Origin of the sequence: Streptomyces pimonensis, assembly GCF_041380215.1 — a bacterium.
GTDB classification, from domain to species: Bacteria; Actinomycetota; Actinomycetes; order Streptomycetales; family Streptomycetaceae; genus Streptomyces; species Streptomyces pimonensis.
Genome location: NZ_JAHWZY010000038.1, coordinates 1 through 54237, shown reverse-complemented (window position 1 = coordinate 54237; position 54237 = coordinate 1). Strand labels below are relative to the sequence as shown.

At 72.5% G+C, this 54237-nt stretch carries 54 protein-coding genes, 1 tRNA gene and 9 pseudogenes (1 of these 64 only partly in view); 40 read left to right on the top strand and 24 right to left on the bottom strand.

Annotated features, from left to right (window positions below; genetic code table 11):
• On the top strand, positions 1-281 hold the 3' portion of the coding sequence (locus KYY02_RS28105; protein WP_004986406.1) for a DUF1416 domain-containing protein. Its footprint begins 7 nt before the window's first position; only the last 281 of its 288 coding nucleotides appear in the window; its start codon lies off the left edge, out of view; it ends in the stop codon at positions 279-281.
• An 87-nt stretch (positions 282-368) separates the two neighbouring features.
• A pseudogene (locus KYY02_RS28100) lies at positions 369-627 on the top strand (DUF3099 domain-containing protein); the annotation flags it as partial.
• Between the two features lie 13 nt (positions 628-640).
• On the opposite strand, the gene KYY02_RS28095 reads toward KYY02_RS28100, so the two are convergent.
• Positions 641-1003, bottom strand: coding sequence for a DsrE family protein (locus tag KYY02_RS28095; protein WP_371242713.1), 363 nt, complete (start codon positions 1001-1003; stop codon positions 641-643).
• A gap of 285 nt (positions 1004-1288) precedes the next feature.
• On the opposite strand from KYY02_RS28095, the gene KYY02_RS28090 reads away from it, so the two are divergent.
• From KYY02_RS28090 to ygfZ, 6 genes are all read left to right on the top strand, one after another.
• Complete coding sequence (locus tag KYY02_RS28090) at positions 1289-1972, top strand: hypothetical protein (RefSeq protein ID WP_371242711.1); 684 nt, start codon at positions 1289-1291, stop codon at positions 1970-1972.
• Positions 1969-2826 (top strand): hypothetical protein, encoded by an 858-nt coding sequence (locus KYY02_RS28085; protein ID WP_371242709.1) that lies wholly within the window; start codon positions 1969-1971, stop codon positions 2824-2826. The genes KYY02_RS28090 and KYY02_RS28085 overlap by 4 nt, the downstream gene beginning before the upstream one ends.
• Positions 2823-3767 carry a hypothetical protein gene (locus tag KYY02_RS28080; RefSeq protein WP_371242707.1) on the top strand — a complete coding sequence of 315 codons (945 nt, stop codon included), beginning with the start codon at positions 2823-2825 and terminating at the stop codon, positions 3765-3767. Before KYY02_RS28085 ends, KYY02_RS28080 begins: the two co-directional genes overlap by 4 nt.
• Positions 3768-3992: 225 nt before the next feature.
• Entirely contained in the window at positions 3993-4568 is a 576-nt protein-coding gene (locus KYY02_RS28075) for a heme-binding beta-barrel domain-containing protein (protein ID WP_371242705.1), read from the top strand.
• A gap of 55 nt (positions 4569-4623) precedes the next feature.
• Entirely contained in the window at positions 4624-5061 is a 438-nt protein-coding gene (locus KYY02_RS28070; protein ID WP_371242703.1) for a Fur family transcriptional regulator, read from the top strand.
• A 9-nt stretch (positions 5062-5070) separates the two neighbouring features.
• The gene (gene ygfZ / locus KYY02_RS28065) at positions 5071-6036 is read left to right on the top strand and encodes a CAF17-like 4Fe-4S cluster assembly/insertion protein YgfZ (protein ID WP_371242701.1); all 966 of its coding nucleotides are present in this window, start codon (positions 5071-5073) and stop codon (positions 6034-6036) included.
• A gap of 10 nt (positions 6037-6046) precedes the next feature.
• On the opposite strand, the gene dtd is transcribed toward ygfZ, so the two are convergent.
• Complete coding sequence (dtd, locus tag KYY02_RS28060) at positions 6047-6472, bottom strand: D-aminoacyl-tRNA deacylase (RefSeq protein ID WP_371242699.1); 426 nt, start codon at positions 6470-6472, stop codon at positions 6047-6049.
• A 177-nt stretch (positions 6473-6649) separates the two neighbouring features.
• Here dtd and KYY02_RS28055 point away from each other — a divergent pair, with 177 nt between their 5' ends.
• Positions 6650-7282, top strand: a complete 633-nt coding sequence (locus tag KYY02_RS28055) for an RsiG family protein (protein ID WP_371242697.1) — start codon at positions 6650-6652, stop codon at positions 7280-7282.
• A 56-nt stretch (positions 7283-7338) separates the two neighbouring features.
• Positions 7339-8595 (top strand): GNAT family N-acetyltransferase, encoded by a 1257-nt coding sequence (locus tag KYY02_RS28050; RefSeq protein WP_371242695.1) that lies wholly within the window; start codon positions 7339-7341, stop codon positions 8593-8595.
• 160 nt (positions 8596-8755) lie between these two features.
• Here KYY02_RS28050 and KYY02_RS28045 read toward each other — a convergent pair whose 3' ends face one another.
• Positions 8756-8941, bottom strand: coding sequence for a hypothetical protein (locus KYY02_RS28045; protein WP_371242693.1), 186 nt, complete (start codon positions 8939-8941; stop codon positions 8756-8758).
• Between the two features lie 180 nt (positions 8942-9121).
• Here KYY02_RS28045 and KYY02_RS28040 point away from each other — a divergent pair.
• Positions 9122-10032 (top strand): annotated as a pseudogene (locus KYY02_RS28040) (winged helix-turn-helix domain-containing protein).
• Between the two features lie 33 nt (positions 10033-10065).
• Here KYY02_RS28040 and KYY02_RS28035 read toward each other — a convergent pair.
• Positions 10066-10254 (bottom strand): hypothetical protein, encoded by a 189-nt coding sequence (locus KYY02_RS28035; protein WP_371242733.1) that lies wholly within the window; start codon positions 10252-10254, stop codon positions 10066-10068.
• A 164-nt stretch (positions 10255-10418) separates the two neighbouring features.
• On the opposite strand from KYY02_RS28035, the gene KYY02_RS28030 reads away from it, so the two are divergent.
• Genes KYY02_RS28030 through KYY02_RS28020 form a run of 3 tightly spaced genes read left to right on the top strand, consistent with a single transcriptional unit; the run spans position 10419 to position 14024 of the window.
• Positions 10419-11294, top strand: coding sequence for a GntR family transcriptional regulator (locus tag KYY02_RS28030; RefSeq protein WP_371242691.1), 876 nt, complete (start codon positions 10419-10421; stop codon positions 11292-11294).
• Positions 11295-11343: 49 nt separating this feature from the next.
• Positions 11344-11952 (top strand): TetR family transcriptional regulator, encoded by a 609-nt coding sequence (locus tag KYY02_RS28025; protein WP_371242689.1) that lies wholly within the window; start codon positions 11344-11346, stop codon positions 11950-11952.
• Between the two features lie 44 nt (positions 11953-11996).
• Positions 11997-14024, top strand: coding sequence for a HelD family protein (locus KYY02_RS28020; RefSeq protein WP_371242686.1), 2028 nt, complete (start codon positions 11997-11999; stop codon positions 14022-14024).
• A 6-nt stretch (positions 14025-14030) separates the two neighbouring features.
• Here the strand turns inward: KYY02_RS28020 and KYY02_RS28015 are convergent, their stop codons facing one another.
• Positions 14031-14918 (bottom strand): NAD(P)-dependent oxidoreductase, encoded by an 888-nt coding sequence (locus KYY02_RS28015; protein WP_371242684.1) that lies wholly within the window; start codon positions 14916-14918, stop codon positions 14031-14033.
• Between the two features lie 50 nt (positions 14919-14968).
• On the opposite strand from KYY02_RS28015, the gene KYY02_RS28010 reads away from it, so the two are divergent.
• Positions 14969-15313 carry a winged helix-turn-helix transcriptional regulator gene (locus tag KYY02_RS28010; RefSeq protein WP_371242682.1) on the top strand — a complete coding sequence of 115 codons (345 nt, stop codon included), beginning with the start codon at positions 14969-14971 and terminating at the stop codon, positions 15311-15313.
• Between the two features lie 175 nt (positions 15314-15488).
• Positions 15489-16712 (top strand): aminotransferase class V-fold PLP-dependent enzyme, encoded by a 1224-nt coding sequence (locus KYY02_RS28005; RefSeq protein ID WP_371242680.1) that lies wholly within the window; start codon positions 15489-15491, stop codon positions 16710-16712.
• 48 nt (positions 16713-16760) lie between these two features.
• Here KYY02_RS28005 and KYY02_RS28000 read toward each other — a convergent pair.
• The 3 genes and pseudogenes from KYY02_RS28000 to KYY02_RS27990 form a co-directional block, all read right to left on the bottom strand.
• Positions 16761-17165 (bottom strand): annotated as a pseudogene (locus tag KYY02_RS28000) (VOC family protein); the annotation flags it as partial.
• Positions 17166-17175: 10 nt separating this feature from the next.
• Positions 17176-17763 (bottom strand): AAA family ATPase, encoded by a 588-nt coding sequence (locus KYY02_RS27995; RefSeq protein ID WP_371242678.1) that lies wholly within the window; start codon positions 17761-17763, stop codon positions 17176-17178.
• A 65-nt stretch (positions 17764-17828) separates the two neighbouring features.
• Positions 17829-18693 (bottom strand): annotated as a pseudogene (locus KYY02_RS27990) (GNAT family N-acetyltransferase).
• A 120-nt stretch (positions 18694-18813) separates the two neighbouring features.
• Between KYY02_RS27990 and KYY02_RS27985 the strand changes: the two are divergent.
• From KYY02_RS27985 to KYY02_RS27975, 3 genes are all read left to right on the top strand, one after another.
• Positions 18814-19314 carry a helix-turn-helix domain-containing protein gene (locus KYY02_RS27985; RefSeq protein WP_371242676.1) on the top strand — a complete coding sequence of 167 codons (501 nt, stop codon included), beginning with the start codon at positions 18814-18816 and terminating at the stop codon, positions 19312-19314.
• Between the two features lie 78 nt (positions 19315-19392).
• On the top strand, positions 19393-19998 hold the full coding sequence (locus KYY02_RS27980) for a hypothetical protein (protein ID WP_371242674.1): 606 nt from the start codon (positions 19393-19395) through the stop codon (positions 19996-19998).
• 137 nt (positions 19999-20135) lie between these two features.
• Positions 20136-20468 carry a DUF2516 family protein gene (locus KYY02_RS27975; RefSeq protein WP_371242729.1) on the top strand — a complete coding sequence of 111 codons (333 nt, stop codon included), beginning with the start codon at positions 20136-20138 and terminating at the stop codon, positions 20466-20468.
• A gap of 19 nt (positions 20469-20487) precedes the next feature.
• On the opposite strand, the gene KYY02_RS27970 is transcribed toward KYY02_RS27975, so the two are convergent.
• From KYY02_RS27970 to KYY02_RS27960, 3 genes are all read right to left on the bottom strand, one after another.
• A complete protein-coding gene (locus KYY02_RS27970; RefSeq protein ID WP_371242672.1) occupies positions 20488-21855 on the bottom strand; it encodes a PP2C family protein-serine/threonine phosphatase in 1368 nt (455 codons plus the stop codon).
• A gap of 346 nt (positions 21856-22201) precedes the next feature.
• On the bottom strand, positions 22202-23290 hold the full coding sequence (locus KYY02_RS27965) for a C40 family peptidase (RefSeq protein ID WP_371242669.1): 1089 nt from the start codon (positions 23288-23290) through the stop codon (positions 22202-22204).
• A gap of 209 nt (positions 23291-23499) precedes the next feature.
• Complete coding sequence (locus KYY02_RS27960) at positions 23500-24291, bottom strand: class I SAM-dependent methyltransferase (RefSeq protein WP_371242727.1); 792 nt, start codon at positions 24289-24291, stop codon at positions 23500-23502.
• A gap of 235 nt (positions 24292-24526) precedes the next feature.
• Here KYY02_RS27960 and mshA point away from each other — a divergent pair, with 235 nt between their 5' ends.
• Both mshA and KYY02_RS27950 read left to right on the top strand, forming a co-directional pair.
• The gene (gene mshA / locus KYY02_RS27955) at positions 24527-25864 is read left to right on the top strand and encodes a D-inositol-3-phosphate glycosyltransferase (protein ID WP_371242725.1); all 1338 of its coding nucleotides are present in this window, start codon (positions 24527-24529) and stop codon (positions 25862-25864) included.
• The gene (locus tag KYY02_RS27950) at positions 25857-26375 is read left to right on the top strand and encodes a type III secretion system chaperone family protein (protein WP_371242667.1); all 519 of its coding nucleotides are present in this window, start codon (positions 25857-25859) and stop codon (positions 26373-26375) included. The genes mshA and KYY02_RS27950 overlap by 8 nt, the downstream gene beginning before the upstream one ends.
• Here KYY02_RS27950 and KYY02_RS27945 read toward each other — a convergent pair.
• A pseudogene (locus KYY02_RS27945) lies at positions 26329-27137 on the bottom strand (helix-turn-helix domain-containing protein). The gene KYY02_RS27950 and the pseudogene KYY02_RS27945 sit on opposite strands and share 47 nt — an antisense overlap.
• Entirely contained in the window at positions 27134-28117 is a 984-nt protein-coding gene (locus KYY02_RS27940; protein WP_371242664.1) for an alpha/beta fold hydrolase, read from the bottom strand. Before KYY02_RS27940 ends, KYY02_RS27945 begins: the two are co-directional and overlap by 4 nt.
• 450 nt (positions 28118-28567) lie before the next feature.
• Here KYY02_RS27940 and KYY02_RS27935 point away from each other — a divergent pair, with 450 nt between their 5' ends.
• The 3 genes and pseudogenes from KYY02_RS27935 to KYY02_RS27925 all read left to right on the top strand — a co-directional run.
• Positions 28568-28876 (top strand): hypothetical protein, encoded by a 309-nt coding sequence (locus KYY02_RS27935; protein ID WP_371242662.1) that lies wholly within the window; start codon positions 28568-28570, stop codon positions 28874-28876.
• 15 nt (positions 28877-28891) lie between these two features.
• Positions 28892-29233, top strand: a pseudogene (locus KYY02_RS34080) (BREX-2 system phosphatase PglZ); the annotation flags it as partial.
• A gap of 121 nt (positions 29234-29354) precedes the next feature.
• A pseudogene (locus KYY02_RS27925) lies at positions 29355-29702 on the top strand (BREX system ATP-binding domain-containing protein); the annotation flags it as partial.
• Between the two features lie 333 nt (positions 29703-30035).
• Here KYY02_RS27925 and KYY02_RS27920 read toward each other — a convergent pair.
• Positions 30036-31208 (bottom strand): serine hydrolase domain-containing protein, encoded by a 1173-nt coding sequence (locus tag KYY02_RS27920; protein WP_371242653.1) that lies wholly within the window; start codon positions 31206-31208, stop codon positions 30036-30038.
• A 139-nt stretch (positions 31209-31347) separates the two neighbouring features.
• Positions 31348-32307 carry a GlxA family transcriptional regulator gene (locus KYY02_RS27915; protein ID WP_371242650.1) on the bottom strand — a complete coding sequence of 320 codons (960 nt, stop codon included), beginning with the start codon at positions 32305-32307 and terminating at the stop codon, positions 31348-31350.
• A 114-nt stretch (positions 32308-32421) separates the two neighbouring features.
• On the opposite strand from KYY02_RS27915, the gene KYY02_RS27910 reads away from it, so the two are divergent.
• The gene (locus KYY02_RS27910; RefSeq protein WP_371242723.1) at positions 32422-33366 is read left to right on the top strand and encodes an NADP-dependent oxidoreductase; all 945 of its coding nucleotides are present in this window, start codon (positions 32422-32424) and stop codon (positions 33364-33366) included.
• Between the two features lie 118 nt (positions 33367-33484).
• Here the strand turns inward: KYY02_RS27910 and KYY02_RS27905 are convergent, their stop codons facing one another.
• Positions 33485-34246 carry a phosphoglyceromutase gene (locus tag KYY02_RS27905; protein WP_371242645.1) on the bottom strand — a complete coding sequence of 254 codons (762 nt, stop codon included), beginning with the start codon at positions 34244-34246 and terminating at the stop codon, positions 33485-33487.
• Positions 34247-34401: 155 nt separating this feature from the next.
• On the opposite strand from KYY02_RS27905, the gene KYY02_RS27900 reads away from it, so the two are divergent.
• Positions 34402-35682, top strand: coding sequence for an MDR family MFS transporter (locus tag KYY02_RS27900; protein ID WP_371242642.1), 1281 nt, complete (start codon positions 34402-34404; stop codon positions 35680-35682).
• A gap of 54 nt (positions 35683-35736) precedes the next feature.
• On the opposite strand, the gene KYY02_RS27895 is transcribed toward KYY02_RS27900, so the two are convergent.
• Positions 35737-35892: a hypothetical protein gene (locus KYY02_RS27895; RefSeq protein ID WP_371242637.1), complete on the bottom strand. Its 156-nt coding sequence runs from the start codon at positions 35890-35892 to the stop codon at positions 35737-35739.
• Positions 35893-36022: 130 nt separating this feature from the next.
• Positions 36023-36724, bottom strand: coding sequence for a phosphate signaling complex protein PhoU (gene phoU / locus KYY02_RS27890; RefSeq protein ID WP_371242633.1), 702 nt, complete (start codon positions 36722-36724; stop codon positions 36023-36025).
• Between the two features lie 202 nt (positions 36725-36926).
• Here phoU and phoR point away from each other — a divergent pair, with 202 nt between their 5' ends.
• The gene (gene phoR, locus KYY02_RS27885; RefSeq protein ID WP_371242631.1) at positions 36927-38270 is read left to right on the top strand and encodes a two-component system sensor histidine kinase PhoR; all 1344 of its coding nucleotides are present in this window, start codon (positions 36927-36929) and stop codon (positions 38268-38270) included.
• Positions 38267-38947 carry a two-component system response regulator PhoP gene (gene phoP, locus KYY02_RS27880; protein ID WP_030829297.1) on the top strand — a complete coding sequence of 227 codons (681 nt, stop codon included), beginning with the start codon at positions 38267-38269 and terminating at the stop codon, positions 38945-38947. The genes phoR and phoP overlap by 4 nt, the downstream gene beginning before the upstream one ends.
• Before the next feature lie 264 nt (positions 38948-39211).
• Here phoP and KYY02_RS27875 read toward each other — a convergent pair whose 3' ends face one another.
• Entirely contained in the window at positions 39212-39907 is a 696-nt protein-coding gene (locus KYY02_RS27875) for a copper chaperone PCu(A)C domain-containing protein (protein WP_371242629.1), read from the bottom strand.
• A 652-nt stretch (positions 39908-40559) separates the two neighbouring features.
• On the opposite strand from KYY02_RS27875, the gene KYY02_RS27870 reads away from it, so the two are divergent.
• The 7 genes and pseudogenes from KYY02_RS27870 (at position 40560) to KYY02_RS27840 (ending at position 47171) form a co-directional block, all read left to right on the top strand.
• A complete protein-coding gene (locus tag KYY02_RS27870; protein ID WP_003953493.1) occupies positions 40560-41042 on the top strand; it encodes a CarD family transcriptional regulator in 483 nt (160 codons plus the stop codon).
• A 329-nt stretch (positions 41043-41371) separates the two neighbouring features.
• Positions 41372-42148, top strand: coding sequence for a 2-C-methyl-D-erythritol 4-phosphate cytidylyltransferase (gene ispD / locus KYY02_RS27865; protein WP_371242627.1), 777 nt, complete (start codon positions 41372-41374; stop codon positions 42146-42148).
• Positions 42138-42632, top strand: a complete 495-nt coding sequence (ispF, locus tag KYY02_RS27860) for a 2-C-methyl-D-erythritol 2,4-cyclodiphosphate synthase (RefSeq protein ID WP_371242625.1) — start codon at positions 42138-42140, stop codon at positions 42630-42632. Before ispD ends, ispF begins: the two co-directional genes overlap by 11 nt.
• A 164-nt stretch (positions 42633-42796) precedes the next feature.
• Positions 42797-44197, top strand: coding sequence for a cysteine--tRNA ligase (gene cysS, locus KYY02_RS27855; RefSeq protein ID WP_371242623.1), 1401 nt, complete (start codon positions 42797-42799; stop codon positions 44195-44197).
• Between the two features lie 158 nt (positions 44198-44355).
• Positions 44356-45297: a 23S rRNA (guanosine(2251)-2'-O)-methyltransferase RlmB gene (rlmB, locus tag KYY02_RS27850; RefSeq protein ID WP_371242621.1), complete on the top strand. Its 942-nt coding sequence runs from the start codon at positions 44356-44358 to the stop codon at positions 45295-45297.
• Between the two features lie 34 nt (positions 45298-45331).
• Positions 45332-45424 (top strand): annotated as a pseudogene (locus tag KYY02_RS27845) (tRNA (guanine-N2)-dimethyltransferase); the annotation flags it as partial.
• A gap of 118 nt (positions 45425-45542) precedes the next feature.
• On the top strand, positions 45543-47171 hold the full coding sequence (locus KYY02_RS27840; protein ID WP_371242619.1) for a DoxX family protein: 1629 nt from the start codon (positions 45543-45545) through the stop codon (positions 47169-47171).
• Between the two features lie 139 nt (positions 47172-47310).
• Here the strand turns inward: KYY02_RS27840 and KYY02_RS27835 are convergent, their stop codons facing one another.
• From KYY02_RS27835 to KYY02_RS27820, 4 genes are all read right to left on the bottom strand, one after another.
• On the bottom strand, positions 47311-48042 hold the full coding sequence (locus KYY02_RS27835; RefSeq protein WP_371242617.1) for a nucleotidyltransferase family protein: 732 nt from the start codon (positions 48040-48042) through the stop codon (positions 47311-47313).
• A 293-nt stretch (positions 48043-48335) separates the two neighbouring features.
• Positions 48336-48779, bottom strand: a complete 444-nt coding sequence (locus tag KYY02_RS27830; RefSeq protein WP_371242616.1) for a hypothetical protein — start codon at positions 48777-48779, stop codon at positions 48336-48338.
• Between the two features lie 183 nt (positions 48780-48962).
• On the bottom strand, positions 48963-50051 hold the full coding sequence (locus KYY02_RS27825) for an ABC transporter ATP-binding protein (RefSeq protein ID WP_371242614.1): 1089 nt from the start codon (positions 50049-50051) through the stop codon (positions 48963-48965).
• 230 nt (positions 50052-50281) lie between these two features.
• The gene (locus tag KYY02_RS27820) at positions 50282-51253 is read right to left on the bottom strand and encodes a helix-turn-helix transcriptional regulator (RefSeq protein ID WP_503167878.1); all 972 of its coding nucleotides are present in this window, start codon (positions 51251-51253) and stop codon (positions 50282-50284) included.
• Positions 51254-51345: 92 nt separating this feature from the next.
• On the opposite strand from KYY02_RS27820, the gene KYY02_RS27815 reads away from it, so the two are divergent.
• The 5 genes from KYY02_RS27815 (at position 51346) to KYY02_RS27795 (ending at position 53542) form a co-directional block, all read left to right on the top strand.
• Positions 51346-51756, top strand: coding sequence for a DUF3224 domain-containing protein (locus KYY02_RS27815; protein ID WP_371242610.1), 411 nt, complete (start codon positions 51346-51348; stop codon positions 51754-51756).
• Between the two features lie 86 nt (positions 51757-51842).
• Positions 51843-51916 (top strand) — tRNA-Thr (locus KYY02_RS27810).
• 226 nt (positions 51917-52142) lie between these two features.
• On the top strand, positions 52143-52307 hold the full coding sequence (locus KYY02_RS27805; protein ID WP_371242608.1) for a hypothetical protein: 165 nt from the start codon (positions 52143-52145) through the stop codon (positions 52305-52307).
• A 416-nt stretch (positions 52308-52723) separates the two neighbouring features.
• On the top strand, positions 52724-52915 hold the full coding sequence (locus tag KYY02_RS27800) for a hypothetical protein (protein WP_371242606.1): 192 nt from the start codon (positions 52724-52726) through the stop codon (positions 52913-52915).
• A 102-nt stretch (positions 52916-53017) separates the two neighbouring features.
• On the top strand, positions 53018-53542 hold the full coding sequence (locus KYY02_RS27795) for a porphobilinogen synthase (protein ID WP_371242604.1): 525 nt from the start codon (positions 53018-53020) through the stop codon (positions 53540-53542).
• Positions 53543-53548: 6 nt separating this feature from the next.
• On the opposite strand, the pseudogene KYY02_RS27790 reads toward KYY02_RS27795, so the two are convergent.
• Positions 53549-54071, bottom strand: a pseudogene (locus tag KYY02_RS27790) (hypothetical protein).
• Positions 54072-54237: the final 166 nt, after the last annotated feature.

Genomic DNA, 54237 nt, shown 5'->3' with positions numbered 1-54237 from the left:
GTGCGAAGGCCGGCGGCCCGGACGCCTCGACGATCAAGCCCGGTGAGACCACCATCCAGGGCCAGGTGACCCGCGACGGGGAGCCGGTGACGGGCTACGTCCGTCTGCTGGACTCGACCGGAGAGTTCACCGCGGAGGTCCCGACCTCCGCCACCGGACAGTTCCGCTTCTATGCGGCGGAGGGCACCTGGACCGTCCGCGCCCTGGTGCCCGGCGGCACCGCCGACCGCACGGTCGTCGCCCAGCAGGGCGGGCTGGCCGAGGTCGCGATCGCGGTCTGAGGACACGGGAACGGCCGGAGGGCCGCACCCCACGGGTTGGACGCCCGGGGTGCGGCCCTCCGGTGCGTCCGGACCTGCGCTGGACGTATGTACGCGCGCAGGCGGCACGTCCACTTCGTCATGACCGGCGCCTGCGTCGGGCTGTTCGTCCTGGCCGGGGGCGTGGTGCGGCTGTGGTCGGTGCCGGCGGCCGTGGGCATGCGCCTCGTGGCCATGGTCATCCCGCCGGTCGCCGCGATGGGTCGCCAACCGGCGGGGGCCGGAGGACCGGTGGTGGGCCGACCCGTCCGGCGATCCGGAGTCCGACGCGTGGTGGAACGAGCTGGACGGCAGGAAGCGGCCCCGGTGGAGCGGGCCGCTCAGTAGACGAGCGCCTGGGCCCCGTCGGTCAGGGACTCCTGCACGAAGACCTGTGCGCCGGCGATGCGCACGCCCTCGATGACGTCCTTCTCGGTGATGTCGCGGCGGGCCGCGCACTGGGTGCACAGGGTGATCCGGCCGGTGGCCAGGACCGAGTCCAGCAGGTCGGGCAGCGGGGCGGCGTGCGGCAGTTCGAACTCGGCCGCCCTGCCCGGCAGGGCGAACCACGCGGACTCGCCGGTGAGCCACAGGGAGACCTCGACCCCGCTGGCGGCGGCCACCGCCGCCACCGTGAACGCCTGCGAGCAGCGCTCGGGTGCGTCGGTTCCCGCGGTCACTTTGATCACAAGCTTCTTCGCCATGACCGAATCGTAATCATGATCGCTACAACTTCGGCCGATGCCTGTGGGTCTCCTGTGCGCGTGGACGGAATACGCGCTTCGCCTTCTGTGGGAGACGTCTTGGAACAACCGGAAGAAGCAGCCGCCGCCCCGGGCGCGCCGGAACCTGCGGATGCGCCCGAGGGCACTGCGACCCCGAAGAAGTCGGCGGACGCGGCCCCGGAGGCTCCGGGGGGCCCGGTTCCGGAGTCTCCCGGGACACCGGCTCCGGACGCGGCCCGGAAACGCCGGCGGGGGCGCACGGCCGTGCTGATCGCCGTCGCGGCCGTGCTCGGCGTGGTCGCCGGTACCTGCACCGGATACCTCGTCCAGGCCGACCGCGAGCCCACCGGGCTGCCTCCGCTGTCGCAGCCGGTGCTCGCGCAGTCGAGGGGTGAGGCGCCCGAGCCGTTGCCGGCAGCCCGGGACCGCCGCGTGAGGACCGACGGCGACCTGCGTGAGCTGCTGCTGGAGAAGCCGCGGGGGGCGCGGGAGCCCGGTTGGCCGGTGGGCGAGGACGGCTGGATGGAACTCGCCGAGTACGCCGGTTACTACGAGGAATCCGGCTCGATGTTCGGGCAGCTGGCCATGGACGAGTTCCGCAGGGCGGCCGTCGTCGGCTGGCTCGACGACGACGGCTACAGCGTGGAGATCCGGCTGGTCCAGTTCCGCCAGGAGGAGACCCTGGCGGCCGCGGACAGCGTCGAGAACGGCCAGTACTGGGCGGAGGACGGGGAGGACACGGACAGCTGGGCCGTCCCCGGCACCGAGGAGGGCCGGGCGTACGTCCACCGCAGCCCCGACGTCGAACCCGGCTACGAGCCCCTGTACGGCGCGGAGGCGCATGCCTGGCGCGGTGACATCGCCATGGAGGTCTGGGTGCACGGGAGCAAGCCCGTTCCCAAGAAAATGATCATGGATCTGGCCGAGCGGCAGATGGAGCGGCTGTGAACGAGACACAGAACCCGGCACCCGTGCCCTCCGCCCCGCCCGTGCCCTCCGCCCCGCCCGTCCTCGACGAGACCGCCGCCGCGGCCCCCGCGAAGCGGCCCGTGCGGTGGGGCCGCGTCGCGGCCGTCGCCGGCTCCGCGCTGCTGGCCGGGGTCGTCGTCGCGGGCGTCGGGTACACCGTCGTGACCGTGCGGGACGCCGACCGTGACGCCGGCGCGGCCGAATGGAAGTTCCCCGGTGCGGCGGCCGAGGACAAGGCCGCCGCGGGTGGGGCGGCCGAGGAGCGGGGACTGGCCGGGGTGCTCGTGCCGTACGGGTACGACCACTGGTTCCCGGGTCCGGACTTCGGCGAGTTCGGCTCGGACGCGCAGCTCGGCGGCGCCCGGGCCACGGCGCTGCAGAAGGAGTCGCTGCGCGATCTGCCGCGCTCGGAGCGCAGGCGGCTGGAGAAGGAGATCGACAGCTGGCGCGTCGAGGGCATGGCGATGCGCAGCTACACCAGCGGGTCGAACAGCGTCTACAACGAGGACGAGGTCCACACCGTGGGCATCGTCCTCGCCCGGATGGAGAACAAGGCCGCCGTGCGGGACTTCGCGCGGTTCCAGACCGAGTTCCTCGACGCCCTGGACGTCTTCCGCGAGGGACCGAGGATCAAGGGTCACGAGGACGCCCGGTGCTTCCTGCCGCCGGCGGACGCGGAGACCGACCTCGACACGATGCAGTGCTCGGCCCACGTCGGCGACGTCCTGGTCACCCTCACCGCGGACGGCGCGAAGCCGCTGGACACCGAGAGCGTCGCCGCACTGTTCCGCGAGCAGCTCGACCGCATCGACGAACCGGGGAAGGCCGTATGACCGAGCAGCCGCAGACCCTCGTACCCGCCCCGCCCGCGGAGCCGCCGGCGGTACCGCCGGTACCGGCGGTACCAGACGTATCAGATGTACAGGATGTATCAGTCGTGCCGGACGCGGTGGCCGTGCCAGATGCGCCGGCCGTGCCGGACGCGGTGGCCGATCCGGGGTCGCCGGCGCGCAAGGACCGCCGGGCGCTGCGCGCCGCCCTGCGCTGGACCGCCGCCGTCGTGGTCTTCGCCGTGGCCGGCGCGGGCACGGCGTACGGCGTCACCCGGATGGAACGGACGGACGTGCCCGGTCTGGCGACCGTCTCCGACGGCCGGTGGGACTACCCGGAGCTGACGAAGCCGCCGCTGCCCGTCGGCAGCCCCGGACCGCAGGCGGAGTCCAATCCGGCCGGCACCCACCACGCCGACCTGCGCGCCCTCCTGCTGCCCGCCCCGGAGGGGGCGAAGGAGAACGAGGCGCTGCGCGGCGAGGACGGCTGGCTGGCGGCGGACGACTTCCTCGAGGAGTACGCGGAGGAGGACCAGCGGGACACCTTCCGGCAGCAGCTCGTCGACGGCGGTCTGCGGCACATCGCGGCCCGCGGCTGGACGACCGCGGACGGCACCCGGACGAGGATCTACCTGCTGCGGTTCGACACCGCGGCCATGGTCGAGGGGGGCTTCTTCCTGCCCCACTTCTCGTACATCTCGGCCTACCGGGTGCGGGGCGCCGAGAGCATCGACAGCGACGAGTCGTTCCCGGCGAAGGCGGAGGTCGCGGGCGTCCGGCGCTCGGCCCAGGTCGAGACCGAGCCCTACGGCGCCGAGCAGGAGCGGCTGGCCTACCTCGCCGCCGGTGACGTCCTCGCCGTCGTGCTGCAGTCCCGGAAGGGGACCGCGCACGCCGTGCCGTTCCGGCAGACGGTCGTGCTGCAGAGCCAGCTGCTGGGCTGAGACGCGGGGAGGACACACCTCGCACGACAGGGCCGGGCCATGGCCGCGTAAGCTGGGGTCCGGCCCCGTGCACACCACCGCACCCCGCTCAAGGAGCACCCGTGGAACTCTTCTTCGAAATCCTGTTGGTCCTGGTTGCCGTCGGCGTCCTCGCCTTCGCCGGGCTGACCGTGAAGAAGCTGTACCAGGGCCAGCGCTGATCACCGACGCCAGGAAGTTCCGCTCATGATCGAGATCCCGTCCGACCTGCACAAGGACCTCGTCCCGCTCGCCTTCCTGCTCGGCAACTGGGCCGGCGCCGGCGTGCACGACTTCCCCGGTGCCGAGAAGTGCAACTTCGGCCAGGAGGTCACGTTCACCCACGACGGCCGGGACTTCCTGGAGTACAGCTCCCGCACCTGGGTGCTGGACGGCGACGGCAACAAGGTCCGTCCGCTGGAGTCGGAGCACGGCTTCTGGCGCATCGACGCGAACCGCAAGGTCGAGGTGACGATGACCCGCGACGACGGCGTCATCGAGATCTGGTACGGCGAACTGGCCGACCAGAAGCCGCAGATCGACCTGGTCACGGACGCGGTGGCGCGCACCGCGGCCTCGCGGCCCTACACCGGCGGCAAGCGGCTGTACGGCTACGTCAAGAGCGACCTGATGTGGGTCGGCGAGAAGCAGACACCCGAGGTCGAGCTGCGTCCCTACATGTCGGCGCACCTGAAGAAGGTCGTCACCCCGGAGGAGGTCGAGCGCTGGGCCAAGGCCCTGCCCGACGACATGCCGGACGACGGGATCGCCTTCTTCAAGTAGGCCTTCTTCGAGCGGACCCTCTTCGGCGGGGCACGGGTCGCTCTAGACTCGTGGTGTGGTGAGCACCGACTGGAAGAGCGACCTCAGGCAGCGCGGCTACCGGCTGACTCCGCAGCGGCAGCTGGTGCTCGAAGCCGTGGACACCCTCGAGCACGCGACCCCCGAGGACATCCTCGGCGAGGTGAGGAGGACGGCGTCGGGGGTCAACATTTCCACCGTGTACCGCACGCTGGAGCTCCTCGAGGAGCTGGGGCTCGTCAGCCACGCCCACCTCGGGCACGGGGCGCCGACGTACCACCTCGCCGACCGGCACCACCACATCCACCTGGTCTGCCGGGACTGCACGAACGTGATCGAGGCCGACCTCTCGGTGGCCGCCGAGTTCACCGCCAAGCTGCGCGAGCAGTTCGGTTTCGACACCGACATGAAGCACTTCGCGATCTTCGGCCGGTGCGAGGACTGCTCCCTGAAGGCTTCGGCCGCCGAGTCGTAGGCTTGGCGCATGAAGAGCCCCCTGCTGACCCTGCCCGGCGCCGTCCCCGCCGAGGGCGTGGACGAAGGCGTGGCCGCCCACTACGGCGACCTGTTCCGTGAGCAGCGCGCCCTCGCCGAGGGCACCGGTTTCGTCGACCTGTCCCACCGCGGGGTCGTCACTGTGTCCGGCCCGGAGCGGCTGTCCTGGCTGCACCTGCTGCTCACCCAGCACGTCAGCGACCTGCCGCCGCACCAGGCCACCGAAGCGCTGGTACTCTCCGCCAACGGCCACATCGAGCACGCGCTCTACCTGGTCGACGACGGTGAGACGGTCTGGGCGCACGTCGAGCCCGGCACCCGGGAGGCGCTGATCGCGTACCTGGAGTCGATGAAGTTCTTCTACCGGGTCGAGATCGCCGACCGCACCGCCGACACCGCGGTGGTGCACCTGCCGGCCGGTTCCATCGCGGAGGCGCCCGAAGGGGTCGCCGTCCGCGAGACGCCGTACGGGCGGGATCTGTTCCTGCCACGCGGCGACCTGGAGTCGTACGCCCGGAAGGCGGGGCCGGCCGCCGGGATCCTCGCGCACGAGGCGCTGCGGGTCGAGCAGCGCCGGCCGCGGCTCGGTTTCGAGACCGACCACCGCACCATCCCGCACGAGCTGGGCTGGATCGGCACCGCCGTGCACCTGCAGAAGGGCTGCTACCGGGGGCAGGAGACGGTGGCCCGGGTGCAGAACCTGGGGAAGCCGCCGCGCCGGCTGGTCTTCCTGCACCTGGACGGCAGTGAGGTCCACCTGCCGCCGGCGGGCACGGAGATCAGGCTCGCGGACGACGGCCCGGACGGGCGGAAGATCGGGTTCGTCACCACGTCCGTGCGCCACCACGAGCTGGGGCCGGCCGCGCTGGCGCTGGTGAAGCGGAACGTGCCGGTGGACGCGCGGCTGGTCGCCGGGGACACGGCCGCCGCGCAGGAGACCGTCGTCGAGCCCTGAGCCGTACGGTTCAGACCTCCAGCAGGACGGTGAACGGGCCGTCGTTGGTCAGCGACACCCGCATTTCCGCGCCGAAGCGGCCCGTCGCCACCGTCGCGCCCAGCGCGCGCAGCCGGGCCACCACCTCGTCGACCAGCGGCTCGGCGAGGTCGCCGGGTGCGGCGGCGTTCCAGGTGGGGCGGCGGCCCTTGCGGGCGTCGCCGTACAGGGTGAACTGGCTGATCACCAGCAGCGGGGCGTCGACGTCGCTGCACGACTTCTCGTCCTGGAGCATCCGGACCGACCAGAGCTTGCGGGCGAGCTGCGCCGCCTTCTCCTCGGTGTCCTCGTGGGTGACGCCCACGAGGACGCACAGCCCCTCGCCCTCGATCGCCCCCACCGTCTCGCCGTCCACGACCACGCGCGCGCCGTCGACCCTCTGTACCACTGCTCGCATACGACCATCATGCCGGTCGGCGAACAGGCGGCCGACGGCGGCCCGCGGGGGACCCCGGCCGGGCTATTTTTACTCCTTAACGCCCATCTGGGGCGGATCGGGGGCACTCGCTCACAATGTGGCCGCCCGGGGTGGCACGATGCTGGCACACGCCGGTCGAGGGGACGGTTGAGGCACATGAGCACACCAGGGATCGGGCAGCCGCTGGGGGCTGTCCCGTCGACCCAAGTGGGGATCGGGGAACGGGAGTTCTGCCGGCCGCCCACACAGCGCACGGACAGCCCGGTGCTGCCCGAGGACCGGGCGGTGCGCGATCTGGCCGTGCTCGGCCTGGCCGAGCTGCGCGCGGTGCGGCGGGACGCGCAGCGTGACGAGGCCGACCTCAGTTATGTGCGGCGGCTGCTGCAGGGGCGGATCGACATCCTGCGGGCGGAGCTGACCCGGCGCCTCCCACGGGAGGCGCCCTCGGCCGTCGCGCCGGGGGAGGCCTCCGTCATCGAGCGGCTGGCGGAGATCCTGCGGGACACCCCGGCCCGGCACCGCTCCTCCGCCCGGCACGTGACGCTGGGGACGCCGCAGGGCGAGGAGTACCGGCGGCTGGCGTCCGAGATGCTCGCCGAGGTGGAGCTGTCCGACCTGGGCGCGCGCACGGACGGGGAGCTGAACGCCGCGATGGGACGGCTCGTGCGGTACGAGCAGCAGGTGTCCCGGCGCCGGCAGCGGCTGCAGTGCACGGCCGACGAGTGCAGCGCGGAGATCGCGCGCCGGTACCGGGACGGGGAGGCGCAGGTCGACGACCTGCTCACGTGAGCGGGCCGGGGGAAACCTCTTCGACACCCGGCGCGCGGCCGACCTACCGTGAGCCCATGACCTCCCGCGCCGACATCGACGTACGCCCGATCACCGGGTCCGAGTTCGCCGACTGGCAACGCGCCCTGAACACCGGGTTCCTGCGGGAGCCCACCCTGTCCGGGGAGATCCTCGACGCGCGCCGGGCGCAGTTCACGCCCGGCCGGTCGGTCGGGGCCTTCGACGACGGGCGCTGCGTGGCGACGTTCCGGTCCTTCGCGCAGGAGCTGACGGTGGTCGGCGGGGCGACCGTGCCCGCCGGCGCCGTCACCAACGTCACCGTCACCGCCACCCACCGCCGTCGCGGTCTGCTCACCCGGATGATGGCGCAGGACCTCGCCGCGGCGAAGGAGCGCGGGGACGTCGTCGCGACGCTGATCGCGGCCGAGTACCCGATCTACGGCCGGTACGGTTTCGGCCCGGCCACCACGGCGACCGAGTGGACCGTCGACGTGCCGCGCGCCGGTCTCGACCCGCGCCGGGCGGGCCCGGAGGACGGCGGCCGGGTCGACCTCGTGGACGCGGAGGACGTCCGCAGGCTCGGCCCCGAACTGCACGAGCGGCTGCGCTGCATCCAGCCGGGCGCCGTCAGCCGGGACGAGCTGTGGTGGAAGACCACGACCGGCGCCGTGCGCTTCCACCCGACCTTCCAGGAGCCGTACCACGCGGTGTACCGCTCGGCCGGCGGCGAGGTCGAGGGCATGGCCGCCTACACGGCCGACGACCACTGGGGGGACGCCAAGCAGCCGTTGAACACGGCACGGGTGAAGTGGCTGACCGCGGTGACCCCGGCCGCCGAACGGGCGCTGTGGCTCTACCTGTGTTCCGTCGACTGGGTGACGCGGGTGAGGAGCGGCTGGCGGGCGCCCGACGATCTGCTCCCGCATCTCCTGCCGGACCCGCGCGCCGCCGCCGTCACCACACAGGCGGACTGGCTGTGGGTGCGGATGCTGGACGTCGTACGGGCCCTCGGGGCGCGGACGTACGGGGCCGCGGGGTCGCTGGTGCTGGAGGTGACCGACCGGGCCGGACTGGCCGGTGGGCGTTACCGCCTCGAGGCGTCCGCGGACGGGGCCGGGGTCTGTGCGCCGACCACCGGGAGCGCCGATCTCACGCTGGACGTCGCCGACCTGTCCGTGCTGTGGCTGGGGGACGAGTCGGCGGTGCGCCTCGCGGCGCTGGGCCGGGTCCGGGAAGAACGAGCGGGCGCCGCCCGTCAGGTCGACGCCCTGCTGCGTACCTCCAGGCGACCGTGGTGCCCGGACGTGTTCTGAGCGCTGTCGCTCCCGCGCGCCTGTTGCCCTCTCCTTCCGCCGACGACGGGAGACTCGTCCGTAGCGAGCTGTTCGGTTGTGGTGGTGCGGGGGTGCCCGCCGACGGGACTCCCGGCTCCCCTCCGGAGTGGAGCCCGGCGGCGGTCCGTGCGGTGTGCTGTCAGCCGGACCGGGCGAGCAGCATCACGAGGACGACCGCGCCGGTGCCGCTGATCACGGTGTTGCGCGCCTTGACGCCCACGGTGAGGGCGACGAAGGCGATGATTCCCATCGGCCCGTACTTCCACTGGACGAGTTGCTCGAACCCGACGGCCAGGGCTGCGAGGACGATGGCGATGAGCGGCATGACGGTCCCCCTTGTCGTTCGTGGCCTCCATCCCACTCCCCGGCGGTCGGCCCTCCGGACCGTCGACCAGGTTGCGGAAGTTGGTTACCAACTTGCTTTTGGTTATAGCCATTTGAGAGAGGCCTGTAACCACTCTCCGCCGAACTGCAGGAAGATGGCGGGAAATTGTAGTGTTCGGATGTGGACCCGGAACACGTCTCCGCCCATGGGGGGAGGAAGCCGCAGCGGCCGCAGCCCACGCCTCGTGAGGTGGCCGACGAACTGCGTGCGCGGATCAGGCCAGGGGTGCTGCGGCCGGGCCGGCGCATGCCCACCCGGGCCCGGCTCGCCGCCGAGTCCGGTGTGGAGCGCCCCGCGGTGCGCCAGGCGCTGCGCGTCCTGCAGTCCGAGCGATTGCTCACCGACGTCTCCAAGGGCACCCCGGCGACCGTCGCCGCCGGCCCCGGCGGGGCGCTGACCGGCCCCTCGGCGCCCCCGCTGCCCACCGCGGCGGGCCTCGCGCCCAGGACGCCGCCGCCTTCGAGGCCGGGCACGTCGGGATCGACGCCGTCTGCCTGACCTCGATCTCGCTCACCCCGGCCCTCGGGGAGCCGCTGCGCCGGATCCACTTCGGACGGCTGAAACCGGCCAGGATCGACCTCCGGGTGCTGCTGCCCGGCCGGGACCTCGACCTCGCCTTCCCGGTGCCGGTCGAGGGGCGCGACGACGCCGGGGACCCGGTGCACGAGCGGTGGCTGATCCAGCGCAACGCCCAGGCCCGGGTGCTGCGCCACAACCTGCTCGCTCTGCGCGCCACCCACGGCGTCGACGTGAGCGTCTCCTTCCGCGCGCTGCCGTTCACCCCGCCGGTGAAGCTGTACCTGCTCAACGGCGGGGAGGCGCTGATCGGCTACTACATGCTGACCCGGCGCGCAGCAGGGCGCAGATCGGCCAGGAGTGCCCGGAGACGTACGACGCGCAGGGCGCCCGTCCCTGCTGTTCGCCTTCGAGCAGGGACCGTCCTGCGGGGCACCGCGTTCGTCGAGTGGTCGCGCCTGTGGTTCGACGCCCTGTGGGAGACCATCGGTTCGGATCTGGTGCTCACGGGCTGACGTCTCCCGCGGGCTCGGGGCGGCGGTGGCTTCTCACAGGGCCGGCCTCGTCACCAGCAGCGCGAGCAGGACGGCTCCGGCGGAGCTGATCCCCGGCCGGTTCGACCTGACGCCTATGGTGAGCAGCAGCAGGCCGAGGACGCCGGCCGCGCCGTACTTCCACTGGACGAGCTGTTCCACGGTGACGACCAGGACGGCGGGGACGAGGGCGAGGACGGGCACGGCGCGTTCCTCCTTCGGGTGCGGGCCGGAGCTGCGGAACCAGAGACTCGCCAACTTGGAAAAGTTGGTGACCAACTCTGCCTAGGTTGTCCCCACTTGGCCCCTCTCCATAAACAACTTTCAAACAACTCCCTTCAAATGGATCGAAGTTGTAACGTCTTGTCGTGACCCAGGAGAACGTCTCAGTGAACGGCAGCAGCAGAGTCCCGCCGCAGGAGATCGCCGACATCCTGCGGGAACGCATCCGGGCCGGCGAGCTCAGGGCGGGCGATCGCCTGCCCACTCAGGCCGAGCTGGCCGAGGAGTTCGGTGTGGAGCGCGGCACCGTCCGCCAGGCCCTGCGCGCCCTCCAGGAGGACGGCCTGCTCAGCAACGTCAGCAAGGGCAGCCCGCCGCGGATCGCCGAACCGGCCCCCGCCCGGGAGGAGCCCCGGCCGACGATGGTGGGGCTGGCGCCACGCCTGACGGAAGCGTTCTCGGCGGCCCACGTGCGGATCGACGCGGTGTGCCTGACCGCCGAGAGCCTGATGCTGGCGCTGAGCGAACCGGTCCGGCGCATCCACGAGGGTCGCACCCGTCCAGAGTCGGTCGACGTCCGCCTCCTGCTGCCCTCCCGGAGGATCAACCTGGCCTTCCCCGTCCCGGTCGAGGGGCGCGACGGCACCGACGGCCCGGTGCACGAGCGGTGGCTGATCCAGCGCAACGCCCAGGCCCGGGTGCTGCGCCACAACCTGCTCGCCCTGCGCGCCACCCACGGCGTCGACGTGAGCGTCTCCTTCCGCGCGCTGCCGTTCACCCCGCCGGTGAAGCTGTACCTGCTCAACGGCGGGGAGGCGCTGATCGGCTACTACATGCTGACCCGGCGCGAGGAGGAGTGGGAGAGCCACACCCTGGAGATGTACGACGCCCTGGGCTCCCAGTCCCTCCTCTTCCCCTTCACCGAGCGGGAAGGGCAGCGGGAGCGGGCGTTCGTGGAGGAATCCCGGAAGTGGTTCGACGCCCTGTGGGGGACCATCACGACGGACCTGACGCTCTCCTAGCCCCTGGGACGGAACGGGCCGGCGCGGGCCGTGGCCGTAGGCTCGCCGCATGAGCGAGATCGGCCTGCGGGAGCGCAAGAAGCGGCGGATGTACCGGACCGTGTCGGACATCGCGGTCCGGCTCTTCCTGGAGCGCGGCTTCGACGCCGTGTCCGTCGCCGAGGTGGCGGCCGCGGCCGAGATCTCCAAGCCGACGCTCTTCCGGTACTTCCCGGCGAAGGAGGACCTCGTCCTGTACCGGATCGCCGATCACGAGGGCGAGGCGGCCCGGGTGGCCGCGGAGGGACCGACGCCGGTCGAGGCGCTGCGGCGGCACTTCCTGGACGGACTCCGGCGGTGCGATCCGGTCACCGGGCTCAACGACGACCCCGAGGTACTGGCCTTCCACACGCTGCTGTACGGCACGCCGGCGCTGGTGGCACGGCTGTACGGGTATCTGGAGCGGTCCGAGGAGGCGTTGGCCGGGGTGCTCGGGGGCGGGCTCGACGCGCGGCTGGCGGCGGGGCAGATCATCGCCGTACGACGGATCCTCGCGCAGGAGAACTGGCGGCGGATCGCGGCGGGGGAGCGGGTCGGGGACGTCCGGGACGACGCGGTGGCGGCGGCCGGGCGGGCGTTCGGGGTGCTGGCGGAGGCGCTGCCGCGATTGATGAACTGAGTAAAAAATGTAACTCGGTTGCTTTATTCGGTACGCTCGGTGGAATGACGCCACCCGAGCACGCCCTCGAACGGGAACGCACCCACCACGACCGCTGCCGCACCGCCCTCGCCGCCATGGCCGCCGGAGCCGACGAGCAGGTCGTCACCGGCGAGGACGTCTCCGCCTCCGGGGCCGACGCCGAGGTCCTCGGGTACCGGCTGCGCAGCCACGCCGAGGAGCTGCGGCGACTGCCCCCGGGACCGCTGTTCTTCGGGCGGCTGGACTTCGCGCGGGGCGACACCGGTCACTCGGGGCAGAGCTACCACGTCGGACGGCTGCGGATCACCGAGCACCCCGCCGCCCCGCCCCTCGTCGTCGACTGGCGGGCGCCCGTCTCCCGCGCCTTCTACCAGGCCACCGCCCGTGACCCGCAGGGCGTCGCCGTGCGCCGGCGGTTCGGCTGGGCGCCCGGCAGCCGGGGCGACTCCGCCGACCTGACCGGCCTGGAGGACGAGCACCTGGGGCGGGGGGAGGAGCGGGTCAGCGGCATCGTCGCCCGGGAGGTCGAGCGGCCCCGCACCGGCCCCATGCGGGACATCGCGGCCACCATCCAGCCCGAGCAGGACGACCTCGTCCGCGGGGACCTCGGCCTCTCCGTGTGCGTGCAGGGCGCTCCCGGCACCGGCAAGACCGCCGTCGGCCTGCACCGGGCGGCCTACCTGCTCTACACCCACCCGCAGCGCGTCCGGCGCGGCGGACTCCTCGTCCTCGGCCCCCACCGCACCTTCCTCTCCTACATCTCCGAGGTCCTGCCCGCCCTCGGCGAGACCGGCGTACGGCAGTCGACCCTCGCCGAGGAGATCGCCCGGCACCCCGTCACCGGGACCGACGACGAGCGCGCCGCCGTCGTCAAGCACGACGTCCGGATGGCCGAGGTGCTGCGCCGAACCCTGTACGCGCGGGTGCGCACGGACCCGGCCGACTGCCTCGCCGTGCCCGACGGTTCGTACCGCTGGCGCCTCGAGCCGGAGGAACTGGCGCGGATCGTGACGGAGGTGCGGGCCGGGAAGCCGCCGTACGGCGTCGGGCGGGAGCGGGTGCGGGCCCGGATCGTGCGGGCCGTGCGGGAACGGGCCGAGCGGCGCGGCGGCCCGCGCGGCGCCGCCTGGGTGCGCCGGATCGAGCGGGCGCGGCCGGTGTCGGCGTACGTCGACACCGTGTGGCCGCGGGCGCGGGCGGAGGAGGTGGTGGCCGGACTGCTGGGTGACCCCGAGGCGCTGGCCGTCGCCGCCGAGGGGCTGCTGGACGCGGAGGAGCAGAAGGCGGTGCTGTGGGCGGGGCCGCCGCGGTCGTGGAAGTCGGCGCGCTGGTCGGCCGCGGACCTGGTGCTGCTCGACGAGGTCGCCGGGCTGGTCGAGCACCCCGAGGGGTATGGGCACGTCGTGGTCGACGAGGCCCAGGACCTCTCCCCGATGGAGTGCCGGGCCATCGCCCGGCGGACCGCCTTCGGCTCGCTCACCGTGCTGGGCGACCTCGCGCAGGGGACGACCCCCTGGGCGGCCCGCTCGTGGTCGGCGGTGCTGCGGCACCTGGGGAAGCCGGACGCGGCCGTGATCCCGCTGACCACGGGATTCCGGGTGCCGCGGGCGGTGGTCACGCTCACCAACCGGCTCCTGGAACGGCTGGACGTCGACGTGCCGGCGGCCCGCTCCCTGCGCGGCGACGGCGAGCTGCGCACGCGGGAGGTCGCCGGGCCGGACGGGGTGCCGGACGCGGTCGTGGCCGCCGTGCGGGACGCGCTGGAGCGGGAGGGATCCGTCGGCGTCGTGGCGGCGGACGCGGACGTGCCCCGGCTGCGGCGGGCGCTGGCCGGGGCGGGGGTGGAGGCGTCGGGTCCGGAGGAGCCGGGCGCACGGGTCGCGGTGGTGCCGGCGAGCGTCGTCAAGGGCCTGGAGTACGACCACGTGGTGGCCGTCGAGCCCGCGGCGATCGCGGAGGCGGAGGAGCGGGGGCTGCACCGGCTGTACGTGGTGCTGACCCGGGCGGTGTCCCGGCTGGAGATGGTGCGGTCGCGGGAGCTGCCCTTCTGACCTCCGTCAGCGGCGGGCGACCATCTCGGCGACCCGGGTGAAGCCGTCCGTGCCGTGCCCGAGCGCGATGACCCGCCGGGCCTGGCCCTCGATCACCCGCATCACGCTCGCGTCGATGCCGTGGGCCTCGGAGGCGTGGACGACGTGGGCCATGGTCGAGGCGGCCGAGGTGATCGGGTTCAGCTCGCCCGAGTACGTGCCGGCGTCGGCGTCCGCCGCGAACTCCGCGAACAGGGGCGGGAGGATCGCGGCGATACCCTGGGCGAAGGGGGCGAGTTCCGTCGCGGTGACGCCCTCCGCGCGGGCCACGGCGAGGGCGTGCGCGTAGCCGGCCATCGACGTCCAGAAGATGTCGAGCAGCGCGATGTCGTACGCCGCCGCCCGGCCGGCCTCCTCCCCGAGGTGGGTGTGGCTGCCGCCGAGCGCCGCCAGCACGGGCCGGTGCTCCCGGTACAGCTCCGCGGGGCCGCTGTGCAGGAACACCGCGTCGTCCGTGCCGATGGTCGGGGTCGGGGTCATGATCGCGCCGTCCAGGTAGCGGACGCCGTGCCGACCGGCCCACCCGGCCGTGTCCCGGGCGCGTTCGGGGGTGTCGGCGCTCAGGTTCACGACCGTACGGCCCTTGAGGGCGGCGGTCACGGCGTCCTGGCGCAGCACGACGTCCGAGGCGTCGTAGTTCACCACGCAGACGACGGTGAGCGGGGCGGCGGAGACCGCCTCCTCGGGCGACGACGCCGGGACCGCGCCCCGGGCGATCAGCTCGGCGTCCCGGCCGGGCGTGCGGTTCCAGACGGTGGTGCGCACCCCCGCGTCCAGGAACGCGCCGGCCAGCGCCCGGCCCATCGGACCGAGACCGAGGACGGTGACGGAGGGCTGGTCGGTGTGCACAGACATGTTTCAACTCCCATAATATTCACGACGATTGCTGAGGAAAGGGGCAGGGCATGGCGCACCGGCGCCACGATCCGGACGTCTGCGGGGTGACCGCCGCGATCGCCGTGATCGAGGGGAAGTGGAAGACCACGCTGCTGTGGCTGCTGGAGTCCGGACCGCACCGGCCGGCCGCGCTGCGCCGGAAGGTGCCGGGCCTCACCGAGAAGGTGCTGACCCAGGCGCTGCGCGAGATGGAGGCGGACGGGCTGGTGCACCGGGAGGTGCACGACGTGCTGCCGCCGAAGACGGTCTACTCCCTGACCGCGTTCGGCCGCGAGCTCGCCGGGGCGCTGGCTCCCCTGTCCGACTGGGGCCACCGCCGCCTGGAGAGGCTGACCGAGGCCCCGGCCTCCTGACGGGCGGCCGTTCCCGCTCCCTTCCCCTCCGGCGCCCGCAACCAGGTTCGCCGGGCTCCGCCGCGCTGCCAAGTACGCACAAAAAAGTGCGTATGCCCGCCGTCGGGACGCCAGGTGGCGCTCGTGCGGACGCGTTAGGATCCGGGTTCCGCACGGAGGCACGGAGGGGAGACGCGTGAGCGAGACCGAGGTCGCCACCGCCCCCCGGCCCCTGCTGCTGGCCGACGGCCGGCCGGCCGCGCGGGCCTGGTCGCTGGACCCCGCCCTGCGCCACCTCAACCACGGTTCGTTCGGCGCCGTACCGCTGGTCGCCCAGGAGCGGCAGCAGGAGTTGCGCGCGCGGATGGAGGGCGCCCCGGTCGTGTGGTTCTCCGAGCTGCCGCGGCGGCTCGCGGCGGCCCGGGCCGACCTCGCCGCCTTCCTCGGCGCGGACCCCCAGGACCTCGCCCTGGTGCCGAACGCGAGCGCCGGCGCGAGCGTCGTGTACGCCGGCCTGGACCGCCGGGGCGGCGGGGAGATCGTCGTCACCGACCACGGCTACGGCGCCGTGACGACGGGCGCCGAACGGCTGGCCCGCCGCTGGGGCGGCCGGGTGCGCACCGCCGCGGTGCCGCTGGACGCCGGAGAGGAGCAGGCCTACGAGGCGGTGATGGCCGAGGTGGGCGAGGCCACCGGGCTCGTCGTCCTCGACCAGGTCACCTCGGCGACCGCCCGCCGGCTGCCGGTGGAGCGGATCAGCGCCGGGACGCGGCGGCGCGGCATCCCGCTGCTCGTGGACGGTGCGCACGCGCCCGGCCTGATCCCCGCCCCGCTCGACGGGTGGGACGGCGACTTCTGGACGGGCAACCTGCACAAGTGGGGCTGCGCGCCGCGCGGCACCGCGGCCCTGGTGGCGCGCGGTCCGCTGCGGGAGGGGTTGTACCCGCTGATCGACTCGTGGGGCACCGCCGACCCGTACCCCGACCGCTTCGACCAGCAGGGCACGCTCGACGCGACCGGCCAACTGGCCGCGGCGACGGCCCTGGACCTCGTCGACCGCGCCTGGGGCTGGTCCGCCGCCCGCCGGTACATGGACGAGCTGGCCGGTTACGGGGCGCGGATCGTGGGCGCCGCGCTCGCCGGGCTGACCGGTGCGGACGCGTCCGTCGACGTCGGCATGCCCGTGCCCGGCATGCGGCTGGTGCGGCTGCCCGACGGCCTCGGCGAGAGCCGCCCGGCGGCCGACGCCCTGCGCGACCGGGCCCCCGCGGAGCTGGGCGTCGAGGCGGCGTTCACCAGCTTCGGCGGAGTCGGCTACCTGCGGCTGTCCGCGCACGTCTACAACACGGCCGAGGACTACGAGTACTTCGCCGAGAAGTGCGTCCCCGTCCTCGGCGAGTGGGCCCGCGCGGCACGGTGAGGGGAGCCGCGCGGGCGGGCCGGTCACGCTTCCCGGCCGGCCTCCCGCGCCACGCGCTCCACAGAACCGCTTGCTCGCGACCGCGTCAGCGACGCCGAGCGGCAGCACGGTCTCGTCGATCCGCCGGGTGACGGGACCGCGCTCCTTCTGCGCCGAGGTCGCGACCTTCCGGATCGCCCCGTCCGGAGCCTGCACGACGCCCCCCGTACCCCCGGAGCGACTTCGCGGCCGGCTTCAGCGGCACGGCGCCGGCGTCCACGGCGGTGCCGAGGGGACCGTCGACGTCGCCCGGCTGGGACACCGTGAACCCCAGCGTGAACCCGCGGAACCCGCTCGTGGCCCCTCCGAGGCGCGCAGCCGGACCTGCCCGTCCGGCCCGAAGACGGTGGAGTGGGAACGGCGGACGGCCGCGGTGTCGGCCACCTCGCGGGTCACGCTTTCGAGGGATGCCATGCCCACCGCGCTAGGCATGCCCGGCAGTCCGGGGCTCCTCGGATCCCGACCGGTCCTCCCGCGGCGGCGGGTCCCAGCCCTTGACGGCCTCCGCGATCCGCAGGGCGGTCTCGGCCGGGGTGAGGTGGGTGGTGTCGACGACCTCGGCCTCGGCGTGCAGCCAGGTGCGGGCCGCCTCGGCGTAGGGCTCCAGGTGGCTGAGGCGGAACGGGGAGTCGGGGCCGAGAACGGTGTCCCCCGCGATGCGCGCGCGGAGGGTCCCCCGGTCGGCGTGCAGGACGAAGTGGCGTACCGGGACGGCGTGGCGGGCGAGGCCCGCGCTGATCTCGCGCCAGTACTCCTCGACCAGGACGGTCATCGGCATCACCAGGGTGCCGCCGGTGTAGTCGAGTACGCGGCGGGCGGTCTCGACGACGAGCGGCCGCCAGGGCGGCCAGTGCTGGAAGTTGTCCGTCACGGGCAGCTCCGGCGTGATGTCCATGAGCGTCTCGCCGACCTTCTCGGCGTCGAACACCCGTGAGTCCGGGACCAGTCGCTGCACGAGTGCGGCGGTCGTCGTCTTGCCCGCGCCGTGGGCGCCGTTGATCCATACGATCACGGGGCCCACGCTAGCGCCGCGCGGGCCGGGGAGCGGGCACAAGGAAGAACCGGTACGCCTGCGGCCTACAGGAAGTCGTACGCCGTCCAGTCGGCGGGCGTGCGGTGGCCGAGCCGCCGGTACAGGGCGTTGCCGGCGGGGTCGCAGAGGTCCGCGAACAGGACGACGTCCTTCGCCCCCGCGGCCGGTGCGGCCCGGCTCACCTCCGCCGTCACGGCGCTCGCGCAGCCGCGGCCGCGGCCGCGCAGGTGGGCCGGGGTGTGGACGACGTCCACCTGGATCTGGCCGCCGATCAGCGGGTTCATGCCGGCGAGGGAGACCGGCGTGCCGTCCGGGGTCTCCCCCAGCGTGTAGCGCTTGTCGGCGTAGCGGGTGCCGGCCCAGGAACCGGCGTCGGCGGTGACGTCCTCCCCGACGGACCTGGCGAACTCGCCGCACCAGAGGATGACGTCCTCGAGGTCCCGCTCGCCCAGGACGCGGGCCCGGCCCGCCGGGTGCGGATCCGGTGGGGTGAGCCTGTCGAGGCGGTACAGACGGAGCCGGGTGTCGCGGAGTTCCGGCGTCGCGCCGGTGTGCCGCTGCCAGGTCCCGGCGAAAGCGGTGGCCGTGCCGTGGTCCGCGCTGACGGCGGGGAGGGCGTGCCCGAGGGCGGCCAGGCGGACGGCGAGGGAGTCGGCCTGCTCGGGCGTGAGCGGGGTGGGGCACAGGGCGCGGGGCGGGAGGTGGTGGAAGGCGGCGTGGACCCCGCCCGCCCGCTCCGGCACGCCGAAGACGGCGGCTTCGGCGCCGAAGGCGCGCACCCCGCGTGGGCGCACCCGCTCGGCCCACGTCAGGGCCATGACGTGCCGACCGGGTCGCGCGCAGGAAGCCACCGGCTCGGGCGAGGAAGTCGTCGGCGTCTTCGGTGAGGTGCCAGCCGTTCGGACGCATGCTTCATGATCCTTCCTCGCCGTGGAGGCGCACAGACGGTTCCCGGCCCCTTCCTGTGCCGTGACACACTTTTGCAAGCGGGTGCTTGCAAGAGTTAGCGCGGTGGGGCAGTGTGGAGGCATGGCCTCGCTCAACGTCGGCAATCTCGGTGAGTACCTGCGCGAGCAGCGGCGCAGCGCGCAGTTGTCGCTGCGGCAGCTCGCCGAGGCCGCCGGGGTGTCCAATCCGTACCTCAGCCAGATCGAGCGCGGACTGCGCAAGCCGAGCGCGGAGGTCCTGCAGCAGGTCGCCAAGGCGCTGCGGATCTCCGCCGAGACGCTGTACGTCCGGGCCGGCATCCTCGACGCCGAGCGGGACCGGTCCGAGGTCGAGACGCGGGCCGCCGTCCTCGCCGATCCCACGCTGACCGGGCGTCAGAAGCAGGTGCTGCTCCAGATCTACGAGTCGTTCCGCAAGGAGAACGGGCTCGGGGGCGCCGAGGACGGCGGGGTGACGCCCGGGGACCTTGCCGACGCCCCGGCGAACGGCACGATCGGTGACAGCGACAGCGACAGCGACAGCGACAGTGACAGTGACAGCGACAGTGACAGTGACACCGGTCCGCGGCGGACGGCCGGCTGAGCCGGACCAGGGCGCCGGCCGCCCGCCGCGGACCGCATGAAACCCCCAGTCGACAACGAATCCGGGAGGACCACCACCATGGCCATCACCGACGACCTGCGCAAGACCTTCAGCGACCCGACCCCGCTCTACTTCGCCGCCGGCACCGCCGACCTCGCGCTGCAGCGGGCCAAGAAGGTGCCGGCCCTGGTGGAGCAGCTGCGCACCGAGGCCCCGGCCCGCATCGAGGCCGTACGCAACACCGACCCCAAGGCCGTCCAGGAGCGGGCGACCGTCCGGGTCCGGGAGACGCAGGAGACGCTCCAGACCAAGGTCGGCGAGCTCTTCGGCTCGCTCGACACCGATCTGAAGAAGATCGGCGAGAGCGCCCAGGACCTCGCGCTGCGCGGGGTCGGCATCGCCGCCGAGTACGCCGTCAAGGCACGGGAGACCTACGAGAAGGTCGCCGAGCACGGTGAGCAGGCCGTGAAGACCTGGCGCGGCGAAGCCGCCGAGAGCATCGAGGACATCGCCGTCGCGGTCGAGCCGCCGGCCGAGCCCAAGCCCGCGCCCCGGCTGGAGACGGTCGAGGCCAAGGACGACAAGCCCGTCGCCGCCGGGACCACCGAGGCGGGGAAGCCCGTTGTCAAGAAGGCCCCGGTGCGCAAGGCCACGGCGAAGAAGCCGACGCCGCCCGCGAAGTAGGCGGTGCGGAACCGGGCACTCCGGGCACTCCGGGCACTCCTGGAGTGCCCGGCCCGTTGTCCGGGTAGCCGACCGCTGGATGCGGGTACGGTGACGGCGTAGAGGACGAGCCGAGTCTGGTGGTGGATGTTGTGCTGATGCAGGGCTTCGCGGGATTCATGTGGCTGCTGAGCATGGCCCTGATCGTGTTCAGCGGCTTCGCGCTGATCGACGCCGCCACGCGCCGTGAGGACGCCTACCGCGCGGCGGACAAGAAGACCAAGCCGTTCTGGCTGATCATCCTCGCCCTCGCCTTCGTGGTGAACCTGATCTTCAACATCCTGTCGTTCCTGCCGATCATCGGACTGATCGCGACCATCGTGTACATGGTCGACGTCCGCCCGGCCCTGCGCGGTCTCTCCGGCGGCGGGCGCTCCCCCCGGGGCTCCAGCAGCGACGGCCCCTACGGCCCGTACAACGGCGGCCGTTGACGGGAGGCGGCTCCGCCGTTCACACCACCCGGTCCAGCAGCAGCACCGCCACGTCGTCCGTCAGCTCGCCCCCGTTGAGGTCCCGGACCTCGTTGACGGCGGTGCGCAGCAGCTTCTCCCCGCGCAGCCCCTCGGAGAGCTGGCGGCGGATCATCTCCACCATGCCCTCCTGGCCGAGCCGCTCCCCGGTGTCGCCGACCCGGCCCTCGATCAGGCCGTCGGTGTAGAGCATCAGGCTCCACTCGGCGCCCAGCTCCACCTGCGTCCGCGGCCAGCGGGCGCCCGGCAGCAGGCCGAGCGCCGGGCCGTTGTTGTCGTACGGCAGCAGGCGCGCGGGGTGCCCGGGGCGGGCGAGCAGCGGCGACGGGTGGCCGGCCAGGCACAGGCCCGCCCGGCGGCCGTCCGGCGCGATGTCCACCGTGCACAGGGTCGCGAAGATCTCGTCGTCCGGCCGTTCGTGCTCCAGCACCTGCTGCAGCGTGCCCAGCAGCTGGTCGCCGCACAGGCCCGCGAGGGTCAGCGCGCGCCAGGCAATGCGCAGCTCCACACCGAGGGCGGCCTCGTCCGGGCCATGTCCGCAGACGTCGCCGATCATGGCGTGCACGGTGCCGTCCGGGGTGCGGACGACGTCGTAGAAGTCCCCGCCGAGCAGGGCACGGGAGCGGCCGGGGCGGTAACGGGCGGCGAACCGCAGCGAGGAGCCGTCCAGCAGCGGGGTGGGCAGCAGGCCGCGTTCCAGCCGGCGGTTCTCCTGGGCGCGCACGCGGCCCTCGGCGAGCCTCCGCTCGGCGGAGTCGGACCGCTTGCGCTCCACCGCGTACCGGATCGCCCGGCTCAGCAGCCGGCCGTCCAGCTCGTCGCGGACGAGGTAGTCCTGGGCGCCCACCCGTACGGCCTCCGCACCGCGCTCGGTGTCGTCGGCGCCGGTGAGCGCGAGGACGGCGTGCCGGGGCGCGAGCTCCAGGACGTGCTTGAGCACGGCGAGCTCGTCGTCACCGTCGCCCGCCCGGCCCGGCGCGGGCAGCGCGAGGTCCAGCAGGATGCAGTGCACGTCGTCGGTCAGCAGTCGCCCGGCCTCGGTGAGGTTGCGGGCGGTGCGGACGCGGATCGGCTTGCCGGACCGGTCGAGCAGCTCCGGCACGATCGGCGACCCGCCCGGGTCGTCCTCGATCAGCAGCAGCGTGAGGTGGGTGGGGGCGGGCGTCCCGGGCCGGTCAGGTGCGGAGCCGGCCCGGTCCGTGGCGTTCCCGGACGGGGCCGCCGCGCGCGGGGCCGTCACCCTGGCCTCCGAGGAGTCCTGGGCGGGGCCGCCGTTCGGTTCGGCGGCCGGCGCCTGACCACCTTCCACGGCCGGGATCGCTCTCTGCCGCGGTACGGGTGCGGGCATTGTCGCGGTTTCCTTCCCTCCCCCGAGGGCACGGTGGGGGCTTCGACCGTAGGCCCGTGCCCGGCTCCCACCTCCGGGTGTGAGCAGGGGACGCCCCCTTCGAACGGGGACCATAGCGGCTGACGGCGCCGCAGCGGAATGCTGCGGACCATGCCGATCCGCCACCGGCCACCGTCATCTGCCGCTTTCACCAGAGCAGTTGGGCAGGGCGCGGACGCCGCCGGGATGACGAACGTCACGTCCGCAGGGGTCCGGTCGCGAGATCGACGTGCACTGGGTCACACGGTGCGTGTCGCCGGGCGGTCGAGCAGCCGGGTGAGCGAGCGGTCAGGAGGACGCGAACCGCTCAACTGTCGTCCGCGTCCGGCCGCACCACGCCGAGGATCGGCATCGACCCGGCTCCCGCGAGCGTCACCGTCCGCCCCGGGCGCGGGGCGTGCACCATCATGCCCTCCCCGACGTACATCCCCACGTGGCTGGCGTCGTCGAAGTAGATGACGAGGTCGCCGGGCCGCATGTCCTCGATGCCGACGCGCTTCAGCTGCTTCCACTGCGCCTGCGACGTGCGCGGCATGCTCCGCCCGGCCGAGATCCAGGCCTGCGAGGTCAGTCCGGAGCAGTCGTACGCCTCCGGCCCCTCGGCGCCCCACTGGTACGGCTTCCCGATCTGCGCGGTGGCGTACGCGACGGCCTTGCCGCCCTGCTCCGTCGCCCCGCCCCTGATCTCGTCGAGGATGCCGGAGCCCAGCCACGAGGCCTGCGCCTCGGCGGCGGCCTGCTGCTCCAGCCGGGCCAGGATCTCCTTCTCCTCCTCCTCCAGCCCGGACTCGAGCTTCTCGGCCGCCTCGATCCGCTTCTCGATCTTCCTCTGCGCCTCGGCCTTGGCCTTGCGGCCCGCCTCGAGCCTCTTCATCTGCGCTTCGGCGTCCTGCGCGTACTGCTCCAGGTCCTGCTGGGTGCGGATCGTCTCCCCGAGCAGGCCCTTGGCCGCGTGCTCGCCCTGGCGTACCCGGCCCGCGCCGTCGAGGAACTCCTGCGGGTCGTCGCTCAGCATCAGGTGGGCCTCGGGCGGAAGCCCACCGCCCCGGTACTGGGCGGCGGCCGCGGCGCCCGCGCGGGCCTTCAGCCCGGCCAGCTCCTCCCGGCCCTCGACGATCCTCTTCGCCAGCCGGACGATCTGGGCGGACTGCTGCCGCGCCTCCTCCTCGGCGGCGTTGTACTCGTCGGTGGCGACGGCCGCCGCGCGGTAGAGCTTGTCGAGCTTCTCGCGCACGGCCTCCAGGTCCCTGTCGGCGACCACGGTGACGCTCGCGGTCGTGCCGGGCGGCGGCGGGGGAGCGGGAGCCGCGAACGCCGTACCGGGCGCCGCCAGCACGGTGACCGCACAGACCACGGTCACGGCCGCCGTGAGCAACCCGCGCTTGCCCGTCCGCATGACGTGTACCCCCGTTGATCAACCGTCAGCAACATACGGTCGCCCAGGGGATGTTGCCATGCCGACGCGCGAAACGACAGAGGGGGCGCCACCCGTCTTCCCCCGTCCGGCACTCCCTGTCCGTCCCTCACCGGCGCGGCGATCGTCCCGCCCGTGTGGCGGACGGCTCACGGGGGCCGCTCCCGGTCGGCGTCACCACGGAGCCGGGGTCACCCGAGCGGTGCCAGCGCCTCCCACCGCACCGTCACCTCCCCCTGTCGCCACCGTCCCGGTCCGTCCGTCACCGGCCAGTCGGCCGTGAGGTCCCGCACCGTCCGGATCCAGCGCTGTCGTGCGCCGTACGAGGCGTAGGGCGCGGCGGCGGCCCAGGCGCGGTCGAAGTCGTGCAGGAAGGCGTGCACCGGCTCGCCCGGCACATTGCGGTGGATGAGCGCCTTCGGCAGGCGTTCCGCCAGGTCGGAGGGGCGCTCCAGCGAGCCCAGCCGGGTCGCGAAGGTGACCGTGCGCGGCCCTTCCGGGCCGAGGGCGACCCAGACGTGCCGGCGCCCGACCTCGTCGCAGGTCCCCTCCACCAGCAGCCCGCCGCGTGAGCCCGTCGCCGGGTCGGCGGGCGCGAGCCGTGCGCACAGCAGCCGCCACACGGCGGCGACCTCGGCCTCGTCGTACTGGCGCAGCACGTTCGCCGCACGGACCAGCACCGGCCGTCCGGGGACCGGGACCTCGAAGCCGCCGCGGAGGAAGACCAGCCCCTCGCGCTCGTACGGCCGTGCCGCCACGACCCGGGCCGGTTCGATCTCGACGCCCGTCACGTGCGTGCGGGGCGCCGCGGCGCGCAGCCGGTGCAGCAGCTCGACGGCCGTCCAGGGGGCCGCGCCGTAGCCGAGGTCGACGGCGACGGGATCGACCGCGCGGCGCAGCTCCGCGCCGTGTGTGGCCGCGATCCAGCGGTCCATGCGGCGCAGCCGGTTGGGGTTGGTGGTGCCGCGCGTCACCGTACCCACGGGGCGTGAGGCGGCGCGGGTGGGTGTCATACGGACGAGTATGCGGGTACCCCGCAGCCGCACCGATGCGAGTCACACGGCCCTTCCCGAACGGTTGAGCGACAGTCGGTAATGTTTAGGCAAAAACGCGAACCGGGGAGGCCGTCCGGAAATGGGGGAGCACCTCTCCGGCGTTGACGCCCCCGAGGGCCGCACACCCTCCGGCAGCCATGTCCGCAGCGAGGAGGAACGCCACGTGAGCCAGTACATCGCGAGGCTCGGGCGGCGCTCACCCGCCGCGTCCGCGCGCCTGCGGCTGCACCGCAGGCCCCGCCGCGTGGCCATGCTCTCCGTGCACACCTCCCCGCTCCACCAGCCGGGCACCGGCGACGCGGGCGGCATGAACGTCTACATCGTGGAGCTCGCGCAGCGCCTCGCCGCGATCGACATCGAGGTCGAGATCTTCACCCGCGCGACCGCCGCCGCCCTCCCGCCCACCGTCGAACTCGCCCCCGGCGTCCTCGTCCGGCACGTCGACGCGGGCCCCTACGAGGGCCTCGCCAAGGAGGAGCTCCCGGCCCAGCTGTGCGCCTTCACCCACGGCGTGATGCAGGCCTGGGCCCACCACCGCCCCGGCCACTACGACCTGGTCCACTCCCACTACTGGCTCTCCGGCCACGTCGGCTGGCTCGCCGCCCAGCGCTGGGGCGTGCCCCTGGTGCACGCCATGCACACCATGGCCAAGGTCAAGAACGCCAACCTGGCCGCCGGCGACACGCCCGAGCCCGCCGCCCGCGTCATCGGCGAGACCCAGATCGTCACAGCCGCCGACCGGCTGATCGCCAACACCGCCGAGGAGGCCGGCGAACTCGTACGGCACTACGCGGCCGACCCCGGCAAGGTCGCCGTCGTCCACCCCGGGGTCAACCTGACCCGCTTCCGTCCGGCCGACGGTCGCGCCGCCGCGCGGGCCCGCCTCGGCCTCCCGCAGGACGCCCTGATCCCGCTCTTCGCGGGCCGCATCCAGCCCCTCAAGGCGCCCGACGTGCTCCTGCGCGCGGTGGCCGCCCTGCTCGGCGAGCGCCCCGAACTGCGCTCGCGCATCTGCGTCCCCGTGGTCGGCGGCCCCAGCGGCAGCGGCCTCGCCAAGCCGGAGGGGCTGCAGAAGCTCGCCGCGCGGCTCGGCATCGCGGACGTCGTACGGTTCCACCCGCCCGTCGGGCAGGAGCAGCTCGCGGACTGGTTCCGCGCGGCGTCCGTCCTCGTGATGCCCTCCTACAGCGAGTCCTTCGGCCTGGTCGCCATAGAGGCGCAGGCCGCCGGCACCCCGGTGCTCGCGGCAGCGGTCGGCGGCCTCCCGGTGGCCGTGCGGGACGGAGACACCGGCTTCCTCGTCCAGGGCCACGACCCCGACGCCTACGCGAGCGTGCTGCGCGACTTCGCCGACCACCCGCACCTCGCCGACCGCATGGGGGAGGCCGCCGCCCGGCACGCCCAGTCCTTCGGCTGGGACACCGCCGCCGCGACCACGGCCGACGTCTACACGGCCGCCACCCAGGCCCACCGCCGTCACGTACGCTCGACGCATGGCTGACAAGGCGGCGGAGGCAGCGCAGGTCATCGAGGACGTCCTGAAGGACGCCGAACTGGAGTGGGAGAGTCCCGCGCCCGGCAGTTACGTGGTGAAGCTCCCCGGCACCCGCAAGCTCTCCACGACCGTGTCCCTGATCGCGGGCCGGCACACGCTCTCCCTGAACGCCTTCGTCATCCGCCACCCCGACGAGAACGAGGCCGGCGTCCACCGCTGGCTCCTGGAGCGCAACCTCAAGCTGTTCGGCGTGGGGTACGCCGTCGACCCGCTCGGCGACGTCTACGTCACCGGCCGCCTGCCCCTCTCCGCCGTCACCCCGGAGGAGCTCGACCGCCTCCTCGGCCAGGTCCTGGAGGCCGCCGACGGCAGCTTCAACACCCTCCTGGAGCTGGGATTCGCCTCGGCGATCCGCAAGGAGTACGACTGGCGGGTGTCGCGCGGGGAGTCCACCCGCAACCTGGAAGCGTTCACGCACCTGCTGCAGCGCCCGTCGCCCGGTAACGACCCGGAGTGACCCCGACCAGTCTCCGGAAGTGCCGGGTGAGGTGCGCCTGGTCGTAGAACCCGGTGACGACGGCGACCTCGCTCGGCGACCGCCCCTCCAGGAGCAGCCGCCGGGCGCGGCCCACCCGGCGGGACATCAGGTACTGGTGCGGCGCGATGCCGTAGGCCCCGCTGAACGCCCGTACCAGGTGCGCGGGATGGGCGGACAGCGTCCCGCCCGCCTCCGCCAGGCCGACGCCCTCCACGACCCGCCCGTCGAGCAACTCCCGCAGCCGCCGCGCCAGCACGGGATCCCGCCGGGGCACGCCGAGGAAGTCCCGGGACCGCAGGTGCGTGCGCAGCCGCTCCCCGACGAGCGCCAGCCTGCTCTCGGCCTCCAGCTCGTCCCCGGGCCGCACGAGCGCGGAGTGCACCTGTCCGACGCGCCGCCGCAGCAGGGGGTCGCGCAGATCGGGCCGGTCGACGGCGGCCCCGATGAGGTCGTCGGCGAGATGGCGGACGTCGAGGTACAGCACCCGCTTGCGGAACCCGTCGGGGGTGGCGGGGGCCCCGTTGTGGGGGACGTGCGGCGGCAGCAGGGACACGGTGTCGTGCGGGGAGCCGTGCTCGTGCCGGTCGAGGTCGTACCGTACGGCGCCGTCGTCGACGATGAGCAGCGTCCAGGCGTCGTGGACGTGCATCGGGTACGCGTACTCGGTGAAGCGGGCGTGGAAGCATGGGGATATCCGACGGAGCTGAACCTTCCGCCAACCGCGGGGTGCCAAGCCGTCACGAACGGGGCAGCGCGACCAGCCACTCGGTGAGGAGGCGGTTGACCTCGTCGGGGCGTTCCTGCTGGATCCAGTGGCCGCAGCCGTCGAGGAGGCGGGAGGAGACCAGACCCGGCAGCGTGACCGGGAACGCCTCGATCGCGTCGGCCAGCCAGGCCGTGGAGGCGTCCAGGCCGCCGCCGACGAACAGGGACGGCTGGGTGATCGGGGCGCCGTCGAGGGCGGCGAGGTCCTCCCAGTCGCGGTCCATGTTCCGGTAGCGGTTGAGCGCGCCGGTCATCCCCGTCCGCTCGAACTCCCCGGCGTAGACGTCGAGATCCCGCTCGCTCAGCCAGCCGGGCAGCCGGCCGGCGGGGAACCGGTCGCGCATGGTCCCGCCCCTGCCGACGAAGTGCGGATCGGGAGCGCCGGGCGCGGGCATGGTGTCGCCGGACAGCGCCGCGTAGAGGCCTGCGAGCCAGCCCCGTACATCGGGCTCGATCTCCGCCTCGGCGCGGCCCGGCTCCTGGAAGTACGAGACGTAGAATTCCTCGTCGCCGCCCATCCCGGCGAAGACGTCACGGGGCCGGGGCCCGCCGCGCGGGGTGTAGGGAACGCTCAGCAGTCCCACCGCGCGGAACACGTCCGGCCTGAGCAGCGCGGAGTTCGCGGCGATGGCCGCGCCCCAGTCGTGCCCGACGATCACGGCCGACTCCCCGCCCAGGGCGTGCACGACGGCGGCGTTGTCCGCCACCAGATCGAGCATCCGGTACGCCTCCGTCGCGGCCGGCCTGGAGGAACGGCCGTAGCCGCGCACGTCGACGGCGACCGCGCGGTACCCCGCCGCGGCGAGGGCCGGCAACTGGTGGCGCCAGGAGTACCAGGACTCCGGGAACCCGTGCACGAGCAGCACCAGCGGTCCGCTTCCCTGCTCCGCGAGATGGATCCGCCCTCCCGGCGAGGGAACCAGCCGGTGCGTGATCTCCGTGGCGTGCTGCGACATGCGCTCTCCTCAGGGCCGGTTGTCTTCCGTGCCTCCATCATGCGGAAGTCCGTCCCCGGGGCCCAAGCGTGTTTGCCGGTCCGGCACATCCACTGACCGCCACCAGGGGTGTTCCTCGTCCCGACCCCGACCGCACCGAGCATCGGCTCCGTGGACGGCTTCGGGCGGCCCCCGGGTGGGCCGTTCGGCGATCCGGGGTGAGTACTTCGGGGGCGCGATGGACGAGGTACGGGCCCGCTCCGGCGTCGCGGGTCCGGTGACGATCCAGCGGATGGCCGCCCTGACGGGGCTCCCCGGCCTCCGAACCGCGGCCGCGGTTCCATGAAGCCCGCACAGCACTTTCGAGCCCTGCGCGCGGATCGCGGATCGTCCGCGCGCAGGGGTGGTCGAGCCGTCGCTGTCGTCCCTCGGCGGTTGCTGTGCTCTGTCGCCCTGCGGCAGGATCGGACGATGTCCCGCTCGATAGGCGCACATACCGCCGACCCGTGCCCCAAGTGCCGCGTCGAGGAGGTCCGTACCGGCGCCCCTTCCTCCGCCCGAGGACGGGATGTCGTCAGCTACCGCTGCGGCCGCTGCGGGCACACGTGGTTCCGCCCGGTGGAGGACGACTTGGGGGTGTACGACACCGTCAGGGTGGACCTCCCGGACGCCACGCTCTACGGCACCGTCCGGCAGGTGGAGGACGACCGGGTCCAGGTGCGCGACACGGACAGCGGCCGGATGCTGTGGGTCGACCTGTGGAGGGTCATCCTCTACTGAGGTCCGCCCGGCCTGGTGGTGCCCTCGCCTGCGCGGCCCCCGGCGCCCTCCGAGCGCGCGCCGGCCGCCGAGGCACGGCCGTCCGCCCGGACGGAAACCGGACAGCCGGTGGCAGAGTCGCTCGGCTCCACGGTGGTGAGCAGCGAGGTGTACGCGGCCCAGAAGGAGTACGTCCGCAAAGCGCCCGAGGTGAAGGTGGTGGCCGCGGTCGTCGACGCGCTCGTCTCCGCGGGCGGGACGATGTCCCCGGCCGCTCTCGCCGCGGCGATCTCCGCGACCGGGCGGGTGCGCCGCAACATCGAGGGGTTCGTCGCCACGGTGCAGCGGCTGCTGAACGTCGAGGGGTATCCCGTCCTCGGGTTCATCGACGGCGGGCACGCGGTCAAACTCGATGTACCGCTCCTGCGCGAGCAGTTCCTGCCGAAGCCGAAGGACGACGAAGCGGACGAGCCGGCGAGCCGGGGGGGGAGGAGAAGGCGTGACCGACCCCGCCTCCGTGAGCGCGGTCCGGCGCCGCGAGGTCATCGACGCCCTGCGTCGCGGCACCGTCCCGCAGTCCGGTCTCGACCTGTTCGCGGTCGGACTGGACCGTTTCGAAGCCGCCCTGGACGACGACCTGGCCACCGTCACCCGTGGCGGTGCCGCCTTCCACGCCGTCCGCGGTGACTACGGCTCCGGCAAGACCTTCTTCGCACGCTGGCTGGCCGAACGCGCCAAACGCGCGGGACTCGCCACCGCCGAGGTGCAGATCTCCGAGACCGAGACACCGCTGCACCGGCTGGAGACCGTCTACCGCCGGCTCACCGAGCGCCTGGCCACCGCCACCCCTGCCACGCCGGAAGGGATCGTCGTACCGGCTCAGCGCATCAACGATCACTGGATCCGTCTGCGGGAAGACCTCATGCCACCGGTGTGGAAGGAAGCCCTGAGCGAGGCTCCGGGCCGGCTCTGTCTTCCCGCTGTCGACGAACGGGCGGTGCGGGGACTGAAATTCGGGGACGTGTTGCCGCCACGCCTGGCGGAGACAACGCTGTCGGCCCGACTGGCGGACCTGACAGCCGCAAAAGCAGTGCTAGCCGAACCCGTACGTTTTGTCGCCGCCTGTAAGTGAAGCGGTACATGGCTTGCCAAAGGATCACAACGCGCGACCACCAGGTCATTACGCCAGAGATCGGCGCACTGCCTCGGCCAGCGAGGCCGCTCGCACGTCGTCGCCGCCTCCGATGACGCGGTTCATCGCGTAGGCGAATGCAACCCCGTGCTCCGGGTCGGCGAAGGCGAGTGACCCCCCTCGGCCAGTGTGACCGAAAGAGCTCGGCCCGATCATCGGGTTGCTCTTGGTAGGCAGCATGTACCCGGCGCTGAAGCGGCTGGGGATCAGCATGACCTGGTCCTTCCCGCTGGCACGCTCCTCGGTCGCTGACGCCGGGGTGTCCGGGGAGAGTAGACGGACTCCGTCCACCTCGCCGATCAGCGCGGCGTACATGCGGGCAAGAGCGCGCGCGGTGCCGATGCCGTTGGAGGCCGGAAGCTCTGCGGCCTGTACCTCCGGTGAGTCGAAGTCGATCTCGGGCGGGTCGGTGACGGCGTACGCCCTGTTGCTGAATGAGTTCGGGTCCCGCCAAGCGGCGACCTGCTCGCGGAGTTCCTCGGGGACCGACTCGGTGGGCACAGTGGTGAAGTCGACGTCCGGCCGCTGGTACACCATGCGGCTGACTCGGTCGCGTTCGCCGGCGGGCAGGCCGATGAAGAAGTCCAAGCCCAGTGGGGCCGCGATCTCGTCGGCGAAGAAGCGGCCCGGTGAGCGGCCGGACACCCGGCGGATCACCTCGCCGACCAGCCAGCCCCAGGTCCGGCCGTGGTATCCGTGCGCTGTGCCCGGAGTCCAGAGGGGGCGCTGAGCGGCCAGTGCTGCCGCCATCGGGTGCCAGGCCAGCGCCTCCTTCAACGGCACCGGCTGATCCAGTGCGACCAGGCCGACTTGGTGGGCCAGGAGCCAGCGCGCAGGGACGTCCGCCTTGCCGTTCGCGGCGAACTCCGGCCAGTACTTCGCGACGGGTACGCCCAAGTCGAGCGCTCCGCGCTCGACCAGCATGTGCGCCATGGTCGCGGTCGCGCCTTTGGTCGCCGAGCAGACCAGTTGCAGCGTGTCCCGCGTCCAGGGACGACCGGTTTCGGCGTCAGCCACGCCACCCCACAGGTCCACCACCGGCCGGCCGTTCCGGTACACGCACACCGCCGCGCCGAGGTCCCCGTGCCGGGTGAAGTTCTCCGTGAACGCCGCCCGTACCGGCTCGAACCCGGGGGCCACCTCGCCGTAGATCGGCGTCATGCCGGCCATCCTGGCAGTCCTGCAGCCCTCTTCACCGAGACGGGCTCGTCCCCGGTGGCTATGCAGGCAGCCATCAAACGACGACGGACAGTTCCTGCAGGCGCTCGCGGAACTCGCGAACAAAGCCACTCGCTCGTACTCAGTGGATGTCCGCCGGTATGCCCCGGAAGGTGCGCCGGTAGGCGAGCGGAGTCACTCCGATGGCCGTGTGCAGGTGCTGGCGCAGCGACGTACCCGTACCGAAGCCGACCTGGGCGGCGATGTCGTCCACCGGGAAGTCGGTGGATTCCAGCAGGTGGCGTGCCCTGGCGACGCGCTGCTGGATCAACCACCGCCCCGGACTCATGCCCACCTCCTCGCCGAAGCGGCGGGCGAAGGTCCGCATGCTCATACGGGCGTGACCGGCAAGTTCGGCCAAGGTCAGCGGCTCGCCCAGGTTCTCCAGCGCCCACTGGCGGGTGGACGCGGTTCCGTTCGCCGAGGCCTCAGGCACTGGCTGCTCGATGTACTGCGCTTGCCCGCCGTCCCGCCATGGCGGGACGACGCAGGCGCGCGCGACACGGTTGGCGATCTCGGTGCCGTGGTCCTTGCGTACGAGGTGCAGGCAGACGTCGACCCCTGAGGCGGCGCCCGCCGATGTCAGCACGTCGCCGTCGTCGACGAAGAGCACGTCCGGATCGAGTGCGATGTGCGGGAACCACTGCTGGAAAACGCGGGCGAGCGCCCAGTGCGTGGTGGCCGGGCGGCCGTCGAGCAGTCCGGCGGCCGCGAGGAGGAAGGCGGCGGTGCAGATCGACACGACGCGCGCGCCCGCTGGAACGGAGGCCAGGGCTCCGGCAAGGGCTGGTGACACCTCCCTCGTGATGAGTGAGGTGTCGAACGGTGGGATCACGACGGTGTCCGCCGTGGCCAGCACCTCCGGACCGTGCTCGACATGGACCGAGAAATCGGAGTTCGTACGTACCGGGTGTCCGTCGACGGTGCAGGTAACCACCTCGTACCAGCCGTCTGCGGCTCCGAAGACCCGGCTCGGAATGCCCAGTTCGAACGGGTACACGCCGTCCAGTGCGAGGACGACGACGCGGTGAACATGTCGCATGGCAGGATCCTATCGAAAGATGGCAATCATGCCATGGTGCGGAACGGGCCGGTCCGCCACGCTGGACCCATGAGCCATAGCACAGCGGACAACACCGCCCCGGCCGCCGCCACCATGCACGCCATCAGCCAGGACATCCACGGCGCCCCCGACGTCCTCAAGGAAGTCCGCCTGCCGAAGCCCGTGCCCGGACTGAGCCAGATCTCGGTCGCCGTACGCGCGGCCGGCGTCAATCCCACCGACTGGAAGCACCGGGCCGGCGGCGGCTTCGTCGACCGGTTGCCGCTCGTCCTCGGTTGGGACGTCTCCGGAATCGTCGAAGCCGTCGGCTACGGCGTCACCCTGTTCAAGCCCGGCGACGAGGTCTTCGGCATGCTCCCCTACCCGTACGGTGTGGGCTCCCACGCCGAGTACGTGACCGCTCCGGCGCGCGCTTTCGCCCACAAACCCGCCGGCGTCGACCACATTCAGGCCGGGGCCCTCCCGCTCGCCGCCCTCACCGCGTACCAGGCGCTCGTCGACACCGCCGGGGTTCGTCCCGGTCAGCGAGTTCTCGTCCACGCGGCCGCCGGTGGCGTCGGCCATCTCGCCGTCCAGATCGCCAAGGCCCGCGGCGCGTACGTCATCGGCACCGCCAGCGCTCCCAAGCACGACTTCGTCCGCTCGCTCGGCGCCGACGAGGTGATCGACTACCGCAGCGTCGACTTCGCCGAAGCCCTCCAGGACATCGACGTCGTCCTCGACCCCCTCTCCGGCGATACCCGCGCCCGGTCGCTCGGCATTCTGCGCCCCGGCGGCGTCCTCGTCTCCCTCCTGCCGGGGACGGACCCGGACGAGGCTGCGCGGGCGGACGAGCTGGGTGTCCGCGTCGAAACCCTGCTCGTCGAGGCGGACCACGCGGGCATGAAGGCGATCGCGGACCTCGTGGAGGCTGGCTCGCTGCGCGCCCACATCGAGGCCGTCTTCCCCCTCGCCGAAGCGGCGGCGGCGCACACTCTCGGAGAGACAGACCGGACCACGGGCAAGCTCGTGCTCACCGTCGAACCGCAAGGATCCTGACCACGGCAGTCCGCCGGAGCCCGGAGAGCGCACTGCCCCATCGCCCTGACGGCCCGGAGACAGCGAAAAGCCCCCTGCCTGCGGGGAACCCGCAGGCAGGGGGCTTGTTCGCGGGCGCTTACTTCTTCTTGCCCTGGTTCTTGACCGCCTCGATGGCGGCGGCGGCCGCCTCCGGGTCGAGGTACTTGCCGCCGGGGGTGACCGGCTTGAAGTCGGAGTCGAGCTCGTAGTACAGCGGAATGCCCGTCGGGATGTTCAGGCCCGCGATGTCGGCGTCCGAGACGCCGTCGAGGTGCTTGACCAGGGCGCGCAGGCTGTTGCCGTGGGCGGCGATCAGGACCGTGCGGCCGACGAGGAGGTCGGGGACGATCGCGTCGAACCAGTACGGGAGCATGCGGACGACGACGTCCTTCAGGCACTCCGTCCGCGGGCGCAGCTCCGGCGGGAGGGTCGCGTAGCGCGGGTCGGAGAACTGGGAGTACTCGGCGTCGTTGTCGAGCGAGGGCGGCGGGGTGTCGTAGGAGCGGCGCCACAGCATGAACTGCTCCTCGCCGAACTCCGCGAGGGTCTGCGCCTTGTCCTTGCCCTGCAGGGCGCCGTAGTGACGCTCGTTCAGGCGCCAGCTGCGGTTCACCGGGATCCACAGGCGGTCGGCGGACTCCAGGGCGAGCTGCGCGGTGCGGATCGCGCGCTTCTGGAGGGAGGTGTGGAGCACGTCGGGCAGCAGGCCGGCGTCCTTGAGCAGCTCGCCGCCGCGCGTCGCCTCCTTCTCGCCCTTCGGGGTGAGGTTGACGTCCACCCAGCCGGTGAACAGGTTCTTCTCGTTCCACTCGCTCTCGCCGTGGCGGAGGAGGATCAGCTTGTACGGTGCGTCGGCCATGCGTCCGAGCGTAATCGACGTCACGCGGAGGTCGCGCGCCCTGCCCGCTTGGCGGACGGTTGACGGGATCTGTTAATCGAGTGGTCCCCCGGCTCCCCTGCTTCGTAAGGTGTGCTCGCTGTTTCAGCCGCTTACATCTGTTCTATGGGGGGTCCATGTCAGTCGCCGGAGTGAGACGTGCCGTGCGTGAGTCCGTCTCCGGGCTTCCCCGCGAGTTCTGGTGGCTGTGGACCAGCACCCTCGTCAACCGGCTGGGGGCGTTCGTCGCCACCTTCATGGCGCTCTACCTGACGCTCGACCGGGGGTACTCCGCCACCTACGCCGGGCTCGTCGCCGCGCTGCACGGGCTCGGCGGGGTGGTCTCCTCGCTGGGCGCGGGCGTGATGACCGACCGGCTCGGCCGGCGGCCCACCCTGCTGGTGGCGCAGACCGCCACCGCCCTGTCCGTCGCGCTGCTCGGCTTCATGCGGGATCCGGTCGCCATCGCGGCCGTCGCCTTCCTCGTCGGCATGGCCTCCAACGCCTCCCGGCCCGCCGTGCAGGCGATGATGGCGGACATCGTGCGTCCGGAGGACCGTGTCCGGGCCTTCTCGCTCAACTACTGGGCCATCAACCTCGGCTTCGCGATCTCCTCCGCGGGGGCCGGGTTCATCGCCGAGTACAGCTACCTCGCCGGGTTCCTGATCGAGGCGCTGATGACGCTGGTGTGCGCCGTCGTCGTCTTCCTGAAGCTGCCCGAGTCGAGGCCGGTCCGGAGCGCGGAGGCCGCCGCGCGGGAGGCCGGCGTGGGGCTGGGGACCGTGCTGCGGGACGGGCGGTTCATGGGGGTCGTCGGGCTGTCGTTCCTCATCGCGCTGATCTTCCAGCAGGCGTTCGTCGGGCTGCCCGTCGCGATGGGCGAGGCCGGGTTCACACCGGCCGACTACGGCATGGCCATCGCCGTCAACGGCGTCCTCATCGTGGTGCTGCAGATTCCCGTCACCCGCTTCATCGAGCACCGGGATCCCGGGCGGCTGCTGGTGATCTCGTCGCTGCTCGCCGGGTACGGGCTCGGCCTCACCGCGTTCGCCGGATCGGTCGGTGTCTTCGCCCTCACCGTGTGCGTGTGGACCCTCGCCGAGATCGTCAACGCCCCGACCCAGACCGGTCTCGTGGTACGGCTCTCCCCGGTGCACGGACGCGGGCGCTACCAGGGCATGTACACCATGTCCTGGGCCGTGGCCGCGCTGGTCGCACCCCTGATGGCGGGGTTCGTCATCGACCGGTTCGGATCCGCGTGGCTGTGGGGTCTGTGTGCCGTCATCGGTACGGTGGCCGGCCTCGGGTACGGGCTGCTGATGCGCCGGCTGCCGGAGGGGACGGGGGAAGCGGCGGTCGTTGAGACGGGGGAGAAGAGGGAGACGGTCGAGGCGGTGCCCGAGGCCAGGGCGTCCTGAGCGGGGCCGAGGGCCCCGGCGCTCATCGGCGCAGGGGCCCTCGGCCCCGCGGAGTCAGCCGCACTGGCACGGGTTTCCCGACTGGCAGCCGCAGCCGCAGCCCGAGCCGCAGCCGCAGGCGGCGATCAGGGTGAGGTCCCTGATCTCGGCAGGCTGTTCGGTCTCCCGCTCCCGCGCGGGGTCGGGCGTCGTGCCGGGGGAATCGGCCATGGGTCCCTCCTCGGGGCTGGCACCTGTGCGCACCTGCCCCCATTGGACGCCCGACCTGCCGGGCGCATCAACGGCGCATGGGGGCTCGTACGCCCTCCGGCCGGGCCCCGTCGCGCGAGTGCGCCCCTGGTCAGGCCCCTTCCGCCCCCGTCACCACCTGGATCTCCGGCTGCAGGTCCGCCTGGATCTCGTCCGCGTGTTCGCCGGTGACCAGGTACACCACCCGCTTGGCGACCGAGACCGCGTGGTCGGCGAAGCGCTCGTAGTACCGGCCCAGCAGCGTGACGTCGACGGCCGTCTCGATGCCGTGCTTCCAGCGGTCGTCCATCAGGTGCTGGAAGAGGGTGCGGTGCAGCAGGTCCATCGCGTCGTCGTCCTGCTCCAGCTGGAGCGCCAGGTCGACGTCCTTGGTGACGATCACTTCGGCCGCCTTCGCCATCAGGCGCTGCGCGAGCTGGCCCATCTCCAGGATCGTGGCGTGCAGGTCCTGCGGGATCCCGCGCTCCGGGTAGCGCAGCCGGGCGAGCTTCGCCACGTGCTGGGCCAGGTCGCCCGAGCGCTCCAGGTCGGCCGACATCCGCAGCGAGGTGACGACTATGCGCAGGTCGGTCGCCACCGGCTGCTGGCGGGCCAGCAGGGCGATGGCCCGGGCCTCCAGGTCGTGCTGGAGCTCGTCGATCTTCTGGTCGGCCTCGATCACGCTCTCCGCCAGCTTCAGGTCGGCGTCGAGGATGGCCGTCGTGGCGCGTCCGATCGCCGACCCGACCAGCCGGGCCATCTCCACCAGACCGTCGCCGATCGAATCAAGTTCCTCGTGGTACGCGTCACGCATCAGGGGTTCCTCTCGTGAGTCTCTGTCCGGGCTCCAGGGGCCTGGTCTCCTCCCCACGCTCCCACGTTCCGGCCTGTACGCGTCCGATTTCGGCCCCTCACATGAATCATCCCTGGCTCCAAGGTGAACTCTGGGCGACGAGTGTTCGAGCTCGCCCCCCGACGGCTGTGGGCACCGCTCGCGTCATGCCTAACCTGGACGCATGGACGTGAACGCGGCGGTCGCCGCAGTGGCGGCGATCGCCGGAGTGCTCACCGGCGTCATCGCCATGCTGGCGGTCCGCTTCAGCGAGCGCGAACAGAGGCGCCCCACGCGCACCTCCCTGCACACCGACCCGGTGCTCCCGCCGGGCGTGGACACCGTGCTGTCCGTGCTGCGCTCGTCCGCCGTCGTCCTCGACGAGGCCGACGGCGTGGTCAAGGCCAGCTCCGCCGCGTACGCCCTCGGGCTGGTCCGTGGCGGCAAGCTCGCTGTGGAGCCCATGCTGCAGATGGCCCGCGACACCCGGCGCGACGGCGAGATACGCCAGGTCGAGCTGGACCTGCCCCGCCGGGGGACCGGACGCGGTGAGGCCCTCGCGGTGTCCGCGCGGGTGGCGCCGCTCGGCTCCCGGCTCGTCCTGCTGCTCGTCGAGGACCTCACCGAGGCCCGCCGTATCGAGGCGGTACGGCGCGACTTCGTCGCCAACGTCAGCCATGAGCTGAAGACCCCCGTCGGGGCGCTCTCGCTGCTCTCCGAGGCCGTGATGGACGCCTCCGACGACCCCGAGGCGGTGGAGCGGTTCGCCGGGCGGATGCAGATCGAGGCGACCCGGCTGACCAGCCTGGTGCAGGAGCTCATCGACCTCTCCCGGGTGCAGAACGACGACCCGCTGGAGGACGCCGAACCCGTCCGCGTCGACGAACTGGTCGCCGAGGCCATCGACCGCTGCCGGCACCAGGCGGGCGCCAAGGAGATCACCATGGCCTCGAACGTCCTGGCGCCCGAAGGGCTCGATCAGGAGGACGGCGGGCGACAGGCGGACGCCGCCGCCGACCTGCGTGTGTGGGGCAACCGCGGCCAGCTCGCCGCCGCGCTCGGCAACCTCGTCGAGAACGCGGTCAACTACTCACCCGCCCGCACCCGCGTGGGCATCGCGGCCCGTACGGTCGCGCAGCCCGGCGGGAACCTGATCGAGATAGCGGTGACCGACCAGGGCATCGGCATCTCCGACAAGGACAAGGAGCGCATCTTCGAGCGCTTCTACCGCGTCGACCCGGCCCGCTCCCGTGCCACCGGCGGTACGGGGCTCGGCCTCGCGATCGTGAAGCACGTGGCCGCCTCGCACGGCGGTGAGGTCACGGTGTGGAGCGCCGAGGGCCAGGGTTCCACCTTCACTCTGCGGCTGCCGGAGGCCCGTACGGCCCGCGACCGCGCCCCTCAGATGTCCCACCGGGACGACAACCGAGGCCTCGACGGTGAGGCCGGACGGGCGTCCCACTCATCCCCCCACTCTTCCGATCCATCCGCGTACGAAACGCTTCCCTCCCCGGAGGTCCTTCCGTGACCCGAGTGCTCGTCGTCGAGGACGAGGAGTCCTTCTCCGACGCCCTGTCGTACATGCTCCGCAAGGAGGGCTTCGAGGTCGCCGTCGCGACCACCGGGCCCGACGGGCTCGACGAGTTCGAGCGCAACGGCGCCGACCTCGTGCTGCTCGACCTGATGCTGCCCGGGCTCCCGGGCACCGAGGTGTGCCGCCAGTTGCGCGGCCGTTCCAACGTCCCGGTCATCATGGTGACCGCCAAGGACAGCGAGATCGACAAGGTGGTCGGCCTGGAGATAGGGGCCGACGACTACGTCACCAAGCCGTTCTCCTCGCGGGAGCTGGTGGCCCGCATCCGCGCGGTGCTGCGCCGGCGCGGGGAGCCGGAGGAGGTCGCTCCGGCGGCGCTCGAGGCCGGGCCGGTGCGGATGGACGTCGACCGGCACGTGGTGACCGTGGGCGGCACCAAGGTCGACCTGCCGCTGAAGGAGTTCGACCTGCTGGAGATGCTGCTGCGGAACGCGGGGCGGGTGCTGACGCGGATGCAGCTCATCGACCGGGTGTGGGGGGCCGACTACGTCGGCGACACCAAGACGCTCGATGTGCACGTGAAGCGGCTGCGAGCGAAGATCGAGCCGGATCCGGGGGCGCCGCGGTACCTGGTGACGGTGCGGGGACTGGGGTACAAGTTCGAGCCGTAGGCCTGCGGTGCCGCGTTGGCCGGTGCCGGTGCCGGTGCCGGTACGGGGGCTGGGCGGGGGTGTCGCGCAGCCCGGCGTCTGCGGGGGCGCGCCCGCTCTCGGCTGCGCTCGAGCGGGACGGTGCCCCCCACCGCCCGCCCGTGCCGCCCTGAGGGCTCCTCCCGGGCCTTCGAGGCGCTGGGGGAGGCGCGACTACCGCCCGCAGTCACACGAGAAGGGCGGGACCCCGGACAGGGGTCCCGCCCTTCGGCGTCGTACGGGTGCTCAGTGGCCGGCCGACGCGCTGGCGGAGGCCGCGTCGGTCGGGGTGCCCGACTCGGCGCCGGTGTTCGTCGACCCGCCGTTCTCCGTCGACCCGTCGGTGTCGGCGGCCTCGTCCGTGGCGTCGGCGGCCGGCGCGCCGGAGGACTCCGCCGACGGCTCCGCCGAGGCGTCCGGCGCGGCGGCGGCCTCGGTCGGGCCCCACTCCTCGAAGAAGTGCTCGGCCGGGAAGACGTACGCGCGCAGGCTCACGTCACCGGTCCTGCTGAGGGTGAAGGTGACCTTCTGGGCGTTGCCGTCCCGGACGGCCTCACGGCTGCTGGACAGGACGGCGGCCGCGTTGCCCTCGCCGCCGAGGATCAGCGAGCCGCCGGCCGGGACGGTGAGGCTGCCGCCCTCGGCGGGGGTCAGCTCGGCGGTCTTGCCGGTGCCGGGAACGGTGACCGACTCCAGTGTCTGGTCGGTGCGGCCCTCGTTGAACAGGGTGGCGGAGACGACCGCCGGGCCCGTCGACTCCAGGTCGGGCCGGGTGATGACGACGGCGTTCTGGATCTTGATGTCGCCGACGGTCGTCGACGCGTTGTCCGGCTGGACCTCCAGGGTCTGGGCGTTGTGGCCGGCCGCGCACGCGGAGAGCGAGGCGATCGAGAACGCGATGGCGGCGGCGGCGAGAGCGCCGCGTCGAAGGCTGCTGCTCACGGCGGCGGCAACTCCTTGACTCGAGCGTTTGGCGACCGGGTGGAGCCGCCCTAAGTGTCTGTCAGCGGCCTCAGGTTACCGAGCCGTCCCCGAGCGGCCGCACCCGACCCTCCCGAGACGTCCCGCGTTGACCCGGGAAGGACTCCTCCGGGCCCCCGGCGCCGTCCTGTCGGCGGTCGGAAGTGGAGGTGCCTCGGCTCTGGAGCCACAAGTGACTCGTCAGTCACTCGGGTCTCTTTCCCGTCGCCCTCCCCGCGCCATTCCCATAGCGATCGCGCATTTCTCGTGAAGGAATGAGCGGGGGGCTCCGGAATTGATCACCGGCCGCTCATCCTCGCGACGCGTGATCAATTCCGGATTCGGCCGGAACCCGGCTCCGCGCATCGAACGGAGTAGCGGAAGTCGAGCGCATGGAACCGGACATATGGGGATGTTCGACCACTCGGGCAGGGTTCCGGATGCGTGTGACGTACGCGTTTCGTTCACGCCGGACAGCCGCTCCGACCTGCGGATACCTGCTCCCGCCGGGCGTCCGCAGCACGTCCCTGTCGCTGTTGTCAAGCCCCGAGAATGGCCCTGACCTGCGAAAACGCCATTCAGAAGACGCCGTATCCGTGTTACTCTGGATAGCCACGGAAGGGGTACCTGTCACATGACGTTCAAGGTTGGCGACACCGTGGTCTATCCCCATCACGGGGCCGCGCTGATCGAGGCTATCGAAACTCGCCAGATCAAAGGCGTGGACAAGACCTACTTGGTGCTGAAGGTCGCCCAGGGTGACCTGACGGTACGTGTGCCAGCGGACAATGCGGAGTTCGTCGGCGTACGTGATGTGGTCGGTCAGGACGGGCTGGACCGGGTCTTCGAGGTGCTGCGCGCCCCGTATGCCGAGGAGCCCACGAACTGGTCCCGTCGTTACAAGGCGAACCTGGAGAAGCTCGCCTCGGGCGATGTCATCAAGGTCGCGGAAGTCGTGCGTGACCTGTGGCGTCGTGAGCGGGAGCGCGGACTCTCCGCCGGTGAGAAGCGCATGCTCGCCAAGGCGCGTCAGATCCTGGTCAGCGAGCTCGCCCTCGCGGAGAACACCAACGAGGACAAGGCCGAGGCCCTGCTCGACGAGGTCCTCGCCTCCTGAGATTCCCGAGCCGCCGCTCACGGTCGCAGCTCGCTCTCAGCACTCAGCACATGAAATGCCGCGGTGCCCGATGACGTCATGGACGTCGCCGGGCGCTGCGGCATGTTCGTACCCGGACGCCTCGCTCACGGTGCACTTGCGCCGTGCCGGGGAATGTGTCATGACTCACGTCCCCACCCCTGGCGTACCGGGCCCGGGCGGTCGACTCGACCAGAATCACGGAAGGGGCTGGTCAAGGCGGAACGCCCGGCGCTTTCCCCGCTCCGGGAGCCGGGGGCACGCCCAGGCCATACCCACGTAGGCCGAGCACACAAACCTGACAGGAACCGATGTCTGCCGATCCGCTTCACCCGCCGTCGCCGAACCCCGCATCCGGCCGTACGACCGCCCGCACGGCGGCCGTGATCCCGGCCGCCGGCCGCGGTGTACGCCTCGGTCCGGGCGCCCCCAAGGCGCTCCGCGCACTGGGCGGCACGCCCATGCTCGTCCACGCCGTCCGCGCGATGGCCGACTCCCGCGCCGTCTCCCTGGTCGTCGTCGTGGCCCCGCCGGACGGCGCCCTTGAGGTCAAGTCGCTGCTCGACGCGCACGCGCTGCCCGAGCGCACCGACTTCGTCGTGGTCCCCGGCGGCGGGAGCCGCCAGGAGTCCGTGAAACTCGGCCTGGACGCGCTGCCGCCCGGCTACGACATCGTCCTGGTGCACGACGCGGCCCGCCCGCTCGTCCCCGTGGACACCGTCGACGCCGTCATCGAGGCCGTACGCGGCGGAGCGCCCGCCGTCGTGCCCGCGCTGCCGCTCGCCGACACCGTCAAGCAGGTCGAGCCCGCCGCCGCCCCGGGCGATCCGGAACCCGTGGTCGCCACCCCGGACCGGTCGCTGCTGCGGGCGGTGCAGACCCCGCAGGGTTTCGACCGGGTCACCCTCGTACGCGCGCACGAGACGGTGCGGGACGACGTCACCGACGACGCGAGCATGGTCGAACAGCTCGGCCTCACCGTCGTCACCGTCCCCGGACACGAGGAGGCCTTCAAGGTCACCCGCCCCCTCGACCTGGTCCTCGCCGAGGCGGTCCTGGCCCGCAGGAGGCACAACGATGGCTTCTGAGGCGTACCCCCTGCCCCAGGTCGGCGTCGGCACCGACATCCACGCCTTCGAGGACGGCCGCGAACTGTGGTGCGCCGGCCTGAAGTGGGAGGGCGAGGGCCCCGGCCTCGCCGGCCACTCCGACGCGGACGTCGTCGCCCACGCCGCCTGCAACGCCCTCTTCTCCGCCGCCGGCCTCGGCGACCTGGGACAGCACTTCGGCACCGGACGCCCCGAGTGGTCGGGCGCCTCCGGCGTCACCCTGCTGACGGAGGCCGCGCGCATCGTCCGGGAGTCCGGCTTCCGCGTCGGCAACATCGCGGTACAGGTGGTCGGTCCCCGCCCGAAGATCGGCAAGCGCAGGGAGGAGGCCCAGAAGCTCCTCTCGGAGGCGGCGGGCGCCCCCGTCTCGGTCTCCGGCGCCACGACCGACGGCCTGGGCTTCCCGGGCAGGGGAGAGGGCCTGATGGCGGTGGCGACGGCGCTCGTCGTACGGGAGGGGTGAGCGGTCCCGCCCCGCCCGAAGGGGCGCGGGGCCGTGCCGGCGTGCGGCTCGGCCGCGCGGGCGCGACCGGCCCGCAGGTGACGGACGACCGCGTCCGCCGTGACGAACGTCGCCGAAACAGCGAGCCGCACCGCGCACGGTCCCGCGCCCACTACCCTGGTGTCGTGACTATTCGCCTGTACGACACCAGCGCCCGGCAGATCCGTGACTTCACCCCGCTCCAGCCGGGTTGCGTCTCGATCTACCTGTGTGGTGCCACCGTGCAGGCGGCACCCCACATCGGGCACATCCGCTCGGGCCTGAACTTCGACATCATGCGCCGCTGGTTCGAGTACCGCGGCCTGGAGGTGACGTTCGTCCGCAACGTCACCGACATCGACGACAAGATCATCGCCAAGTCCGCCGAACAGGGCCGCCCCTGGTGGTCCATCGGCTACGACAACGAGCGCGCCTTCACCGACGGCTACCGCGCCCTCGGCTGCCTGCCCCCGACCTACGAGCCGCGCGCCACCGGCCACATCACCGAGATGGTCGAGATGATGCGCGGCCTCATCGAGCGCGGGCACGCCTACGAGGCCGACGGCAACGTGTACTTCGCCGTCGCCTCGTTCCCCGAGTACCTGAGGCTGTCCAACCAGGAGCTCGACAACCTGCTCCAGCCGTCCGGCGAAGGCGAGACCGGCAAGCGGGACCCGCGCGACTTCGCGATGTGGAAGGCGGCCAAGCCCGGCGAGCCGAGCTGGGAGACGCCGTGGGGCCGCGGGCGTCCCGGCTGGCACCTGGAGTGCTCGGCGATGGCGCACAAGTACCTCGGCGGCGCCTTCGACATCCACGGCGGCGGTCTCGACCTGATCTTCCCGCACCACGAGAACGAGATCGCCCAGGCCAAGGCCTACGGGGACGAGTTCGCCCGGTACTGGGTGCACAACGCCTGGGTCACCATGAGCGGCGAGAAGATGTCGAAGTCGCTCGGCAACTCGGTGCTGGTCAGCGAGATGGTCAAGCGCTGGCGGCCCATCGTGCTGCGCTACTACCTCGGCACCCCGCACTACCGGTCGATGATCGAGTACAGCGAGGAGGCCCTGCGCGAGGCGGAGTCCGCGTTCGCGCGGATCGAGGGCTTCGTGCAGCGCGTGGTGGAGAAGGCCGGGGGCGTCGTCGAACCCACCGCCGAGGTGCCGTCCGCGTTCGCCGAGGCGATGGACGACGACCTGGGCGTCCCGCAGGCGCTCGCCGTCCTGCACACCACCGTCCGGCAGGGCAACAGCGCGCTGGCCGCCGACGACAAGGAGGAGGCCGTCGCGTGCCTCGCCGAGGTCCGCGCCATGCTCGGCGTGCTCGGCCTCGACCCGCTGGACCCGCACTGGGGCGGCGAGAGCGACCGCGGCGAGGACCTCCACGGCGTGGTCGACACCCTCGTCCGCATGGTCCTCGACCAGCGCGAGGCCGCCCGCGCCCGCAAGGACTGGCCCACCGCGGACGCCATCCGCGACCAGCTCAACCAGTCCGGCCTGGTGATCGAGGACGGTCCGCAGGGGCCGCGCTGGAGCCTCGGCCCGCGCTGAGGGACGGGCCCTGTCGACCCCGGCGCCTGAAGATCGACTGTGCCGTCCGGGCCTCCGGACGGCACACTTCATAGACGGACCGGCGACAGGCGGACCGGCACACCTCACAGACGTACGCACACACGCACCACCCACGACTTCATGGAGACGGATACCTCATGGCCGCGAACAACCGCCGCATGTCCGGCAAGAAGGGCGCGCAGGTCGGCAGTGGCGGCCAGCGGCGCCGGGGCCTGGAAGGCAAGGGCCCCACGCCGCCCGCCGAGATGCGCAAGGGCCACGCCAAGCAGCGCCTCGCCCAGGCGAAGGCGCGCCGTGCCACGGGCCGCACCCCGCAGCGGCGCGGCGGGGGCCGCTCGACCTCCGAACTCGTCGTCGGCCGCAACCCGGTCGTCGAGGCGCTCCGTGAGGGCGTGCCCGCGTCCACGCTGTACGTCCAGCAGTTCATCGACAACGACGAGCGGGTGCGCGAGGCGCTCCGGCTCGCGGCCGAGCGCGGCGGGATCAACCTCATGGAGGCCCCCCGCCCCGAACTCGACCGCATGACCAACGGCCTGAACCACCAGGGCCTGGTCCTCCAGGTCCCGCCGTACGAGTACGCGCACCCCGAGGACCTCGTCGCGAACGCCCACGACGAGGGGCAGGACCCGCTGATCGTCGCCCTCGACGGGGTCACCGACCCGCGCAACCTCGGCGCCGTCGTCCGGTCCGTCTCCGCGTTCGGCGGCCACGGCGTCGTCGTGCCCGAGCGGCGCGCCGCCGGGATGACCGCCGGCGCCTGGAAGACGTCCGCCGGCACGGCCGCCCGTACGCCCGTCGCCCGCGCCACCAACCTGACGCGCGCGCTGGAGGCGTACAAGAAGGCCGGCATCACGGTCGTCGGCCTGGCCGCCGACGGGGAGGCCGAACTCGGCGACCTGGACGCGCTGAGCGGGCCGGTCGTCATCGTCGTCGGCAGCGAGGGCAAGGGACTCTCCCGACTGGTCGGCGAGACCTGCGACCTCCGCGTGCGGATCCCCATGCCGGGCGGCGCGGAGTCCCTCAACGCCGGTGTGGCGGCGGGGGTCGTGCTGTACGAGGCGGCGCGCCGGCGGGGCTGATCCCGGGGCCGGGTGGCCGGCGCAGCCGCGCGGCGTGCGGATCCCCATGCCGGGCGGCGCGGAGTCCCTCAACGCCGGTGTGACGGCGGGGGTCGTGCTGTACGAGGCGGCGCGCCGGCGGGGCTGAACGGGTGTTCGGTGGGATCACCCGCACGGGGTGTTCCAGGCGGTCCGGGCAGGCTTGACGCGGTCCGGACACTTCCGGCGGGTCAAGGCAGTGTCCTAACGCCGTGTCACTCGGTTAGATGAGTGTGGACACCAGAACACCCCGCACACCCACGGGGGACCGCTCGTCGGGACTCGACGACGCTCCCGCGCTGAGCATGGTGAAGGTGCCGAGCGATCCGGCGCAGGTCATCGTCAATCACGCCAGCTTCCGCGTGCAGTTGGGCGCCTCGGCGCGGCGCGCCCCGTCGCCGCGGATCGCACGGCACGTCGGCGCCGCCGAGGACACCGCCCGCATCCCCGTCGTCACCACCGTGGGCACGCCCGGCCAGACCGGCGCCCGCCGTCGGCCCGTCGTCTGGAGCGGCCGTTCCGCGCCCGACGACACCGGCGCCCACCGACTGCTCCAGGCCGTACGGCACGAAGGCGTCCGCCACGCCGACGAGCCGCTCACCGACGCCGGGGCCACCCGGGTCGTCCCACGCATCGGCGCCGGGTACGACTACGCCGACGCCCCGGACACCCAGCCCCTCGAAACCCCGTTCGTCGGCGCCCAGCGCCGCCCCGCCGGCGGGCCCCTGCTGCCTCCGATGCGCACGGTCGGCAGCGCCTACGACGAACCCGCCTACGCCGACGAACCCGCCTACGCCGACGAGTCCGAGGACACCGGCCGGCACGCCAGGCGGCACGGCGACGACCCGGCCCGGCACGCCTACTACCCCGGGCGCCGGATGAACCTCGGCGTCGTCCTGCTGCCGTTGCGCCTCTTCCTCGGCGGCATCTCCGTCTACGCCGGAATGAGCAAGCTGTGCGACCCCCTCTACTTCGAGGGCGGAAAGCGCGGCTCCATGGTCAAGTGGCTGCACACCCTGCATCCCTGGGAAGTCGCCGAGCCACTGCGCCAGTTCGCCCTCGAGCACCCCGTCGGTTCCGGGCTGGCCATCGCCTTCGCACAGATCGTGGTCGGCGTCCTGACCGCCCTCGGCTGCTGGCAGCGCCTGGCCGCCGTCGTCGGGGCGACGCTCTCGGCGGCACTGCTGGTCACCGTCAGCTGGAAGAGCGTCCCCGCCTACGAGGCCCCCGACATCATCTACCTCGCCGCCTGGTCACCGCTGATCATCGCGGGCGCCCCCGTCTACTCCGTCGACGGCCGCCTCGCGGCCGGGGCCTGGCGTCGGCTCGGCCCCCGCGCCGACCTCTGGGACCTGCGCCGGTACGTGCTGCGCCGCGGCGCCCTGATCACCTTCGTGGTCTGCGGACTCAGCATGCTCGTCGGCTCACTGCTCGGCGGCGCCGTACGGGACGCCGACCGCGTGGTCGTCCCCGGGCCCGGCGAGGCCCCGCGCAACGAGCTTCCCGGCTCCCCGCTGCCGGAGGAGCCCGGCGAGCGCCAGGAGGAGAAGCGGACCCCCTCCGCCTCCACCTCGCCCACCCGGGAAGCCCCTCCGGAGGCGGCGAGCCCGTCCGCCGGTGCCACCACCCCCGGTGCGACCCAGAGCGCCGGCACGACCACCGGCGCGCCCAGCCAGACCCAGGGCAGCGCAGGCCAGGCCCCGCCCCAGCAGTCCTCCCCGGTCGGCCAGGCACCGAGCACCAGCTCCGGCCCGACCTCGGGCGGCACCGACGCCTCCGGCGGCAGCGGCACACCGAGCGGCGGCAGCGGCGGCTCCTCCGGAAGGCCCGGGCTGGTGGGCGGTCTCCTGGGATAGGACGGCCACCCGCGTACGGCAGGGGGTCCCGCACGGACGACGTGCGGGACCCCCTTGCCGTCGGGCGGCGGCTACGGCCGGCCGTCACGCCCCGCCGGCCGCGCCGACGCGGCGCGATCCGGTCGCCGTCCGGAGAACGTCAGCGGCCCTGTGCCGCCAGCTCCTTGGCCGCCTCGGTCAGGTCCTTCGCGGTGTCGATCGCGCGCCAGTAGGAACCCTGGGGGATCGGGAAACCGGCCAGACGCTGTTCGCGCGCGAGACGCGGGAACGTGGTGCGCTCGTGGTCGCCGCGCTCCGGGAGCAGGTCGGCGAACTCGGGGGAGAAGACGTACACACCCGCGTTGATCTCGAAGGTCGACGGCGGGGCCTCGATGAAGTCGGTGATGTGGCCGAAGCCGTCCGTGCGCACCGCGCCCCACGGGATGCGCGGGCGGGCCAGGGCGAGGGTCGCGACGGCGTCCCGCTCGGTGTGGAAGTCGGCCATGTCGCGCAGCGAGAAACGGGTCCAGATGTCGCCGTTGGTGGCGTACCAGGGCCGGTCCGGGTGCGGGAGGCGGGCGGCGGCGTACTTCAGGCCGCCGCCGCGGCCGAGGGGCTCCGTCTCGACGACGGTCGTGACGGAGAGGGGAAGGTCGGCGGTGTCCAGCCACTTCTGCAGGACCTCGGCGAGGTGACCGCAGGAGACCACCACGTCCGTCACGCCCTCCTCGGCGAGCCAGGAGAGCTGGTGGCCGATGATCGGGGTTCCCGTGCCGGGGATCTCGACCATCGGTTTGGGGCGGTCGTCGGTGTACGGACGAAGCCGGGACCCCTGGCCTCCGGCCAGGACTACGGCTTGTACGGGGCGGGCGACGGCACGCGGATCGGTCATGCCCGCACTTTACGCGGCGCTTGCGGGGGGCCCGGGGCGGGTGCGGGCCCGGGGGGTGGGGCGTGCGGTCCGGCGCGTGACGGAGCGCCCCGCGCTGCTGTGCGCCGGAGGTGTTCGCGCGGTCCGGCGCCTGTGGGGCGCCTCCCCCACGCTCGGCTTCTCCCCTCCCTGCTTCGCACGAGCGGGGGAGACTCCCATGAGCGGGAGGCACCCCCGTCGCCCCGGGGGCACTTCCCAGTTCCTTGAGGCGCTGGGAGGCGCGACTGCCCGCGGGGAGCGGTGACCAGCGGGCGTCAGCTGTTGGCCGTGGTGACGCCTGAGGCGAAGGAGGTGTCGCAGACCGGGCGGGCGTAGGACTGGGCCTTGGTGGGGCCGTAGACGCGGACCGCCGCCTTGCCGAGGGCGCGGGCGATGGACGCGCAGTGCTTCGCCAGCGACGGGCGGTCGTTCACGGCCTGCTGGAGGTGGGTGAGTGCCACGCCCGGGTTCTCCTCCTGCAGTTCGACCAGCAGCCTGTCCCGCAGCACGTGCTGCGGCGCCGGGGCGTCGGCGCGGGAGGACGCGCCGGAGGCGACCGTGAGCACGGGGCTCGAAGGGGTCCCCGACCAGTTGACCTGCGCGACCGCGAGCGTCCCGGAGAACACCAGGACGACGGGCAGGACGAAGGCGAGGGAACGGCCGATCCGGTGGGCGGGGCCCTGGCCGCGACGCGTCTGACGGTTAGTGGAGTGCTTCACGCGAGTGAGGGTAGCGCGCGGTATCGGAAAGAAAACATTCCGTCACCGTTACGGGGGACGCGGAATCTGAAACTCAGGGTGGCGTGTTGACGTACACCGCTCGAAATGACCGGTCTGCCGGGGTATTTACCGGCAGTGCGAAGGGCCCCGCAGTGAACTGCGGGGCCCTTCCGCGCGACAACGTCAGTCGGACAGGCGCGCACCGGTCGACGTCGAGAACACGTGGGTCTCGCCCGCGCGCGGCACGACGTGCAGCACGCTGCCCTTCCCCGGGACGTCACGGCCGCCGACGCGGACGACGATGTCCCTGGACTCGCCGCCGACCTGCGCGGTGCCGTAGACGAAGGCGTCGGAGCCCAGCTCCTCGACGACGTTGACGGTGACGGCGACACCCTGGCCGGAGTCGGTGCCGGCCACGTCGAAGTGCTCGGGGCGGACGCCCACGGTGACGGTCTTGTCGCTGGTCGCGGAGAGCGCGTCACGCTGCACCGGCACCACCGAGTTGCCGAACTTCACACCGCCGTCGGTGACCGGGACCTCGACCAGGTTCATGGCGGGGGAGCCGATGAAGCCGGCGACGAAGAGGTTCGCGGGCTTGTCGTACATGTTGCGCGGGGTGTCGACCTGCTGGAGCAGACCGTCCTTGAGCACCGCGACGCGGTCGCCCATGGTGAGGGCCTCGACCTGGTCGTGGGTGACGTAGACGGTGGTGATGCCGAGCCGGCGCTGCAGCGAAGCGATCTGCGTACGGGTGGACACACGGAGCTTGGCGTCCAGGTTGGACAGCGGCTCGTCCATGAGGAACACCTGCGGCTCACGCACGATGGCGCGGCCCATCGCGACACGCTGGCGCTGACCGCCGGAGAGCGCCTTCGGCTTGCGGTCCAGGTACTCGGTGAGGTCGAGGATCTTCGCGGCCTCCTCGACCTTCTGCCGTATCTCCGCCTTGTTGACGCCGGCGATCTTGAGCGCGAAGCCCATGTTGTCGGCGACCGTCATGTGCGGGTAGAGCGCGTAGTTCTGGAACACCATGGCGATGTCCCGGTCCTTCGGCGGCAGGTGCGTGACGTCGCGGTCGCCGATGCGGATGGCGCCGCCGTTGACGTCCTCGAGCCCCGCGAGCATGCGGAGCGAGGTGGACTTGCCGCAACCGGACGGACCGACCAGGACGAGGAACTCGCCGTCCGCGATGTCGATCTCCAGGGCGTCGACGGCGGGCTTGGTGGAGCCGGGGTAGATCCGGGTCGCCTTGTCGAACGTGACAGTGGCCATGGTGAATGGTCCCCTTCTACCGGCAGGAACGTGCCGGACGATCCGAGTAGGAAGGTGATGCCACGACGGGTGCTCCGTTGTGGTGTGGTCCACATGGGTGAACTGGCACAGGACGGTACCGGGCGTTCACCTGGTTGTCAGTAGTTCCAGGGCTGTGAATTTCGTGGAAACTTTCGGCCGCCTGGATGACGGCCCGGTTGCGCGGGGATCACCGGCCGGCCCGTGAGGGGTCACCGCCCGGCCGCGTACCGGTCCGCCAGCACCCTCACCGCCGCCGCGACCGCCTCCCGCAGCCCCGCCGGGCCGAGCACCTCCGCCTCGACGCCGAGCCGCAGCAGATCACCGGTCGCGACCGCCTCCGACTCGACGGCCAGCTCCACCTCCACCCAGCCCCGCCCGTCCGCCGGCCCCGCGTCCGCGAGCGCCCGCGCCCCCGCCGCCCCGAACTGCATCGGCAGCAGCTTCTGTCCGCGCGGTGAGAGCCGCAGCCGGGCCGTGCCCTGCCGCATCGCCCCCTCCAACCGCCGGGAGGACTCCGTCCAGTACGCGGCCAGGTCGAAGCCCGCGGGCCGGGTGAACTCCTCGCCGGTCTCCGCCACCGCCCGGAACCGCGACACCCGGTAGGTGCGCACCGCGTCCTCCGCCAGCGCCGCCAGGTACCAGATGCCGCCCTTCAGCACGAGTCCCAGCGGACGCACCTCCCGGTGCACCTCGCCGCGCCAGCGCAGGTAGTGGATCCGGAGCACCCTGCGCTCCCACACCGCCCGCGCGATCGGCTCCAGGTACGGCACGGGGTCGGCGTCCCGGAACCAGGCCGGCGCGTCCAGATGGAACCGTTCGCGCACCCGCCGTGCCCGCTCCGCCGGCTCGCCCGGCAGGGCGGCCTCCACCTTCAGCTGGGCGCTCGCCAGTACGGCGCCGAGACCCAGGTCCCTGGCCGGTCCCGGCAGTCCCGCGAGGACCAGCGAGCCGGCTTCCGCGTCCGTCAGCCCGGTGAGCCGCGTGCGGTAACCCTCCATCAGGCGGTAGCCGCCCTCCGGCCCGCGCTCGGCCCGCACCGGTATCCCGGAGGCACCGAGCGCCTCGATGTCCCGGTACACGGTGCGCACCGACACCTCCAGCTCGGCCGCCAGTTCGCGGGCGGTCGTCCGGCCGCGGTTCTGCAGCAGCAGGAGCAGGGAGAGAAGCCGGTCCGCGCGCACGGGATCCATTGTCCCGCCGTACCTGACAGAAGGTGTCAGGTACGGCGGGAAGAGTGGGGGCACACCGTCGTCGACCCCGGAAGGGAACACCCATGCCCACCGTCAGGACCACCGGCCACTTCACCTCCGCCGACTGGAAGGAGGGCGCCGTCGCCGGCGAGGACGGCCTCCCCCGGCTGGCGAACGCCACGGTCACCAACGCCTTCTCGGGCGGCATCGAGGCCGAGGCCACCACCTGCGACTACGCGATCACCTACCTGACCGGCGGAACCGGCGCCTTCGCCGGCATGGAGCTCGTCCTCGGCCGGGTCGACGGCCGCGCCGGCGCCTTCGTCCTGGAGGAGCGCGGCCGTTTCGAGGACGACGGCACCGTCCACTGCACCTTCGAGGTCGTCGAGGGCTCGGGCACCGAGGAGCTGACCGGTCTGCGCGGCACGGGCGGGTTCACCTACCGGCAGGGGGAGACGAAGGTGGCGTACACCTTCGAGTACGGTCTGGAGTGAACGGGTGGGGTGACCCCCCACAAGTGCGTGGCCCGGCGAAACCGGCTCTGTGTACAGTGGACCAGCCTTCGCGCGCGCCGCGCGGTGCCTCCTTAGCTCAGTTGGCCAGAGCAACGCACTTGTAATGCGTAGGTCGTCGGTTCGAATCCGACAGGGGGCTCCGAGAAACCCCAGGTCAGTTAGTCGCTGACCTGGGGTTTTCTGTTGCTCGGGGCATGGCGAGTCACACGGCCGTGGTGCCGTGAGGTGGCTTGCGTGAGCGATGCGTGAGCGGAGCGGTCCGGTGCCCTGCTTCTTGGGCTTCTTCCGCTTGCCCTTCTTCTTGGCCCTGGCCTCGGCTGTCGCCTTGGCCGCCGTCTTCTTGGCGGCCTTGCGCGCCTCCTCGGATGGCGCGAGCCGCCGAAGCCCTGAAGAACGGCGAGGAGTTCACGCTCCCCCTCTCTGCCGGCCCGTACAAGTTCGTCTGGCATGCCCGTCCGGTGCGCTTCGTGCCGGTGGTCGGCGGAAGCCCTCTGCCCCACCTCGCGGAGGAGGAGCCGGAATGGGACTGAAGCCCACCGAGCTGTGGAGCCGGTTCGAATGGCAAGGCGGGAGCTGCTTCAGGTGCGAGCGGATCGGACTTCCCGTGACGGAGATCGGCGATATCACCGTGGCAGGCGAGACCTTCGCCCTCCAAGCCTGCCAGTGGTGCATGTTCAGGCTCGAGCAGCTCCACTACACGATGAGTGAGCGAGCTGTACGCCGGCAGCGCCCCCGGACACCCGCACCGTCTCGCCCCATCACCCAGTGGCCCACCAGCGCGCCACTCGACAGACCGCCCGCCCATGTCGCGTAGCTGGGCAGCCGCGCCATGAGCGGGCCCTCGCCCCCCGTCCCTGCCGTTCGAAGTGGAGGCTCCCCCCAAGACCTCAGAAGGACAGGTCGCGGCAGGGACGGGGCCGCCCCCGACCAGGAGAAGAGAGGTGCCTTGGCGACCGAGGAACAGGAACCACAGGAACTGGACGACGACGAGCTGTTCGACCTCATCGGCGCGGTACGCGCCGGGATCGGCGTCGCCAAGGATGAAGGGCTTCCCTCAGCCGCCCGCCAGGTCGGCACGGACGTTGCGGAGGATGCCGCAGCCAAGCTCGCGGACCTCAAGCGCCAGGGGCAGACGTAGACCGCGCGCACACCTAGACCCCCGTCGGCAGGCACCAATCCGCATATCTCCCCGTGCCTGCCGGCGAGCCCATTGCGCCACCCGACGAGAAGTGAGGGACTGATGAGCGTCATCGCGCCCCCCGCCCGAACCCATGGAGCCACAAGCCCGCTCCGCAGCCGTCCGGCCGTTCGCCGCTTCCTCGAAGGCCCGCCGCTCGACCCCGCCGACCTGTCGATGGTCTTACTAGTCACCGAGGAGGAGGCGGACCGCCCCATGCCGCCCCTCACGGTCGCGCAGCTTCCAGCAGTGATGCGTAAGGCCAAGCAGCTCGGGATTCGCTCCGTCAAGGTCTTCGCCGAGTCCACCCAGCGCGACGCCGCCGGGGAGTTCTCGGTCGCACCGGATGCTCTGATGGCGCGAGCCGTGCGAGCGGCGAAGGACGCGGAACCCGAGATCGCCGTCATGACGGAGACCTGCCTCTGTTCGTACACCGACACTGGCTTCTGCTACGTCACCGACAGGCAGGGACGCCCGGACATCGTCGCCACCATCGACGTGACGTCCCGGCAGGCCGTCACCCACGCGGCGGCGGGAGCCGACATCGTGGGCCCGGCCTCCATGGTCGTCGGGACCACTGGTCGATGATCCTGCTCATGACCCGCCGCCTCGCCCGGCCACACCCGCAGCGAGCGTGAACCGGCCCGGCTGCCGCTCGGCCAGCCAGCCCCGCGCGACCAGGCGTTTCGCCTTCGACCGCAGTGCCTCCACCCGTGCCGGTACCGTGTCCAGACCGAACAACACGGCCAACTCCTGGCAGGTCAACGGACCTTGATGGAGCCGGTCCCGGTCCGCGAGCCGCGGTGAGGATGCGCTGATAGTCCACCGACAGCACCGACCAGGCCAGCCCCTCACGCCACACCGGAACCTGCGACCTCGCCGCCTGCCGGGACGTCGAGCCCGCGACCGGGCCGGAGACGACCTCCTCGACAGCGATGCTGCCGCCGTCCGGAGCCAGGACCGTGCCCACTCGCCTGCGGGCGATCGCCCACTCCTGCCATTCCTCCTCGGCAGCGGCCAGCTCGGCCTGGATGCGATCGGCTTCCTCACGCAACCCCTCGACACGACGACGAGTAGCGAGCTCGTGCTCTTCCAGCAGGCCGACCCCCGACGGCATCCGCGACCTCCCGGGGAGCGACGACACGGCACGCCATCACTCCCATTGAATCACCGACCCTATGCCTGACCAGCGAAAACATCGCCCTCAGATTCGGAACGACGACAGCTTCTTAGGGTCATTTCTTCACATACAGCACCTGGTGGAGGAGAGGCAGGTCGACGCC

Coding starts and splice junctions, on each gene's coding strand:
- KYY02_RS27895 (WP_371242637.1), bottom strand. CDS start 35,892: ATGGCCGATTCCCCCGGCACGACGCCCGACCCCGCGCGGGAGCGGGAG.
- KYY02_RS27950 (WP_371242667.1), top strand. CDS start 25,857: ATGGCTGACAAGGCGGCGGAGGCAGCGCAGGTCATCGAGGACGTCCTG.
- KYY02_RS28080 (WP_371242707.1), top strand. CDS start 2,823: ATGACCGAGCAGCCGCAGACCCTCGTACCCGCCCCGCCCGCGGAGCCG.
- KYY02_RS27910 (WP_371242723.1), top strand. CDS start 32,422: ATGCACGCCATCAGCCAGGACATCCACGGCGCCCCCGACGTCCTCAAG.
- KYY02_RS27940 (WP_371242664.1), bottom strand. CDS start 28,117: ATGTCGCAGCACGCCACGGAGATCACGCACCGGCTGGTTCCCTCGCCG.
- KYY02_RS28010 (WP_371242682.1), top strand. CDS start 14,969: ATGGCGCACCGGCGCCACGATCCGGACGTCTGCGGGGTGACCGCCGCG.
- KYY02_RS27985 (WP_371242676.1), top strand. CDS start 18,814: ATGGCCTCGCTCAACGTCGGCAATCTCGGTGAGTACCTGCGCGAGCAG.
- KYY02_RS28025 (WP_371242689.1), top strand. CDS start 11,344: ATGAGCGAGATCGGCCTGCGGGAGCGCAAGAAGCGGCGGATGTACCGG.
- KYY02_RS27935 (WP_371242662.1), top strand. CDS start 28,568: ATGTCCCGCTCGATAGGCGCACATACCGCCGACCCGTGCCCCAAGTGC.
- KYY02_RS28045 (WP_371242693.1), bottom strand. CDS start 8,941: ATGCCGCTCATCGCCATCGTCCTCGCAGCCCTGGCCGTCGGGTTCGAG.
- KYY02_RS27835 (WP_371242617.1), bottom strand. CDS start 48,042: ATGACCGATCCGCGTGCCGTCGCCCGCCCCGTACAAGCCGTAGTCCTG.
- KYY02_RS28020 (WP_371242686.1), top strand. CDS start 11,997: ATGACGCCACCCGAGCACGCCCTCGAACGGGAACGCACCCACCACGAC.
- KYY02_RS28075 (WP_371242705.1), top strand. CDS start 3,993: ATGATCGAGATCCCGTCCGACCTGCACAAGGACCTCGTCCCGCTCGCC.
- ygfZ (WP_371242701.1), top strand. CDS start 5,071: ATGAAGAGCCCCCTGCTGACCCTGCCCGGCGCCGTCCCCGCCGAGGGC.
- phoU (WP_371242633.1), bottom strand. CDS start 36,724: ATGCGTGACGCGTACCACGAGGAACTTGATTCGATCGGCGACGGTCTG.
- KYY02_RS27915 (WP_371242650.1), bottom strand. CDS start 32,307: ATGCGACATGTTCACCGCGTCGTCGTCCTCGCACTGGACGGCGTGTAC.
- ispD (WP_371242627.1), top strand. CDS start 41,372: ATGTCTGCCGATCCGCTTCACCCGCCGTCGCCGAACCCCGCATCCGGC.
- KYY02_RS27795 (WP_371242604.1), top strand. CDS start 53,018: ATGAGCGTCATCGCGCCCCCCGCCCGAACCCATGGAGCCACAAGCCCG.
- rlmB (WP_371242621.1), top strand. CDS start 44,356: ATGGCCGCGAACAACCGCCGCATGTCCGGCAAGAAGGGCGCGCAGGTC.
- KYY02_RS28050 (WP_371242695.1), top strand. CDS start 7,339: ATGACCTCCCGCGCCGACATCGACGTACGCCCGATCACCGGGTCCGAG.
- KYY02_RS27980 (WP_371242674.1), top strand. CDS start 19,393: ATGGCCATCACCGACGACCTGCGCAAGACCTTCAGCGACCCGACCCCG.
- KYY02_RS27840 (WP_371242619.1), top strand. CDS start 45,543: ATGAGTGTGGACACCAGAACACCCCGCACACCCACGGGGGACCGCTCG.
- KYY02_RS28055 (WP_371242697.1), top strand. CDS start 6,650: ATGAGCACACCAGGGATCGGGCAGCCGCTGGGGGCTGTCCCGTCGACC.
- KYY02_RS27805 (WP_371242608.1), top strand. CDS start 52,143: ATGGCGCGAGCCGCCGAAGCCCTGAAGAACGGCGAGGAGTTCACGCTC.
- KYY02_RS27965 (WP_371242669.1), bottom strand. CDS start 23,290: ATGCGGACGGGCAAGCGCGGGTTGCTCACGGCGGCCGTGACCGTGGTC.
- KYY02_RS27900 (WP_371242642.1), top strand. CDS start 34,402: ATGTCAGTCGCCGGAGTGAGACGTGCCGTGCGTGAGTCCGTCTCCGGG.
- KYY02_RS27970 (WP_371242672.1), bottom strand. CDS start 21,855: ATGCCCGCACCCGTACCGCGGCAGAGAGCGATCCCGGCCGTGGAAGGT.
- KYY02_RS28095 (WP_371242713.1), bottom strand. CDS start 1,003: ATGGCGAAGAAGCTTGTGATCAAAGTGACCGCGGGAACCGACGCACCC.
- KYY02_RS27815 (WP_371242610.1), top strand. CDS start 51,346: ATGCCCACCGTCAGGACCACCGGCCACTTCACCTCCGCCGACTGGAAG.
- KYY02_RS27825 (WP_371242614.1), bottom strand. CDS start 50,051: ATGGCCACTGTCACGTTCGACAAGGCGACCCGGATCTACCCCGGCTCC.
- KYY02_RS27975 (WP_371242729.1), top strand. CDS start 20,136: ATGCAGGGCTTCGCGGGATTCATGTGGCTGCTGAGCATGGCCCTGATC.
- KYY02_RS28015 (WP_371242684.1), bottom strand. CDS start 14,918: ATGTCTGTGCACACCGACCAGCCCTCCGTCACCGTCCTCGGTCTCGGT.
- KYY02_RS27920 (WP_371242653.1), bottom strand. CDS start 31,208: ATGACGCCGATCTACGGCGAGGTGGCCCCCGGGTTCGAGCCGGTACGG.
- KYY02_RS27870 (WP_003953493.1), top strand. CDS start 40,560: ATGACGTTCAAGGTTGGCGACACCGTGGTCTATCCCCATCACGGGGCC.
- KYY02_RS27905 (WP_371242645.1), bottom strand. CDS start 34,246: ATGGCCGACGCACCGTACAAGCTGATCCTCCTCCGCCACGGCGAGAGC.
- phoR (WP_371242631.1), top strand. CDS start 36,927: ATGGACGTGAACGCGGCGGTCGCCGCAGTGGCGGCGATCGCCGGAGTG.
- dtd (WP_371242699.1), bottom strand. CDS start 6,472: ATGCGAGCAGTGGTACAGAGGGTCGACGGCGCGCGCGTGGTCGTGGAC.
- ispF (WP_371242625.1), top strand. CDS start 42,138: ATGGCTTCTGAGGCGTACCCCCTGCCCCAGGTCGGCGTCGGCACCGAC.